Annotated in this window: 53 protein-coding genes (2 of these 53 cut by a window edge); 22 read left to right on the plus strand and 31 right to left on the minus strand. The window is 54.9% G+C overall.

The annotated features are described in order from the left end of the window. The 11 genes from fdh3B to pncB form a co-directional block, all read left to right on the plus strand. Positions 1–463 carry the 3' portion of a formate dehydrogenase FDH3 subunit beta gene (gene fdh3B, locus AC1DOP_RS01035; protein WP_441934091.1) on the plus strand. Its footprint begins 218 nt before the window's first position, so the window shows 463 of its 681 coding nt (coding positions 219–681); its start codon lies beyond the left edge, outside the window; it ends in the stop codon at positions 461–463. Then, positions 460–672, plus strand: coding sequence for a hypothetical protein (locus AC1DOP_RS01040; protein ID WP_441934093.1), 213 nt, complete (start codon positions 460–462; stop codon positions 670–672). The genes fdh3B and AC1DOP_RS01040 overlap by 4 nt, the downstream gene beginning before the upstream one ends. Before the next feature lie 10 nt (positions 673–682). Next, entirely contained in the window at positions 683–1,768 is a 1,086-nt protein-coding gene (locus tag AC1DOP_RS01045; protein ID WP_477249209.1) for a formate dehydrogenase subunit gamma, read from the plus strand. Further along, positions 1,765–2,214 (plus strand): hypothetical protein, encoded by a 450-nt coding sequence (locus AC1DOP_RS01050; RefSeq protein ID WP_477249211.1) that lies wholly within the window; start codon positions 1,765–1,767, stop codon positions 2,212–2,214. The genes AC1DOP_RS01045 and AC1DOP_RS01050 overlap by 4 nt, the downstream gene beginning before the upstream one ends. Before the next feature lie 42 nt (positions 2,215–2,256). Further along, complete coding sequence (locus tag AC1DOP_RS01055) at positions 2,257–2,784, plus strand: hypothetical protein (RefSeq protein WP_477249213.1); 528 nt, start codon at positions 2,257–2,259, stop codon at positions 2,782–2,784. Between the two features lie 18 nt (positions 2,785–2,802). Further along, positions 2,803–3,243, plus strand: a complete 441-nt coding sequence (locus AC1DOP_RS01060) for a DUF3305 domain-containing protein (protein WP_477249215.1) — start codon at positions 2,803–2,805, stop codon at positions 3,241–3,243. A gap of 2 nt (positions 3,244–3,245) precedes the next feature. After that, positions 3,246–3,761 carry a DUF3306 domain-containing protein gene (locus AC1DOP_RS01065; RefSeq protein WP_441934103.1) on the plus strand — a complete coding sequence of 172 codons (516 nt, stop codon included), beginning with the start codon at positions 3,246–3,248 and terminating at the stop codon, positions 3,759–3,761. Beyond that, a complete protein-coding gene (locus tag AC1DOP_RS01070; protein WP_441934105.1) occupies positions 3,758–5,446 on the plus strand; it encodes a 4Fe-4S binding protein in 1,689 nt (562 codons plus the stop codon). The genes AC1DOP_RS01065 and AC1DOP_RS01070 overlap by 4 nt, the downstream gene beginning before the upstream one ends. Positions 5,447–5,514: 68 nt before the next feature. Next, a complete protein-coding gene (locus AC1DOP_RS01075; RefSeq protein ID WP_477249217.1) occupies positions 5,515–7,203 on the plus strand; it encodes an AMP-binding protein in 1,689 nt (562 codons plus the stop codon). An 86-nt stretch (positions 7,204–7,289) separates the two neighbouring features. Beyond that, the gene (locus tag AC1DOP_RS01080; protein WP_441934109.1) at positions 7,290–7,781 is read left to right on the plus strand and encodes an SET domain-containing protein; all 492 of its coding nucleotides are present in this window, start codon (positions 7,290–7,292) and stop codon (positions 7,779–7,781) included. A gap of 15 nt (positions 7,782–7,796) precedes the next feature. Continuing rightward, entirely contained in the window at positions 7,797–8,861 is a 1,065-nt protein-coding gene (gene pncB, locus AC1DOP_RS01085) for a nicotinate phosphoribosyltransferase (RefSeq protein WP_477249220.1), read from the plus strand. A 1,479-nt stretch (positions 8,862–10,340) separates the two neighbouring features. Here the strand turns inward: pncB and AC1DOP_RS01090 are convergent. Next, positions 10,341–10,586 carry a hypothetical protein gene (locus AC1DOP_RS01090; protein ID WP_477249222.1) on the minus strand — a complete coding sequence of 82 codons (246 nt, stop codon included), beginning with the start codon at positions 10,584–10,586 and terminating at the stop codon, positions 10,341–10,343. Positions 10,587–10,595: 9 nt separating this feature from the next. Between AC1DOP_RS01090 and AC1DOP_RS01095 the strand changes: the two genes are divergently transcribed. The 8 genes from AC1DOP_RS01095 (at position 10,596) to AC1DOP_RS01130 (ending at position 19,573) form a co-directional block, all read left to right on the plus strand. Next, positions 10,596–11,183, plus strand: coding sequence for a hypothetical protein (locus AC1DOP_RS01095; RefSeq protein ID WP_477249224.1), 588 nt, complete (start codon positions 10,596–10,598; stop codon positions 11,181–11,183). Between the two features lie 84 nt (positions 11,184–11,267). Then, on the plus strand, positions 11,268–12,803 hold the full coding sequence (locus AC1DOP_RS01100) for a nucleotide-binding domain-containing protein (protein ID WP_477249226.1): 1,536 nt from the start codon (positions 11,268–11,270) through the stop codon (positions 12,801–12,803). A gap of 11 nt (positions 12,804–12,814) precedes the next feature. Next, complete coding sequence (locus tag AC1DOP_RS01105; RefSeq protein ID WP_477249228.1) at positions 12,815–13,912, plus strand: SAVED domain-containing protein; 1,098 nt, start codon at positions 12,815–12,817, stop codon at positions 13,910–13,912. An 8-nt stretch (positions 13,913–13,920) separates the two neighbouring features. Further along, positions 13,921–14,925: a cyclic GMP-AMP synthase DncV-like nucleotidyltransferase gene (locus AC1DOP_RS01110; RefSeq protein ID WP_477249231.1), complete on the plus strand. Its 1,005-nt coding sequence runs from the start codon at positions 13,921–13,923 to the stop codon at positions 14,923–14,925. 338 nt (positions 14,926–15,263) lie between these two features. Continuing rightward, on the plus strand, positions 15,264–16,271 hold the full coding sequence (locus tag AC1DOP_RS01115; RefSeq protein WP_477249233.1) for a nucleotidyltransferase domain-containing protein: 1,008 nt from the start codon (positions 15,264–15,266) through the stop codon (positions 16,269–16,271). Continuing rightward, positions 16,271–17,980: a ThiF family adenylyltransferase gene (locus tag AC1DOP_RS01120; RefSeq protein ID WP_477249235.1), complete on the plus strand. Its 1,710-nt coding sequence runs from the start codon at positions 16,271–16,273 to the stop codon at positions 17,978–17,980. The genes AC1DOP_RS01115 and AC1DOP_RS01120 overlap by 1 nt, the downstream gene beginning before the upstream one ends. Continuing rightward, the gene (locus AC1DOP_RS01125) at positions 17,977–18,495 is read left to right on the plus strand and encodes a Mov34/MPN/PAD-1 family protein (RefSeq protein ID WP_477249237.1); all 519 of its coding nucleotides are present in this window, start codon (positions 17,977–17,979) and stop codon (positions 18,493–18,495) included. Before AC1DOP_RS01120 ends, AC1DOP_RS01125 begins: the two co-directional genes overlap by 4 nt. A 73-nt stretch (positions 18,496–18,568) precedes the next feature. Beyond that, entirely contained in the window at positions 18,569–19,573 is a 1,005-nt protein-coding gene (locus tag AC1DOP_RS01130; protein WP_477249239.1) for an SAVED domain-containing protein, read from the plus strand. Between the two features lie 288 nt (positions 19,574–19,861). Here AC1DOP_RS01130 and AC1DOP_RS01135 read toward each other — a convergent pair whose 3' ends face one another. From AC1DOP_RS01135 to AC1DOP_RS01155, 5 genes are all read right to left on the minus strand, one after another. Continuing rightward, a complete protein-coding gene (locus AC1DOP_RS01135) occupies positions 19,862–20,839 on the minus strand; it encodes an NADP-dependent oxidoreductase (RefSeq protein WP_477249241.1) in 978 nt (325 codons plus the stop codon). Positions 20,840–23,153: 2,314 nt separating this feature from the next. Next, positions 23,154–23,447, minus strand: a complete 294-nt coding sequence (locus AC1DOP_RS01140) for an H-NS histone family protein (RefSeq protein ID WP_442123052.1) — start codon at positions 23,445–23,447, stop codon at positions 23,154–23,156. Between the two features lie 134 nt (positions 23,448–23,581). Continuing rightward, a complete protein-coding gene (locus AC1DOP_RS01145) occupies positions 23,582–24,052 on the minus strand; it encodes a hypothetical protein (protein ID WP_477249243.1) in 471 nt (156 codons plus the stop codon). A gap of 53 nt (positions 24,053–24,105) precedes the next feature. Next, entirely contained in the window at positions 24,106–25,239 is a 1,134-nt protein-coding gene (locus tag AC1DOP_RS01150) for a GGDEF domain-containing protein (RefSeq protein ID WP_477249245.1), read from the minus strand. A gap of 136 nt (positions 25,240–25,375) precedes the next feature. Continuing rightward, positions 25,376–25,594, minus strand: a complete 219-nt coding sequence (locus tag AC1DOP_RS01155; RefSeq protein ID WP_477249247.1) for a hypothetical protein — start codon at positions 25,592–25,594, stop codon at positions 25,376–25,378. A 243-nt stretch (positions 25,595–25,837) separates the two neighbouring features. On the opposite strand from AC1DOP_RS01155, the gene AC1DOP_RS01160 reads away from it, so the two are divergent. Both AC1DOP_RS01160 and AC1DOP_RS01165 read left to right on the plus strand, forming a co-directional pair. Then, positions 25,838–27,337 carry a sensor domain-containing diguanylate cyclase gene (locus tag AC1DOP_RS01160; RefSeq protein WP_477249249.1) on the plus strand — a complete coding sequence of 500 codons (1,500 nt, stop codon included), beginning with the start codon at positions 25,838–25,840 and terminating at the stop codon, positions 27,335–27,337. A gap of 265 nt (positions 27,338–27,602) precedes the next feature. Beyond that, complete coding sequence (locus tag AC1DOP_RS01165; RefSeq protein WP_477249251.1) at positions 27,603–28,112, plus strand: hypothetical protein; 510 nt, start codon at positions 27,603–27,605, stop codon at positions 28,110–28,112. A gap of 101 nt (positions 28,113–28,213) precedes the next feature. On the opposite strand, the gene AC1DOP_RS01170 is transcribed toward AC1DOP_RS01165, so the two are convergent. The 25 genes from AC1DOP_RS01170 to AC1DOP_RS01290 form a co-directional block, all read right to left on the minus strand. Beyond that, a complete protein-coding gene (locus AC1DOP_RS01170) occupies positions 28,214–28,630 on the minus strand; it encodes a hemerythrin domain-containing protein (protein WP_477249253.1) in 417 nt (138 codons plus the stop codon). A gap of 48 nt (positions 28,631–28,678) precedes the next feature. Beyond that, positions 28,679–29,713, minus strand: a complete 1,035-nt coding sequence (locus AC1DOP_RS01175; RefSeq protein ID WP_477249255.1) for an SLAC1 family transporter — start codon at positions 29,711–29,713, stop codon at positions 28,679–28,681. A 194-nt stretch (positions 29,714–29,907) separates the two neighbouring features. Continuing rightward, complete coding sequence (locus tag AC1DOP_RS01180; protein WP_442123044.1) at positions 29,908–30,183, minus strand: TehB family protein; 276 nt, start codon at positions 30,181–30,183, stop codon at positions 29,908–29,910. 46 nt (positions 30,184–30,229) lie between these two features. After that, on the minus strand, positions 30,230–30,796 hold the full coding sequence (locus AC1DOP_RS01185) for a hypothetical protein (protein WP_442123043.1): 567 nt from the start codon (positions 30,794–30,796) through the stop codon (positions 30,230–30,232). Then, positions 30,786–31,436 (minus strand): SCO family protein, encoded by a 651-nt coding sequence (locus AC1DOP_RS01190; protein ID WP_442123042.1) that lies wholly within the window; start codon positions 31,434–31,436, stop codon positions 30,786–30,788. Before AC1DOP_RS01190 ends, AC1DOP_RS01185 begins: the two co-directional genes overlap by 11 nt. After that, complete coding sequence (locus tag AC1DOP_RS01195; protein ID WP_477249258.1) at positions 31,408–32,004, minus strand: c-type cytochrome; 597 nt, start codon at positions 32,002–32,004, stop codon at positions 31,408–31,410. Before AC1DOP_RS01195 ends, AC1DOP_RS01190 begins: the two co-directional genes overlap by 29 nt. Before the next feature lie 10 nt (positions 32,005–32,014). Next, complete coding sequence (locus AC1DOP_RS01200) at positions 32,015–32,602, minus strand: cbb3-type cytochrome c oxidase subunit II (protein ID WP_477249260.1); 588 nt, start codon at positions 32,600–32,602, stop codon at positions 32,015–32,017. Positions 32,603–32,604: 2 nt separating this feature from the next. Next, positions 32,605–34,278: a cbb3-type cytochrome c oxidase subunit I gene (locus AC1DOP_RS01205; protein ID WP_442123039.1), complete on the minus strand. Its 1,674-nt coding sequence runs from the start codon at positions 34,276–34,278 to the stop codon at positions 32,605–32,607. Positions 34,279–34,409: 131 nt separating this feature from the next. Further along, on the minus strand, positions 34,410–35,360 hold the full coding sequence (locus tag AC1DOP_RS01210) for a catalase family peroxidase (RefSeq protein ID WP_477249262.1): 951 nt from the start codon (positions 35,358–35,360) through the stop codon (positions 34,410–34,412). Then, a complete protein-coding gene (hemE, locus tag AC1DOP_RS01215; protein WP_477249264.1) occupies positions 35,344–36,501 on the minus strand; it encodes a uroporphyrinogen decarboxylase in 1,158 nt (385 codons plus the stop codon). Before hemE ends, AC1DOP_RS01210 begins: the two co-directional genes overlap by 17 nt. A 247-nt stretch (positions 36,502–36,748) precedes the next feature. Continuing rightward, positions 36,749–37,114: a group III truncated hemoglobin gene (locus AC1DOP_RS01220; protein ID WP_477249266.1), complete on the minus strand. Its 366-nt coding sequence runs from the start codon at positions 37,112–37,114 to the stop codon at positions 36,749–36,751. 15 nt (positions 37,115–37,129) lie between these two features. Beyond that, on the minus strand, positions 37,130–37,546 hold the full coding sequence (locus tag AC1DOP_RS01225; protein ID WP_477249268.1) for a hypothetical protein: 417 nt from the start codon (positions 37,544–37,546) through the stop codon (positions 37,130–37,132). Positions 37,547–37,554: 8 nt separating this feature from the next. Next, positions 37,555–38,733, minus strand: a complete 1,179-nt coding sequence (locus tag AC1DOP_RS01230) for an NnrS family protein (RefSeq protein ID WP_477249269.1) — start codon at positions 38,731–38,733, stop codon at positions 37,555–37,557. Further along, on the minus strand, positions 38,730–38,909 hold the full coding sequence (locus tag AC1DOP_RS01235; protein WP_477249271.1) for a hypothetical protein: 180 nt from the start codon (positions 38,907–38,909) through the stop codon (positions 38,730–38,732). Before AC1DOP_RS01235 ends, AC1DOP_RS01230 begins: the two co-directional genes overlap by 4 nt. 12 nt (positions 38,910–38,921) lie before the next feature. Beyond that, complete coding sequence (locus AC1DOP_RS01240) at positions 38,922–41,051, minus strand: TonB-dependent receptor (RefSeq protein ID WP_477249273.1); 2,130 nt, start codon at positions 41,049–41,051, stop codon at positions 38,922–38,924. Positions 41,052–41,653: 602 nt separating this feature from the next. Beyond that, entirely contained in the window at positions 41,654–42,685 is a 1,032-nt protein-coding gene (ccsB, locus tag AC1DOP_RS01245; protein ID WP_477249275.1) for a c-type cytochrome biogenesis protein CcsB, read from the minus strand. 104 nt (positions 42,686–42,789) lie between these two features. Continuing rightward, positions 42,790–44,703 carry a cytochrome c biogenesis ResB family protein gene (locus AC1DOP_RS01250; RefSeq protein WP_477249277.1) on the minus strand — a complete coding sequence of 638 codons (1,914 nt, stop codon included), beginning with the start codon at positions 44,701–44,703 and terminating at the stop codon, positions 42,790–42,792. Beyond that, entirely contained in the window at positions 44,700–47,786 is a 3,087-nt protein-coding gene (locus AC1DOP_RS01255) for an efflux RND transporter permease subunit (RefSeq protein WP_477249279.1), read from the minus strand. The genes AC1DOP_RS01250 and AC1DOP_RS01255 overlap by 4 nt, the downstream gene beginning before the upstream one ends. Next, positions 47,783–49,063: an efflux RND transporter periplasmic adaptor subunit gene (locus AC1DOP_RS01260; RefSeq protein WP_477249281.1), complete on the minus strand. Its 1,281-nt coding sequence runs from the start codon at positions 49,061–49,063 to the stop codon at positions 47,783–47,785. The genes AC1DOP_RS01255 and AC1DOP_RS01260 overlap by 4 nt, the downstream gene beginning before the upstream one ends. A 49-nt stretch (positions 49,064–49,112) precedes the next feature. Continuing rightward, entirely contained in the window at positions 49,113–50,036 is a 924-nt protein-coding gene (locus AC1DOP_RS01265; RefSeq protein ID WP_477249283.1) for a multicopper oxidase domain-containing protein, read from the minus strand. A gap of 20 nt (positions 50,037–50,056) precedes the next feature. Further along, positions 50,057–50,431 (minus strand): c-type cytochrome, encoded by a 375-nt coding sequence (locus AC1DOP_RS01270; RefSeq protein ID WP_477249285.1) that lies wholly within the window; start codon positions 50,429–50,431, stop codon positions 50,057–50,059. Next, complete coding sequence (locus AC1DOP_RS01275; RefSeq protein WP_477249287.1) at positions 50,431–51,114, minus strand: c-type cytochrome; 684 nt, start codon at positions 51,112–51,114, stop codon at positions 50,431–50,433. Before AC1DOP_RS01275 ends, AC1DOP_RS01270 begins: the two co-directional genes overlap by 1 nt. A 12-nt stretch (positions 51,115–51,126) precedes the next feature. Beyond that, the gene (locus AC1DOP_RS01280; protein ID WP_477249289.1) at positions 51,127–52,170 is read right to left on the minus strand and encodes a multicopper oxidase domain-containing protein; all 1,044 of its coding nucleotides are present in this window, start codon (positions 52,168–52,170) and stop codon (positions 51,127–51,129) included. 260 nt (positions 52,171–52,430) lie between these two features. Continuing rightward, positions 52,431–54,947, minus strand: a complete 2,517-nt coding sequence (locus tag AC1DOP_RS01285; RefSeq protein WP_477249291.1) for a sensor domain-containing protein — start codon at positions 54,945–54,947, stop codon at positions 52,431–52,433. A gap of 140 nt (positions 54,948–55,087) precedes the next feature. Next, positions 55,088–56,698, minus strand: coding sequence for a methyl-accepting chemotaxis protein (locus AC1DOP_RS01290; RefSeq protein ID WP_477249293.1), 1,611 nt, complete (start codon positions 56,696–56,698; stop codon positions 55,088–55,090). A gap of 320 nt (positions 56,699–57,018) precedes the next feature. On the opposite strand from AC1DOP_RS01290, the gene AC1DOP_RS01295 reads away from it, so the two are divergent. Next, a protein-coding gene (locus AC1DOP_RS01295) for a TetR/AcrR family transcriptional regulator (protein WP_477249295.1) crosses the window boundary here: on the plus strand, positions 57,019–57,671 show its 5' portion. The gene runs 1 nt beyond the window's last position; only the first 653 of its 654 coding nucleotides appear in the window; the start codon lies at positions 57,019–57,021; the stop codon is cut by the window's right edge — 2 of its three bases fall inside, at positions 57,670–57,671.

The following is a 57,671-nucleotide window of genomic DNA, read 5'->3' on the forward strand; positions in this document are numbered from 1 at the left end:
CCACACGGAAGACGGCATCGTGTTGCACTCCAAGGACCAGTGCATCGGCTGCGGCTACTGCTATTACGCCTGCCCCTTCGGCGCCCCGCAGTTCCCTGAGAGCGGCCTGTTCAATCACCGCGGCAAGATGGACAAGTGCACCTTCTGCGCCGGCGGTCCGGAACCGGATACCTCGGAAGCCGAATTCAAGAAATACGGCCGCAACCGCATCGCCGAAGGCAAGCTGCCGGCCTGCGCCGAGATGTGCGGCACCAAGGCCCTGATCGGCGGCGATGCCGGCGTCATCGCGGACATCTACCGCCAGCGCGTCGAAACCCGCGGCTACGGTCCGGAACTGTGGGGCTGGAAGATCGCCTACGGCAAGCCGAAGCGCGGCGGCGACATCAAGGCCACCGGCCAGGGACCGCGCGAGAACCAGAACCTCAAGGATTCGCAGAACGACGAGGGGAGGCTGCCGACATGAAGCGTCTCATCCTCATGCTGATTCCCATGGCGCTGCTGGCCGGCTGCCTGGAAGTCGACCAGCACCCGCACTGGATCAAGGGCCAGTACGCCGGCAAGAAGGACAACCTGCCGTTCGCCACCCACTTCCACAACGACAGGCTGGCCTGGTGGGGGACGATCAGTAACCGCAACCAGCACCAGAACGAATACAACCGGGCCAACCCCTGAGGAGCCGACCATGCGATCGATCATCCTGTGTGTGCTCATGGCGCTCAGCCTGTCGACGGCCTGGGCCGGTGTCCCGAACAACCGCGCCGAGCCGGCCTATGCCGAGGAGCAGACCATCCTGCAGGCCCAGCAGGACTCGCGCGTGCCCGATCCCGGCCTGGCCTCGAAGAATTCCGGCCGCGTGCATATCGACCGCCACTACCTCGGCCAGTACGGCAACAAGGAAGGGGACGTCATCGTCCAGCGCGGCGGCAACCAGTGGCGGGTGTTCCGCAACGGCCCGCTCGCCACCCTGGCCGGCACCGTGCTGGTGCTGGCGCTGCTGGCCGTCTTCCTGGTCGCCAAGGTGGTCGGCAAGCTGCAGTCGGGATCGCCGGATACCGGGCGCCGCATCCAGCGCTTCACCAACTGGGAGCGCCACATCCACTGGGCGACGGCGATCAGCTTCATCATCCTGGCCGTCACCGGCCTGGTGATCCTGTTCGGCAAGAAGCTGCTGATCCCGCTGGTCGGCCATGACGTGTTCGCCTTCATCGCCTATATCTTCAAGTACCTGCACAACTTTATCGGCCCGCTGTTCATCCTGTGCTCGGTGCTAATGTTCTTCACTTTCCTGCGCCGGAATTTCTTCCGCAAGGTCGACTGGCTGTGGTTCAGGAAGGCCGGCGGCATGCTGAGCCACGAACACGTGCCGGCCGGCTTCTTCAATGCCGGCGAGAAGAGCTGGTTCTGGTTCGGCGTGACCCTGCTGGGCCTGGTGATGTCGATCAGCGGCCTGATCCTCGACTTCGTCGCCTTCGGCCAGACCCGCTACGTGCTGCAGATCGCGAACTACCTGCATCTGCTCGGCGCCACCTTCTACATCGCCGCCGCCATGGGCCACATCTATATCGGCACCTGGGGCACGCCGGGTGCCTACCACGCGATGCGCCATGGCGACGTCGACGAAGCCTGGGCGCGGGCCCACCACGGCATCTGGTACGACGAGGTCAAGGCCGGCGTGCCGCCGGGCACCTTCGACAATCACGTGCCGCCGCCCGACCATCCGCCGGCCGGCGGCGCACCGGGCACTCTGCCGCCGGGAGTCAGGCCATGAAAGCATTAGTTTTTCTTATGCATGCGGGCGCCCTGGCGCTGCTTGTGAGCGCGGCCGGCTGCAAGAAGCACGGCGACGAGTCGATGCGCCAGACCAGGTTCCCGGGCATGGTGACGGCCGGCGGCGAGTCCAGCGGCGTGGTGATGGCAAGGAATAACAAACCGAAGACCGACGCCACCTATGCGGGCGGTACCCCGGGCATCGCCGGCGGCGCCGGCGGTAATACGGCGGGCGCCGGCACCGGCGGCAGCACGCGCGAAACCGGCCAGGGCCCGAGCTCTGGCGTGTCGACGCCGTCCAGCGGCATCGCCGCGCAGACGGGCGCGACCGAGAAGCCGTCCGGCGACAGCGGCAACAACCCGGTGAAGCCGGCGGCGGAACCGGCGCCGCAGCCGGCCGCCGCCCACCGCGATCCGGGCGCCAACAGCGCTGCCCCCGGACGCTGAGCCGGACGTTGGGCGAAGCGCGGAAACGACGAGGACGATGCGATGAGAACCATTCATTTCAAGCGGGCGCACAAGGGGCGCCACCCGGCGATCAAGGCGGCCCTGCTGATCGCCGGCCTGCTGATCGCCAGCGTGGCCTGGGCGGCCCTGCCGCCGCCGACCCCGGCCCAGCAGCAGGCCGCGGCCGAGAAGAAGGCCAAGGCCGACGTCCAGGCCGCCAAGGACAAGGAAAGCCTGGCGGCGTCGATGGATGCCGTCACCACACGCTGGCGCTCGCGCGCCGCCGAGCAGGGCTGGAAGACCCATCCCGCGGTGGCGATCGCGGCGGCGGCGCCGGCGGCAGGCGCCGTCACCGCCGCCGGGCCGGCGAATCCGCCGCCTGCGGGCTCGCCTGGCGCCGGCAACACCACGGCCGCAGGACAGGCAGCCGGACAGCCGGCGATCAAGAGCGAGAAGCTAGGCACGGCGCCGCCGAGCGAGGACGTCAAGAAGGTCCCGACCCAGGCCCAGCCGAAGGACGCCCCGCCGACGGTACAGAAGGACACGCCGAAGAATGTCAGCAAGAAGTGAGGATGAGGTGAGCGAGCGATGAAGATGGGCAGCATGCCGATCGCGGTACTGATGCAGCGCCGCAGCGTCCGGCACGTGTGGGCGGACGAAGCCTGGGAAGCGGTGGGCGTGGTGCCCGACCGCGGCAACTTGCCGCACGTGCAGATGCTCAGCCAGACGCCGGAGCGCGACTACTACCTGGTCTCCGGCCTCGAACTGGAACTCTATCCGGACGAGAACAAGGGCTATTACGAAAACGTGATGGCGCCCGAGTCCAAGGTCTTCGTGCTGTGGCGCATGGAAGACGGGCGGGCGATGCCGGTGCGGGCCTCGGTCAGCTATGTCGAGGGCACGCGCATGTTCGACTCGGGCGAGAACGCCGACGGGGTCACCATGTCCGCCGATATCTACGCCTGGGTGGCCGCCTATCTGCGCGAGCACTACCAGCCCAAGCCGCGGCGCGGCCGGCAGCACGGGTGACCATGTCCGACGAAGGCTTCCTGCGCCGCTGGGCGCGTAGAAAGAACGAACTTCGGAGCGAAGCCCGGGAAGGCGGCGTGGCGCCGGCCGGGCCGGCACCGCTGCAGCCGGCCGAGCCCGCCGCCGTCGCCACGGCCCTTGCCGCGCAGCCCGCATCGCACTCGATCCCGCAGCCGCAGCCGCAGCCTCAGCCGAATGAGGCCCCGGAACGCCCGCTGCCGACGATGGACGACGTCGCCACCCTGGACAGCGGATCCGACTTCTCGGCCTTCGTCGCCCGCGGCGTCGACCAGGCCGTGCGCCGCAGCGCGCTGAAGAAACTGTTCGCCGACCCGCACTTCAACACCATGGACAGGCTGGACGTCTACATCGACGACTACACCCAGCCCAGCCCGGTGTCGGAACAGATGCTGGCCTCGCTCGATCACGCCAGGAGCGCCTTCCTGAAGATGATCGAGGACCCGGAAGAAGAACCGCAAATACAAACACAACAACCACCTGAGCAAGAGACACAATGAATATCCGCTTCATCGAAGGGCAGGGCGCCGATCCGGAAATCGAGGCACGCAATCGGCTCGCCCGCACGGCCGCCATCGCCGCGCTCGGCAACATCGAGCCGCCGGAGGCGCTGGACACGGTCGGCTACCGCTCCGCCGGCCACACCCTGGTGATCGGCAGCAGCGCCCAGGCCTTGCCCTGGGCCGACCGCCTGGCCGCCGGCCTGAACGTGACGGTGCTGCTGCTCGATGTTGAAGGCAAACCGCCGCTGCGCATCTACCCCGTGTTCCCGGCCCGCGCCATCGTCCTGAGCGGCTGGCTGGGCGCCTTCCAGGCCACCTGGCAGGCACCTGGCCGCGCGCCCGAGCATGGCAAGTTCGACCTGGTGCTGGACCTCGGCGCCAGTCCGCAGATCGCGACCCACCAGCACCCGCACGGCTACTACGCGCCGGGACTGGATGAAGCCGCGCGCGCGGCCGCCGTCGAGGAGCTGCTGGACATGGTCGGCGAATTCGAAAAGCCGACATATTTCAGCTACAAGGAGCGCCTGTGCGCCCACAGCCGCAACCAGCTGGTCGGCTGCAATGCCTGCGTCGAGATCTGCTCGGCCGGTGCGATCGAAGGCGCCGGCGACCTGATCAAGGTGAACCCCTATCTGTGCGCCGGCTGCGGCGCCTGCACCACGGTCTGCCCGACCGGTGCGATCTCCTACGCCTATCCGTCCGCCGGCCACACGGGCGGCCGCATCAAGACCGCGCTGCAGGCCTATGCGGAGGCCGGCGGCGTGGAGCCCGTCGTGCTGCTGCACGGCGCCGAAGGAGCGGCCCTGCTGGCCCAGCTCGGCGATGCCGTCCCCGGCCGCCTGCTGCCGCTCGGCCTGCACCACACGGCCTCGACCGGCATCGACGTCTGGCTGAGCGCCCTGGCCTATGGCGCGGCCGGCATCACGGTGCTGACGACGGCGGCCGAGGCGCCGCAATACGCGGCCGCGCTGGCCCAGCAGATGGAGATCGCCCAGGCCATCCTCGACGGTCTCGGCTACGCCGGCCCCCACCTGCAGCTGCTGCGGGCCGGCAGCGTGGACGAGCTGGCGGTCGGCCTGCAGCACGTGCCGCGTGGACACACCCCAAGCCAGCGCGCCGGCTTCAACATCGCCGCCGACAAGCGCAACACGCTGGACTACGCCCTCGACCACCTGGTGCGCCACGCCCCGGTCAAGGTCGACCAGATCCCGCTGCCGGCGGGCGCGCCGTTCGGCACGCTGGCGGTGGATGCCTCGGCCTGCAGCCTGTGCATGTCCTGCGTCGGCGCCTGCCCGAGTTCGGCGCTGATGGATGGCCAGAATGCGCCCCAGCTGCGCTTCGTCGAAAAGAACTGCGTGCAGTGCGGACTGTGCGCCACCACCTGTCCGGAGGACGCGATCCGCCTGGTGCCGCGGATGAACCTGATGGAGTCGCGCAAGCAGACCGTGGTGCTGAACGAGACCCAGCCCTTCCACTGCATCCGCTGCAGCAAGCCTTTCGGCACCCTGCGCATGGTCGAGACCATGCTGGCGCGCCTGGCCTCGCATCCGGCCTTCGCCGGCAACCTCGACCGCATGCGCATGTGCGGCGACTGCCGCGTCATCGACATGATGATGCCGAAGGACGACGTGCGCGTAGGCGAAGTCGATATCCGCGAAGTGAAGGAATTGCGCCGTCCCTGAAGCAGGTGTGGCAGGGATGCCGCCCGGCATGGCAGAATGTTCGAAGGAGAACATAATAGGAGACCGCCATGGCAGCATCCCCCTACGAGCGCTTCATCCGCACGCGCGACTTCCTGCAACAGCACCGCCTCGACTACGACACCGCCTACCGCGACTATCCGGCCCCGGAATTCGATGAATTCAACTGGGCCCTCGACTACTTCGACGTCCAGGCGAAGGATAACCAGACCCCGGCCCTGTGGGTGGTCGAGGAAGACGGCAGCGAGAAGAAGATCAGCTATGCCGACATGGCACTCCGCTCCGGCCAGGTGGCCAACTGGCTGAGGGAGCAGGGCGTGCGCCGCGGCGACCGCGTGCTGCTGATGCTGCCCAACCGGGTCGAGCTGTGGGAAATCATGCTGGCCGGGATCAAGCTGGGCGCCGTGCTGGTGCCGACCACGATGCTGGTCTCGCCCGCCGACCTCGAAGACCGCCTGCAGCGCGGCCATATCCGCCACGTGATTGCCCAGGCCTCCGAAGCCCATAAGTTCGCGGAGCTGGCCGGCGACTATACCCGCATCGCGGTAGGTGGTGGAAATGCGGGCAGGCCGGACGGCTGGCAAGACTTTGCGGATAGCAGCACGGCCGACGGGCAGTTCACCCCGGACGGCTCTACGCGCGCCACCGACCCGCTGCTCCTGTACTTCACCTCCGGCACCACCGCGAAGCCCAAGCTGGTGCTGCACAGCCACCAGAGCTATCCGGTGGGCCACCTGTCGACCATGTACTGGATCGGCCTCAAGCAGGGTGACGTCCACTGGAACATCAGCTCGCCCGGCTGGGCCAAGCATGCCTGGAGCTGCTTCTTCGCACCCTGGAATGCCGGCGCCACCATCTTCGTCTACAACTACGAGCGCTTCTCGGCGCGCGCCTGCCTGGACGTGATCTGCCGCTGCGGCGTGACCTCGCTGTGCGCGCCGCCGACCGTGTGGCGCATGATGATCAAGGAAGACCTGACGGCGTGGAAGCCGCCGCTGCGCGAACTGGTCGGCGCCGGCGAACCGCTGAATCCGGAAGTGATCGAACAGGTCGAGCGGGCCTGGGGCATCCGCATCCGCGACGGTTTCGGCCAGTCCGAAACCACCTGCCAGATCGGCAATCCGCCGGGCCAGCTCCTCAAGCCGGGCTCGATGGGCCGTCCGCTGCCGGGCTACCGTGTGGCGCTGCTGGACGCCGACGAACAGCCGGCCCAGGAGGGCGAGATCTCCCTTGTCCTGGACCCGGCGCCGTTGGGCCTGATGCTGTGCTACGAGGGCGACGAGGCCAAGACGGCCGACGTCATGCGCGCCGGCCACTATCACACCGGCGACACCGCCACCGTCGATGAAGACGGCTATTACTTCTACGTCGGCCGCAACGACGACGTGTTCAAGTCCTCGGACTACCGCATCAGCCCCTTCGAGCTGGAGAGCGTGCTGATCGAGCATCCGGACGTGCTGGAAGCGGCCATCGTGCCCAGCCCCGATCCGCTGCGGCTGTCGGTGCCGAAGGCCTTCATCACCCTGCGGCCAGGGGTGGAGCCGACCCGCGAGCTGGCAGGCAGGATCTTTGCCTTCGCGCGCGAGCGCCTGTCGCCGTACAAGCGGATCCGCCGCCTGGAATTCACGGACCTGCCGAAGACCATCTCCGGCAAGATCCGCCGCGTCGAGCTGCGCAGGGCCGAGCAGGCGGGGAGCCGGGCCGGCGCCGAATTCCGCGAGGAAGACTTCAGCGCCTGAGGTCTGGAAATGGGGGGCGGTGTGGCAGGCTTGCCGGAATTCAGGCAATAATGAGGCCTCCGCCCCTCAATCTTTCCGGCCCAGCAATGAGCATCCCGAAGAAATCCGCAGCTTATGAAGTCAGGAAGTCCCCGGTCCACGGCAACGGCGTGTTCGCCCTGCGGCCCATCGAAGCCGGGGAACGCATCATCGAATACCGCGGTGAGCGCATCAGCTGGGACGATGCCACCGCCCGCGCCGCGCAGCGCGGCGGCCCGGTCAACCACACCTTCTATTTCAGCCTCGCCGACGGCAATGTGATCGACGGCGGCCGGCGCGGCAACGATGCGCGCTGGATCAACCACGCCTGCGAACCGAACTGCGAAGCCTACGAGGAAGACGGCCGGGTGTATATCCACGCCCTGCGCGACATCGACGAGGGCGAGGAGCTGAACTACAATTACGCGCTCATTTATGACGAGCGCCACACACCCGCGCTCAAGCGCCTGTTTGCCTGCCGCTGCGGCACGCCGGGCTGCAGCGGCACCATGCTGGCGCCGAAGCGCCGCACGAAAAAACAGGCGCAAGCCCGTGCCTGAACCGAAAGACCTTCAATGAAACCAGTCGTCCGCAGCCTGATCGAAACCGACCTCTATAAATTCACGATGTGGCAGGCCTTCCTGCACATGCACCCGAACGCCATCGGCGAGTACGAATTCAAGTGCCGCAACACGCCGGCCTTTCCGCTGGCCGAGCTGAAGGAGGAAGTCGAGCGCGAACTCGATCACCTGTGCGGGATGATGTTCACGGAGGACGAGGTCGAGTACATGCGCTCGCTGCGCTTCATCAAGAGCGACTTCGCCGACTTCCTGACCCTGTTCCGCTTCCAGCGCAAGTTCATCGAAGTGACGACCGACGGCCCCCACCTGCGCATCCGCGCCACCGGTCCGGTCGTGCACGTGATGGGCTTCGAGATCTTCGTCCTCTACATCGTCAACGAGCTGTATTTCCGCCGCTTCGACCAGGCCGCCGCGCTGGAAGAGGCTCGGCGGCGCCTGGCCCAGAAGATCGAGGAACTGCGCGCCTTCGATGCGGAGCCAAAGCGCCTGAATCCCTTCGACTTCTTCGACTTCGGCGTACGCCGCCGCTTTTCCGGCGAGTGGCACGAAGAAGTGGTGCGGACCATGGCGCGCGAGCTGCCGCAGTTCTTCAAGGGCACCTCGAACGTCTACCTGGCAAAGAAATTCAACCTGGTGCCGATCGGGACCATGGCCCACGAATACATGCAGGCTTTCCAGTCCTTCGACGTACGCCTGCGCGACTTCCAGAAGAAGGCGCTGGAAGACTGGGTGCAGGAATACCGCGGCGACCTCGGCACCGCGCTGACCGACGTGGTCGGCATGGACGCCTTCCTGCGCGACTTCGACCTGTATTTCGCCAAGCTCTTTCACATTATGTTAACCCATCCGTATCGTTACACCGTATCTATAAAGGTTTTATGTGACGCTACGTTTGGAATCGTATCGTCACATGCGTATTTGGACAGTGAATCGCCTATGTCACGATACTCTGCAAAATTGACGTCACGTGCACGACGCTGCGGGCGGTCGCATCATGATGCTGACCGTCGCGAAAGACAGCTCCGCGCTGGGAGCTGTCCAACCCCTTCACTTCACTGAACACCTCAAGCCTCGTGTTATCGATTTGTTGGCCTGCGGTTGTTAGCGTCCCAGTCAACCTCATACATCCAGTTTTTTACCTCGTGAGCGCGCCAGCGCAACATTGAAGAGTTAAGAATGTGCATTTTAGGTGGCACTAACATTGGGGCATCCGCAAGCTTACGTTTTATTGTGTTTGGTCGCAGACCTAGCAGTTCAGCCAGGTCGTCAATATCGAGATACGTCGTCATTGCTTCTCACTCAAATTAGGCGCTAAGCGTCATCGCTTCGGTTGGGTGAGGTGTAGTGACCTTATTTATCGCCGCGCAACGGTAGGCTCCTTTCTCGCCAAAAAATATGCCTGTCGTGGTACAGATTTGAAAATCGAAGAACTGCGCAATGCTTCGGTCAAGCGCGACAGGATTGCCTTGCACATGCAGACCAAGTAATGCTCGGATATGCGACAGGGGCAAAACCTTTTATAAGCCGCTTGCACGCTAACAGGACCGTCGGTAGTAATTCCACAGTACTGCGTTGAGGACTTGGGCATGTGCAACCGTGTGGAGATTTCCGAGAGTACATTCCTGAGAGTTGTCTCAGAAATGTCCAAGTTGAGTTCATTTTTAATGCAAACCCGGAAGTTAGCTCAGGTGCATCAGCCCCCGCGCGACCGGCAAATACTTTTCAAGTAGGTCAGCTACTTTCTGGGCTTCCTCTGCGGATGCTGATGGAAACGAAGAGTCGCGGGATGTCGGATATCTCATATCGTGCAAAACGCTAACAAAGCATTGTTCCGCTACGTTCATCCCCAAATCTCGGCATACGACCTGTGTAGCACTCGTCCAGCAACCATCTACCGGGCGCACTTCGCGGTACTCGAACATGGTTCGAAATAGCTGGGAAAGACCTTCGTATGCTGCGGTAAAAGATGGAGTTATAAGGCCTGATGCGCGTAGGAGTTTAGAAGCTGTTAGATGGTCTTGGGCATTGCTTAGCAAAGCTTCGGTCGCACCTGCGAGCGCTGGCTCCTGTCGGAAAAACTGCTTACTGATTAGGATTTCGTAGTCAGAAGGCTTTGGCATTGGGATGTCCTTGATTGGTCAGCGACGGTTAGACAGCGACTCCTATGTCCCTGTGCTTCCTGCCTGTCCACAGACAGCAGGAATCCAATGTAAGCACCCGATTTATATGCGCGGCATCCAGTCTGCGAGCGCGAGGGCGGTGCGACCGTCCTGTCAGACTTTCTGCGGACGTGCGAGCTGGTTATTCCTAGTCCACTGATATGTAGTTACTCCTTCCGTTTCGTAGAGATGGAGCGGCTTTCTTTTCCAGCGTGGTGTAGATGCTCGAGCGTGATTTACTCTAAGCGTTTGCCGGACCACTCAAGCCGCCTGAACAGCGCCGTTACAGCACCGGCACATCTAAATTGCTTAGGAGTATTAAGTGATATAATTCTGTAATGCAACAAGTGTCTCGAAGGTTTGCGCTCGTTTCTCGTTACTACAGCGTCGAGCTAGCAGCGTTTTGATTGCTGAAACGTTGGCGCCTTAGGATATGCCGTTCTGCAAGTAAGTGAATGCAAGCGACAACTGCATTGAGAATTAAGCAAGGAACAAAAGGCTTGATAGCTAACACTCCAATGTCTGCTAGCTGTGGCGTAGCTATCTGCAGCAACTTAGCTTCAACACCGAGGATGCCGTAAGTGGAAATGTAACAAATCAACGTAATAAGAACTTCTTTTTTCATAAACCCCCCATGGAAAACAAAGTGAAGCATACGCATTTAAACGTCGAATTTAAAAGACAGTCGGCGAGGTATCTTCGAAGGATTCGCGAGCTGGCTTTTGGTGGGTTCGCTGCAGGAGTGTTGCTCTTGATTTATTCACATACCACGCTTCCTTCAGCCGGCACGGCTGAAGGCTTAACGGAGAAACTTGCGAACGAAATCGCTTTGCCTGACTGGGGCTTCCTGCTTTTTGCGATTGGTAGCTGCTGTATTACATTGGTTTTCACTGGTTGGCCTCCCGCTAAGGTCTTCCGGCATATGTTCGCAATACCATATTTGAAATTTTGTTTTGACTTAACAGGTACTGCAATTGGAGTGCTTATCCCTGCAGTTATTGCAACATCTACTAAAGCTCAGTTTTTTGGCGGAAGTATGCTGATTGTTTATGCGCTTGTTTATTTATTATTAGTCTCTGTAGTTCTGTGGGGTGGGCAATATGCTTTGAGCGAACGTGTTCAATCTAAATTGCAGTCCGGACAAGGCCCGATACCTTACGTTCTTCCACTAGGAGCGACAATAATTTTGGTCTCAATGTATCTGACTTCGAGAGCGATTTAGGTAGTTCTCCGGCCGAACTACCTTTTATAAAAAAAATGGATAAAGTTACGCATAGTTTTTGCTTCGTTGGAGATTAGGCAAGATATGGTTTTCCGTGTAACAGCAGCTGCAGCTGACTTTCTTGAGCGCTTGGCGCTTGAATTGGATGTTCCCACTAGTCGTTATGAGGAGGCGGAGAGTAGGTATCACTCAGTGGGAGACTGGCTTGGTCGGGAGGAGTCAAGTTTACGTGAGCATTCGCCGAATGTGTACGTCCAAGGGTCTTTTCGTCTTGGCACGCCTATCCGTCCGGTCAATGATGAGGAACACTACGATATCGACCTCGTATGCGAGCTCTCTTTAGGTAAGCATGAAATCTGCCAGAAAGACCTAAAGGAGATGCTTGGCAAAGAAATGAAACTCTATGCGAAGCGGTACGGAATGTCCGATGCAGCAGAAGGCCGCCGTTGCTGGACACTAGACTACGCCGAAGGAGCGCAGTTCCATCTTGACGCCTTGCCTGCAATCCCAGACGGCGACGGTCGAAGAATTGCACTGGAGTCTATGCAGTTGTCTGCCGAATGGGCAAACTCCGCAATTGCTATAACGGACACGGAGTGCGACACCTTTGAAACGCGAACCAGCCAATGGCCGCATAGTAATCCCCGCGGATTCACTGAATGGTTCCGGTCGCGCATGAGGGTTGTATTCAACGAGCAGCGGCAACGAATAGCTCTAGAGGCGCACGCCAATGTTGAAGACGTTCCGACCTACCAAGTGAAGACGCCGCTCCAGCAGGTTGTGCAAATTCTAAAGCGGCATCGTGACATCAGGTTTTCTGACCAACCTGACGTCAAGCCAATCTCAGTCATCATTACAACGCTTGCTGCCCAGGCATACGGTAACCAGGCCGACCTCTCTGAAGCCCTAGCTAGCATCTTGGAAAAGATGCATCTGCATATCAAATTGCGCAATGGTGTGTGGTGGATTGAGAATCCTACTGACCCGGCCGAAAATTTTGCGGACCGTTGGCAAACGCATCCAGAGCGTAGGGATGCTTTCTTCAAATGGCTCCATCTCGCGCGCGAAGACTTTAAGAACATTGCCGGTGAGGAGGACATGCAGCTTGTGATGGAGTCTGCGAGCGTAGCAGTGGGCGACACCCTTGCGAGGAAAGTGCGCTCTGGGACCAGCCACGCAAAACCGTCCAGCGGTGCTGTAGCATTGTTCAAACGCGCTGCTAGTGTATTCTCTGCGTCGCACCGCAAACGACCAGAGTGGCCTGTGCGTCCGCAAGGCAAAGTTCAAATCGCAAAAGTTCGCACTTTCCAAGACGGTTTTCGTCCCAAGGTTCTTCTGCATGATGCAGCTCCTCTGATAAAGGGTATCAGCCTCGAATTTGCAGCGAAGACGGATGTGCCCATGCCTTATGCTGTCTTCTGGCAAATTGTGAATACCGGCTTAGAGGCACAACGCCGCGGTGACCTTCGAGGCGACTTTAACTCTGGTGTAATTGTGAAAGGCGAAATCACTCATAGAGAAACAACTGCTTACACAGGAGCCCACTCAGTAGAATGTTTCATCGTTAAGGACGGTGCCCTAGCAGCGCGAAGTGGGGGTTTTATTATCAATATTGCGTAATTAAGGAATTTGTGAAACGTCATCTTTTCGAACTTTATAAGCTGTTCGTCGAACGATTCTTTCGTGTTCGAACTCTCGGTGCCTGGCTGCTTAAGGGGGGGCTTGGCCTCCTGATGGTTTTGCTCGGGGCAGATTTCGCAGGGCGGATTGCCTTAAAGTTCGGAGACTTCAAACTTAATATCGAAGGTGGCACGGGGAGCGGCCTGCCTAGCTACATCGTCTATACAGCGTTTGTAGTGGCGGGCTCACTGGTCGTCGCTGGTGGCCTGCTGATGTGGAGAGACGAGCGACGGGAGCGACAGAAGCTGCTAGTTGTCATCGAGGTACGTGGCCTTCACAATAGTCCGGATGCGCCGGCTCGAAACGCGATAAGACCTTCGTTTCGGGGACAACGACATTCGGTCTTGGTCGATTTCAGGCCGAGTTTAGTGGGAGAGTTGGTTAACCCCGAGTTGATGCTCGAAAAAATCAGAGGTATGAAGCTCAACCTTGAGTCTGCTGTTCAAGGACGGGACATGAGTGATGTGTCTGTGGCCGTCGGTGGCGTGGCCGCGGTGCCTGGTATGTTCTACATTGGGATGCGGTTGGACGACGAGTCTCGCTTTGAGCTTTTCGATTGGAATAGAGACTTGAAAAGTTGGAAAGCTATTGATGGGCTCGACGATGGGAATCGCGCGCTACCGTTGAACATTCCGCCAATTTCGTCCGGACTGAGCGAGGTAGTGCTCGCGGTCTCCGCGTCCTACCTTGTTGACGAAAGTGCTGTTGCCGCATCGTTCCCAGGACTTCCAGTTGTGCGCTTATCTGCGGAGAAGATTCAAGCGAACAGCTACTGGTCGGAAGAAGTTCAGCAAGCTTTTGCTGCCGCTTTTCGCAACGCCGTGCAGGAGCTGCTTGGGCGCCACATTAAGCGCATACACCTTGTTCTCGCGGCGCCAGCGAGTTTGACAGTTAGGTTAGGCGCGACCTACGACGAAAGGCTCCACCCCGAACTAGTTGCGTATCAGTATGAGCGCTCCTCAACTCCGCCGTATCCTTGGGGGATTGTGCTCCCGCATCATGGTTCACCAGAGCCAGCGGTCTTGCGAACAACTTTACCCATAGCCTGAAAATGAGCTTGGAAAGAGCTATCGGCGCGGCAGTAGTCGGCCTTCTCTTTTGGTCATTCTCAAGTACTAAGAAGCGTGCCTCGCCCGAGATTCAACGCCTGTTCGAGCGCTTTCATGATGCGATAAAGCTCGAAGAAAATGATGAGCGGCTCAAGCTTCGTACTAAGCGCGAGGTTCTGCTCAAGGCATTGAGAAAGAAGATGGCCTCTCATTGCTTGACATTTGAGCCATTCGACCAAGGTAGCTACGCTTTGCGGACTGGGGTCGTGCCAAAGGATGGAAACTACGATATCGATGTTGGGTTAATTTTTGACTGTTCGCAGGAACGTTTCCCCAATCCGGTCGAGCTGAAATTATTGGTTTACGACGCACTAGCCGAAAAAAATCGGACTGTCTCCATCCGTAACGCATGTGTAACGGTCACTTACATTCGCGGCGGAAGACCCCACTACCACATAGACCTTGCCCTCTACGTAAGGACGGCGAACGGCAAGCTTTTACTAGGTAAGGGGCGAAGATACTCCGGCGATGACAGGTGTAAATGGGAGCCTTCTTCGCCCAATGAGCTTACTCGCTTCATACTGTCAAAGTACTCTGGCGACGAGCAAGCACAATTACGAAGGTGCATTCGATATCTCAAGCGGTGGAGGGACGAGAATTTTACCTCGGGCGCGCCTGTCAGCATTGCCTTAACGGTGGCAGCTGCTATGTGGTTCGAACCAATGGTAGCCGAGGACGGGAGCAGCTTTGACCTGGCGGCCTTACATGCCCTTGTGCGAAAGATGCAGAAAAATTTCGGGAATAACTGGAAGCTCGACAGGCTAGCAGTACTACTTCCAGGGTCGCGGAGCATTGACCTCATGTCAAAGCTAACACCGGAGCAGATGAAAGTCTTCAGGCAGCGGTTGGATAGCCTCCAACGTACACTTTTCCAGTGCTTTGGTGACGTTGCGCTAACTACTGCGGTTGAGGCTCTTTCATCTCAGTTCGGGCCAGATTTTCCTATTGCATAAGCTAGACCATCTGCAGCAGAGCAATGAGCTCCCGAACTGGACAAGCTGCACCTTGCCATCAAATTTCCCAGTCGCAACGCAGCTGAGGCGTTCGAGTACATTTTCTTGCTCAAGAACTATATACTGTATGCAAGTACAGTGTGCTGAGTTCGGCGCACTCCAAAGGAATTTCACGTCAATCGTCTATTGCTACGCGGCCACTATGGTGTAACAGGAGTATGATGTGAGAATTAGCACTCAACAAGCGAGAGTGCTAATAAGCGCGAAAATTTTCCAGCCTATGCCAGGTGAGTAACTATGCTCACGGCGAGTTTCACTCTTAAAAAAGGATGTCTACAATGCCCGCAGTCCAGAAGCACTTTGAAGATTTTCACTCCAGAATCAGACTTGAAGAAGATGACGAGAAGGCAACGCTGCGCGAGAAGCGCGATACCCTTCTTGCAGCCTTGGACAAAAATCTGGCTGATGACGTGCCGAAATTTGACTCTTTCCACCAAGGTAGCTACTCAATGCACACTGGGGTAGTACCTGTCGATGGCAATTTCGACATTGATGTCGGGCTGATTTTTGACTGCACGAAAGATGAGTATCCTGACCCGGTTAGCCTCAAGAAGAAAATCCGGGATGCGCTGGACACGCACGGTCGTACCGTGAATATTCGCCGTCCATGTGTCACTGTAAACTACATGCGCGGCGACGAAATTGCGTACCACGTCGACCTGGCAGTGTACGCTAAGCGTAGCGACGGCCTGCTTGACATCGCGAAGGGTAAAGAGAACTCGGATGAAAGTAAGCGCGTTTGGGAGCCGTCTGACCCGAAAGAGCTCACCAAGCTGATTTGCGGCGCGTTCACCGACACATACGACCTAGCGCAGTACCGCCGATGCATTCGTTACCTGAAGCGCTGGCGTCAGGTTCAGTTTTCGTCAGGCGCACCGTTGAGCATTGCTTTGACGGTTGCTGCGCAGAAATGGTTCAGGCCGTATTTTGAGATGTCCGGTAAAGCCGGCGACCTGCAGGCAATGCTGGACTGGGTCAATGCGATTTTGAACCAGTTTCAATGGACGAGCTTGAATGGAACCACCTATCAGCGTCTTGTAGTGACGCTCCCGGTTACCCCATACTGCGACCTGATGGAGTGGATGACTGAAGGTCAGATGAGCACTGTGAAATTCAAGTTCGAGGCCCTCTGTGATGCGCTGCAGGAGGCACTTGACGAAGATTTGCCAGAAGACGCGTGCAAGATACTCAACAAGCAATTCGGCGACGACTTCGTCATTCCTGAAAAGGCGGCCACTGCTGTTAAGGTAGCTTCTCCTGTCATCAGTACTGGCAACTCCGCTTGATGCAACCAAGTCAAGCAACTAAAGACGTGCTGAACGCCTGCCTTGAGGCAGTACGTCAAGCTAGTGTCGACCGTAACCTCCAGATTGAAGTTTTGGAAGTTACGCCTGAGAACTATCTTCGCGTAGTTGTTGTGGGTGCTTCTCAGCAGTGGGACCTTACGGTTGAATGCCTGAATGAGTCGTTGACGCGTTTGCCTCGGGTGAGATTAAAGCCTAGTGGCAGGCTGCTCCCTCATGTGAGCTACTACGGTGCGGTGTGTGTCAGCGATAATCAAGGGCTTTCGCTTGACCCGGACAGAAAGGCAGACATCGTCGCTTACACGTTTCTTGCGGCTTTTGATTTGCTGGAAAAGTGGGGCTCAGATAAAGTAGGAAGCGCTGCCGAATTCTTCAACGAGCTGGAAGGGTACTGGGGTTGCCTCCCTGGTTCGATAAGTTCGTCTGGCGCCTTTGACGTCGACGGTAGAGACCGATTGATTACGTCTTATCTCAAGCTTAAAGAGAAAAGACGCCAATGGTTCTTTACTGAGCGAGACGTTGCGCCGCCGAAGGACTTCGACGTGAAAGGGGCTGCAGCACAAAGCGCGCTCTATATTCACGTTGATGAGTTGGTTGGCCTCCCTGTGCATCCTGAAGTGCTTAGCGCGGCGTTTGTTGCGTCGGTACGGGACCGCATGTCTGCTAGCCAGCTTGCGCTATGGGCTCGACTGGTACGGCCGTCGTCTAACAAGAACCACCCGAAACGTGCCGTACTTCTGGTTTCAATTGCACGAGCGGCAGGCGGAGTATCCTTGGTCGGTGTTGAGTTTGGAACACGAAATGGCGACGTCGACCTCAAGGCCCCAGTCACGGCTATGACCATGCGCCGCCTTACGGCTGCTTACATGCGCGAGCGCGGTGGTGCCTCCGCCGAGATGTTTGCAAAGCATGTTGTCATTATTGGGTGCGGGGCGATTGGCGCTGTGATTGCCGATACGCTTGCGGCGACTGGCCTAGGCAAGCTCACGCTTGTTGATTACGACTACTACTCAGAAGACAACGTCTTTCGGCACATCCTTGACCCGACGTGGATAGAATTCCCAAAGGTGTTTGGCCTTCAGTATCAGCTTGAGAGGCACTACCCGGGTCTTACAGTGGCGCGACAAGCAACTAACGGTGAGAGTTGGCTTCGCGCCTCCGACCTTTCTGATGTCGATGCCGTCGTTTGTGCACTTGGACTTCCCACTTTGGAAAAAGCGTTCGCTCGAGAGCTTCGAAAGAAAAATAAGCTTGTGCCGCTTCTCTTTACATGGCTGGAGCCTCTCGACTTAGGTGGTCACTCGGTTCTGACGTGGACTCAAGGGGAGGGGTGTCTCGACTGCCTTTATCGCGATGATGAAGGAGCTCCTAGCCTTCAGTCCCGCATAGCGTTTCTTGCTCCCGACCAGCCAGTCTCGAAGACGATTACTGGTTGCGGAAGCGTATTTGTCCCATACGGGGCACTGCAGTCACGGCGAACTGCATTGATGGCTTCGGAACATATCTTGTCTGCGCTGTCGGGCGAAGCAGGGCCTTCGTACCGTTATTGGGCTGGGGAAGGGAAGGCGGCTGCAGCCCAGAAATTGCAGACCACACCTTGGTGGAGGGAGGCACGAACTGCGATGCCAAGTGCCCTTTACTCGAAACGAGCATTCGGTAGGCCTTGTAAGACGTGTAGGGATGCTAAATGAAGTTGGTCTTTCGCGTATCAGACAGTCAGCGCCTTATTTTCGTGACGGAGGCTGTCGAGCAAATGCTTGCGTTCCGCCAGCGTTCATGGTGGCAGGCAGAAGCAGGAGGTGTGCTCTTAGGGCGCCACCTTCTAGATTCAGACGACCTTGTAGTCGACGAGGTTACGACGCCTCAGAACTCGGACCGTCGCCGGCGCTTCAGTTTTTTTCGTTCTAAAAAGCATGGGAAAATTGCACAAAGCCGATGGTCTGAAGAGGCAAGTACGCTAGCTTACTTAGGTTTATGGCATACACATCCAGAAGCAGACCCGACGCCGAGCGGAGTGGACCGAAGGGACTGGGAGCAAGCGCTGTCGAAGGATACGTTTCACGGCAACCAGCTGTTTTTTCCGATAGTAGGAATAGAGCGAATCCGTGTGTGGTCGATGAGCTGTAACGGAACATTTTTCGAATTGAAAGAGGAAGTAAAGCATGGCAAGGACACAAGCACGAGCAACCATCCCTACCGCGACTAGACACGCTCTGTGGATAGCCGCAGCAGGGCGATGCCAGTTCCGGGGATGTAACAAGCCTGTCTCACGCGATTTTTTGACGCAGAGGGCTGCTAAGGTAGGCGAGTTAGCCCATATCATCGCCGACAGCCCCGACGGTGCACGTGGTGTAGCAGGACTGTCAGAGAAGCTTGCAGACGACGCTAACAATCTAATGCTGGCCTGCTTCGATTGTCATGCTCGAGTGGACCGAAACGGAAAGAACAACGAGTACACAGCGGAACAACTTCGTGCTATGAAACGGGAGCACGAAGCTCGTATCGAACTGATATATAGCTCTACAGGGATGACAGACAGCTTGCCGATATTGATGTCGTTTCCCATCGGAACTCATGTCCCTGTGGTCGACGTTCGCCAGGTCAACTACGCGATGCTCGAAAATAGTCGATTTACGCGCGCACCTAGAACGCCACACATCCATATTGACCAAGCATCTTTTGACACCATAGATAGTGCCGATGAATTTTGGCCGCGCGCGCAAGCGGCTCTTGAGAAGATATTTGAACAGCGTATCCGTCCGGTTTTGACTGATAGGCACGGACCGACGCACTTGACGATTGCTGCATTTGCCCCTATTCCGATGCTCATGAAGCTGGGCGCGCTGCTAGGTGACAAGATAGAAGCTGCAGTGCTCGATTTGCCTGTTGAACGTTGGCTATGGGATGTTCGGCCCGAGTGTCCAGCTCCTAGCTACAAGTTTGACGTGCCGCAGAACCTTCCTCGCGAGGTCACGGTTATGGTGAATGTCTCGGGTCTAGCTAGCCAGCCAAACGTTCAGATGCCAGTGGTGGAGTTTCGAGCCGAGGCTCCGAACAGAGGAATCATCCGGACAGAAGCGCATGTTCTTGAGTTTCGCCGGCAATTCAATACGTTTTTGAATGCTCTCAATGCTTCTGGAGTGCGAATACTGCACATCTTGCCTGCAACCCCGCTGAGTGCAAGTGTCGAGATTGGCCGCATGCTACTGCCAAAAATTTTCGAAGAGGTACACGTATGGGAGTGGCAGGCCCCTACGTGGAAGAAAGCGGTCCGACTCAAGTAGGTCTCCCTGCAGTGCTGTTTTTGTGAATATATTGAGAGCATCGTTATGGAAAGCGAACGATTTTCGTTTTTCTAAGCACGTCCCAGTCGGGCAAGCTTGTCGGCGGCGTTGGCCGTGAGGAGCTGAGGCAGTGCTTCGGTCCAGTAGACGTTCGTTCTCGACGATGCATTCAAATGTTCGAGAGTGAATCTTTCCTAATGAGGCAACAACAGCCGACAGATTTTAAAGCCGGTTAGACTTGAATAGCTGGTCGATAGGAGTTTGTTTTCCCTATCAAAGTAGCTATCTTCAAGTTTTGTCAGTACTGTCCGCGGTGGCCACCTCCAGAACAATCTTCCCAGGGATACGGTCGGCTCGCCCCTCCATCATGTCATGGGCAAGGCGCGCGTCTGCTAGTTTTAGTACTGGACCTACCCAAGGAAACAGGCTTCCTTCGTCAAACTGGCGATTTAGGCGCGTCAGAGCTTCTGTGTTCACATCGACTAACATGAACCGGGCAGAAACCCCACGCGCTTGGGCTACCGCTTGGTCCGGTTCGGAAACAGCTGAGATAAATTTACCGTCCGGTTTGAGAAAATTAAACAGCTGCACCTGCGTTGGCCCGCCCACCAGGTCGATGACCGCGTCGACGACTATCACGGACTGCAACGTCCGGCCGATGACTGTGTCGGCTCCAAGCGCCGTTACAGCCGCGGCATCAGCATCTGAGCTGGTTGCGACGACTTTGAGCCCGGCCGCATGGGCCAGCTGTACGGCATAGCGACCTACATTGCCGGCGGCGCCATGAATCAACACAGTATCTCCACCCTGGAGGTCTGCCGCGTCAAAAAGCATTTGAGCAGCGGTCACTGCAACTACCGGGACCGACGCAGCTTCCACGTATGAGAGCGAGACAGGTTTATGAGCAATCATTCCGGCCGAGCAAGCTGCATACTCAGCGTAGCCGCCCGTGAACCGCTTGTTTGTGACGCCATATACGGCTTCGCCTACCTCCCACTGCGCTGCCTTGCTTCCGACCGCTACTACTACGCCAGCAATGTCAGAGCCGAGTGTCAAAGGTAGCGGTTGCGGCAGCACGCTGTTCCCGCTGCGAATCCAGCCGTCCCAAGGGCCAACCCCTGCCGCCATCACCTTAACAAGAACCTCATCATCCTGAATTTCAGGCAATGCGACGTGCTCCAGGCTCATGGCCTCGGTATCGCCGAAGGCATGCACACGGACTGCGGTCATGGTGGAGGGAGTGTTCGCAGCGGTCGAATTGTTCATTTGCAGTCCAATCTCAAGTGAGCCTGGCGGGGCGCCAGTCAATGAAACCTATCTTACGACTTCGAATTGCGACCCTGAGTTACCAATCTGAGGATTAATCGGGGGGCCAAGTATAGTTGCTTATGAAGAGTGCCACTCGAAAGAGGGCGTTCCAGGTTCGTGCAGTTGTTAAGGATGGCAAAACGATGCTGAGGAAGCTAATCAAGTGGACCAAACCACCACGTTTCTCGGGGAACCGGCCGCCTTGGCTCGGCGATACCGAAGCGTAATGCTACAACTGGTTGGGTATGCACCTACAGAGCCAAGGACACACGTTCAGGTTGGTGGCACTGCAGCTCCTCGAGCCAGGGGTAGATACGAACATAGGTGTAGCACTTGAACGTTTGTATCGGCCCGCCCTATGACACCCTCGAAATTTCTTCGAAAACATATAAATCCGTTGCTTACACTGGTTTTCGGCCAACCATGGAGCACAAAAATGCGAACTTTAGTAGACCTTCCAGTCGTGACCTGCCAACTTGAGTTTATGGATGGACTCGCAGACGTGGCATCATTCCGAGCTGGAGCGGCGAATGCTAGGTGGACAAACACCGAAATCACAGTTGCGGTTGCCAAGGCGTTTGGCGAGAGCAATGCCTTTGACAACGTTGGAAGGAGACTTCAGCAATACTGCACCGCCGGGCTGGCGCCAGAGCTTAGGAGCAGTCATCCGCTATAGGGCAGGCGGGCGCCAGGTGTATGAGCTTGGCGACGCTTAGTCACTCCATGGCCGTTCTGAACGGCGTCAAACTGCAAGGAAATCCGCGTGTTTTCTTGTCTACTTGCGGGCATCACCTTGAGGTTGCGAAGCTGACCGTAGCCTGAAGCGCTTGGCACATAAATTGTGCAACAGCCTGTTGCACAATTGTGCAGCCAAGTTTCAAGGCGTTTTGCGGCTACTGCACTGAGGCAATGCGCCGCGGTCTCGATTCAATAGTGCCATGGTCGCGAACGCCGGGTCTCTCGTTAGTTGTAAATTTGGCTACTTCGATATATTGTTGCAGGGTGTTTTCCCTGATAACAATACAACGCTGTTCGTCTCCCCAACATGAGCGCAAGCTTTCTTATGCGAAGAGTCCAAAACTTCCTTTTGTTTGGCATCGGCCTGTTCTTGCTCCTGCCTGCCTTGGCCTACGGACACGGACCACGAGGCGGTGGGGCTGTTTCCGTCCGCGGGTACGTGAAAAGCGATGGGACGTATGTCCAGCCACATATGCGCTCCGCTCCTGACGGAAACTTCTCCAACAACTGGAGCACTGTCGGAAACGTTAATCCATACACAGGCGCTCCAGGTACGAAGACGCAGCCGTCAAGTGGGTCTGGTTACGTCCCAGCTGATGGCAATACGAGCTCTTCGACTGCAGGGTATACCGGCTCCGTAGAAGGCAACAACGCGGCACGAAGCGACGTTGTCGATGGCTCATCGACCGAAAGAGAGTCGAGCCACGAGCGCAACATAAAGGTGCCACTTCACGCGAAGCTTAACTATCTGCGGAACGGCTGGGTGTGCGAACGAGGCTATCGACAGGCTGGACAGGAGTGCGTCGCTGTACAAATCCCAGACAATGCAAAGCTGAACTACCTCGGCAATGGCTGGGACTGCCAGCGCGGATACCGCCAGGCAGGGCAGGGATGCGTGGCTGTTCAGATTCCAGAGAATGCGAAGCTGAACTACCTGGGCAATGGCTGGGACTGCCAGCGGGGATACCGCCAGGCCGGGCAAAGATGCATTGCAGTGGCCATACCAGAGAACGCAAAGCTCAACTACCTTGGTACTGGATGGGACTGCCAACGCGGATACCGGCAAGCTGGGCAGGAATGCATAGCCGTGCAAATTCCGGAGAACGCCAAACTGAACTACCTCGGAAATGGATGGGAATGCCAGCGAGGATATCGACAAGCCGGGCAAGCATGCGCAGCGGTGCAGATTCCTGAGAATGGCAAGCTAAACTACCTCGGTAATGGATGGGAGTGCCAGCGAGAATACCGTCAAGCTGGGCAGGAGTGTTTATCTGTCCAAGTCCCCGAGAATGCTAAGTTGAACTACCTGGGCAACGGGTGGGACTGCCAACGAGGATACCGGCAAACAGGGCAAGAGTGTATTGCTGCGCATTGAACAACCAAGGCGAATGGGCTTCTTAGTCTTGTACCAAGGGCTTATTGACTAGTGAGCGGTCGACGTCGACTGGTCGGCTTCACGTTTCGGAATATCGACTCACTCGAATTTATTAGGATACCGAGTGGAAACGAGGGGCCGGCTGACCCCTCATAGTGTTTACTTGATTAAGAACTCTTCTTTGTTACGCCCGTTCAGCCACTTCGGCGCCCGTCCACGCCCGGTCCAAGTGCCGCCCGAATCCGGGTCGCGATACTTCGCCTCGACCGACTTCGTCTTCTTTGAGCCACCGGTCTTCTTTTTTTCGTTCAACAGGTCGTTGATATCAATATTGTTATCTTGGATTAGCTTACGAATCTGCTTGCGAGCTTCAGTGATTTCATCCTGGCGTGCTTTCTCCGCGAGGGCTTTCAGTTCCTCGATTTGTGCTTGAAGTTCTTGATAGGTCGGCATGGTAGTTTGTGTGGGTAGAAAACCCAAATCTAACATAGTTCCTGGCAGGCACGGTTCGTTTCATGTTGTGCGTGATTAAAGTGGCGGACAAAAGTGCCCACTTGTAGTGCGCTTTTAAGCGCAACCTTTTCAGCTCAACGCGAACCTGATGACGCGATTTGCTGGGCCAACACATCATTTCGTCGCTCTTCTAATGACGCGAGCTCGCTTTCCGCACGAAGGTAGAGTTCACCCTTCGGGCCGCCTGCAGAGATTGGGGAGGCCAGAATGAGCTCCTGTTTCCTTGCCTTGATTTCCTTGTCGATTGAGCGAAGTAGGGAAGCTAGCTCCTGCTTACGGGACTGCTTGTCTTGCTCCGCTTTGAGAGTGACGGCAACGGCCGTAGCGCTGTCTTTTGCTTTCTCCAAAGACAGCTGGGCTGCCGCTAGTTGTCCTTGGGTATCTGCCAGTTTGAGTTTTGATTCTCGAAGTGCAGTTTCGAGTATGTCGACCTTCTGCGCATGTAAGTTGCCGGCGATTGCCGAAACGATGCTGCCGGAAAACAGTACGCCAGCGCCGAAGGCCAGCAAGTTGTTCTTGTATTTTTCAGGAATCGTGAAGTCCATTGTTCCCTTAAGGGCGTCAAAAATTGAAAAGCTATCGCGGACTAAGGGCCGTGTTAACCAGCTGCAAGGGATGGTTCCAGGTCGTCTGCCATGTGGTCTGATGAGCTGGTAGGGGTGGCCAAGCTTCCGTTCTCGGAGAAGGTACAACCCACTGAGGTAACGAACTGATTCTTGCCTTGGCGCTTCGCTTTATACATCAGCTGGTCAGCGGTTTTGTACATGAAGCTCGCCTTGGGTTTTGAACCTGGTTCGAAGTAGCTTACGCCGATACTCGCTCCAAGCGGACTTTCAAAAAGCTTACCGACCTCTGCTGTTCGTTCGAGAAACTTCGTCAGTGCCGCCTCAAGTTGCGCACGGTCTTCGAGGTTTTCGACTACGACTGCAAATTCGTCCCCGCCAAAGCGAGCGGCGGTACCAAAAGGGCTTAGCTCTGTGCCTAACCAGTACCCTACGTGCTTCAGTACGGCGTCGCCGCCATCGTGTCCTTGCTCATCATTCACCTTCTTAAAACCGTCTAGGTCTAAGAGAATGACTGCACTCTCCAACGTCGCCGTTTCCAGATTTTCACAGGCTTTATTCAATAGTTCGTCGAAACCTGTTCGGTTCCACAACGTTGTTAGTGAGTCTGTACGCAGTGCTAAAGCGACGGCATCGGTCAGACGGAAGACGTACACGGGAAGGTAGATGCTTGCAATTACCAGTCCCGCGCGAAGGGCCGAGTACTGTTCCCAATACTGCGAGAACAGAAGCACCGTGCAGGTGAGACCCGAGCTCAGTGTTGAGGCAAATATGGCGTAGCCGCGGCTGTATCGTAAGCCAGTGCCAAACGTGAAAAACAACGGGGCAAGCACAAACGGTGCGCCGACTTCATCGGTAAAGTAGAGCAGAGCGGCTATCAGCACCTGGTCAACGATGACACTCAGCACTTGTCTTGGGCGGCAATATTGGGGGCTTAGGAACGTAGCAGTCAGAATTCCGACAGCAAAGACGGAATGTACTATCAACAAAGCGGATGCTGTGACGTACTCCGAGGTACCTTCAAACTTCGAGTGAAATGAGACGAGGTAGACGAACAAAACTGCAGTCCAGACCAGGCGCGCGAATCCCTGTCCTTTCTCAGTAGAAAGGCCAGGTATCACAAAAAACGGCTCTACTTTTAGTCTTGGTGCTGCTTTAACCGTACGCATGAGTATTCACAATAGTTTCCTGTGGGATATTATCTCATGGCGCTACTCGACGCGTTGACAATCGGATTACTTTAGAGTGGCAACCCTAGAAAATGCCCCGAGCGGTTGCTCGGGGCCAGGGTGAATTACTACGCGGTTATTGCAGAATATTGTTCTCTTCGAACTCCCGTCGATTCTTCTCCCGCCTTCGATGCCGAAGCATAGTTTCGTACTCCCGTTTTTGTAGCTCAGCCTCGTCTGGTCCCGAAGGCAAGCCAGCCGGAGACGAATGGCCTAAGAAGGCCGAGATGACGATGAAAGCGGTTGCTAAGCACGTGAACACGATGACTGCATAGAGGATGAAAGTGTCGCTCATGGAGTTCCTAATCAGTGGCCTGAGCTGTATAGCGATGTTTCACATTCTCGCTGACAGCCACTAAGGGTACTGAGCAGATATAGGAGACAAAGGCCCTAAGAGGGAGTCGCGGTCGGCATGGCGGTCGCCCTAGTGTCAGCTGATGTTAAGCAGCTAAGGCTATGCCCCTAAGACGGCAAGGGTTAAAATCGATATCTTCTAGGCACCGACCACTACCGCAGCCATGCACCACGCTAGTCGTAAATGAGAAGTTCACTAAAATTCAAGGCTGCGGCACTTGTCTTCATTATTACGGCCTCGGTTACGTGCGCGGTAGCGCTAGAAGCTATCCTGGACTTCCAGGATGCCGAAGCGCAGAACTACGCGACCGCGAACGACATCACGCGGGTTGTCGAGCGTCAGACACGTGACACGATTACATATGTAGACCACACGCTCGACGCGGTTTCTACGGTAGTAGAAGCGTCTCCGAGCTTAGAGACAATCCGCCAACCCGCGGCTTGGCGAATACTGCGCTCCTATTGCGCGACGCTCATTGGTTGCCACGTGATAGGTGTGATTGACAATGATGGGCAGCTCATCGCTCAGACAGGTAACTTGAACTTTACTCCCTACGACGTCTCGGACCGGAGATACTTCCAGCATGCGCGCGACAGTAAGCACCGATACATTGATATGGCCGTCGTCTCGCGCCTTCCTGGTAATCCAATTCTGGTAACGGTCGCAAAGCCTGTTTACGATTCCGCGGGAAAGCTACTTGCGGTGGTCGCAGTCGGTTTGGAGACTACACAGCTCACTTCGTTCTACTCACTCTTCGGTTTTTCAGTTGCCCCGACTGTGGCTATCTACAAAGGCGACGGTAGCCTAGTCGCACGCAACCCAGGCATGGCTGAGTACGTTGGCAAGAGCGACGCGCAGAGCAAAATTTTCACAACCTTGCTGCGCCGTGCGCCGGCAGGAATCTATGACTCCTTGTCGCCAATTGATGGGAAGAGACGCTTGGCAGCCTACCGGTCACTTCCGGACTTGGACCTTGTTATCTTCGCAGGTATCGAAAAGAGCTCAGCATTCGCTTCCTGGAAAGTGCGTACGGTTCGGCGGCTTGTCATCGTGGCCAGCATGCTGGTCTTGATTTGGGGCGCGTTGGTTGTCGCTTACCGCGCGGTCGCGGAAAAGTCGATTTTGCGTCGCGCGAACACGCGATTAGACGACCTTGCCTCTAAGGACCCGCTCACCGGCATCGGTAACCGCAGAATTTTCGACAGCATGTTCAAGCACGACTGGAGTGCGCATGCCCGCAGTGGCGCTCCGCTGTCGCTGGTTATGCTCGACGTTGACTGCTTCAAGCTTTACAACGACCACTATGGACATGTCGCTGGCGATACTTGCCTTCAAAAAATCGCTAGGGCAATCGAGGCGAGCTTACAGCGGAAAGGGGACTTGGTAGCTCGTTACGGTGGCGAAGAGTTTGTTGTGTTGCTCGATTGTGGCTACGAAGGCGCGTGCTTGATAGCCGAGCAGATGAGGACACGTGTTGAGCAGCTCCAAATTCCACACGATTTTTCGGAAGCCAGCTCGGTGGTTACCGCAAGCTTTGGTGTTGCTAGTACGGAAAGTATTCATGTTCATAACTCAGATGACCTAATCGGCTTGGCGGACCGCGCGCTTTATGCGGCGAAATCCAGTGGGCGAAACAGAGTTGAGAACGCGGAGACACTTTTTGGATGTAATCCGGTCAGCTAGGCCTAAGCTGACTCCTGCTTAACTTAAAGCTACGATATTTGCTTATATTCAGTCTCGACATAGTTTAGGCGAACCGTCGAGATATTGGAATATGACGAGTTAAGACCTTGAATAAGAGCTGTCTCTTAACGATTTATCGGCTAAGAACTACTAATAAATTTATTGGTCGCGGGTTCGCGCTGCTCTGTGTCTTGACAATTTTCCGACAACTTTTGCGTTGTAACGCGATAGAATTCCTTAATATTGGAGGTTTGGACTATTGCTTATGAAGCCAATAAATAAACATACATCTGCCACACTTGTTGCGCATTTGAGAGCTACCGCCGGTGGCGGTGCCGCTGAAGATTTTACTGCAACTGCAATGCGAAATATTCGCAATCTGCAGAAACAACTCCAAGCAATTGGAGAGCGCTATCAGGACGAGTTGGCACATCCAAAGACTTCTGGTCCCAAAGAACAAGAAATTCTACGCGAGATATTGCACCAGATGGACAGCGTTCAACGTGAAATCGACGCTATTCAGAAGTCGATTATCGAACATGAAGCTGTTGAGCAGCTCAAGAAAAACAAGAGTACTGCATTAAAAATTCCAAATCCGGAGTTGGACTCAGCTTCGAGCGAAAATGTCGAGGCGACTAATGGTAATGGTGGTGTATCCAGCAAAGTCAAGGCCGCCGGCGAAGCGGCTTCTAGTGATTCCCCAGATACTGCGACAAAACCTGCGAAGGTTGACCGTACAAGTTTAGTTGGCTCGGTAATTGATACGACAGCCTAAGCATTGCTAAGGCACATGCTTCGTACCCTATGGCAGTGCTCTCACGCGCTGGGTGTTTAGTGCACCCAGGCGTACTGGCTAACGAGTGGTGAGCCCGGCCCTCACATCTCGTCAACCAGCATGTATAACTCGACGTTTTCCTTATGAATGCGTTTGCTTAGCGCGTTGAATATCGCTTTGCTTTCAATAGTAAACTCTGCCGGCTTAGACTTGATTGCCTGAGTCGTCGCCCACTTTCTGATGTAACCTTCAAAGCTTTGGCCAATAGCGCCCATTTCTTGAATGAATTTATTCGCGGTAGCGTTAACGGCAGAATTCGTACTTGAGAGTAGCTGAGGGTAGAGGGCTTTATCTTCCATCGCCAGGTGGACGCTCACAAGGCCCGCGAGTCTTGACATCAACTTCCTAATGGTCTCAGCTTCGCTATCATTGATTGCGTCGCCAAGTATTCCGTTGATTTCAAGGGCGGTGGAAAGGATTTCGTCATGCTGCTTGCGAAATTTATTTGTGCGGGTCATTGTGTTTTGGTTCAAGGTGACGATTTAAGGATGTGCGGATGTTGCGCTTTAGTTCATGCCATTGGGCTTAGGTATTATGGTCTGCGCGAACAAATACAACACAAACGAACTGACTAAAAACATAAGCGGCAAGCTGATTGTATGTGCCGCTGCGTTACCGAGTAACGCAAGCTTGAGCGTGCAATTTAGTGCAGAAGTAAGCCCGAATGTATAAGCCCAGTGGGCTTTTGATAAAGGCTGCTCACGGAGCCAAGGCAGCAGCCTCAGCGCATGAAGCATCTGGTAAAGGGCGTAACCTACTAGGATGCTCGGAAAGATTGGTCCGATGCTCGGACTGATATTTAGCAAGGACGACGCACAAACGACGGCCGGGGCCGCTTGGATTCCTGCAGTATGACGTCGCGTTGTTGGGAGTCCCGCTCCGTAGAAGATGTTCCGTTTGACGATTGGCTCAAGCGAAAGCCACGAAAGCAAACCGGCACCGAAAAAGAGCCAGGCCCAGTCGTGCAGCCCAAGGACCGCAAGAGCCGAGGCACTTGTGAAATTTCCTGCGACGTCAGGCAAATATAGTGCGGGCGTTACATCGTCGCTATCCCTGTCGGCCACCCATAATGTGAACGTATGACGTATCGAAAAATATAGATGGAAAGCGATGCCTAATACCGTCATGCCCACAGCTGTTGCTCGAGAATAAACAGCTAAGCCAGGTACAAGCACCAGTGTGGAAATTCCAATCAATGCCCCGGTGCTGCCAAATACAGGGTCGTCAAATTCCTCTAATGTGCTTTTGTAATTGCGAAGTAGCTTTGCTAGATACTTGCGAATCAGCCATAGCCACAGCCCGAAACTTAGGGCTAGCTGTAACTCAGCGATTGCAGACGGAATGGACCAGAGCTTAACCGCCGTTCTCAATGACATACCTAAGCCGACCATTCCAAGGATTAAGCTAAACGATGCACCACCTACGTAATTACTGTTGTTGGGAAATCCAGAGGTAGTGTGAGATTGCTGGCGTTTCTCCAAGCCTTGAGTGCGACTTACAGCGCGTAGCCATCGGTAAATCAGTTTATCTGAGGTAGCCATTGCTTAGTGATGTAACAAGTTGCAGGATATGCATTTACGGGCATCCTGCTCGCACATCGGTGAGGTTATCCACTTGCAGTACCTGGACATCACGGGGGCAATCCGTACGAGGTTTTTGCCGATACCAGCTTGTTGAAAGCCCTGCCTACCATTATTAACGGTGGGTGGAGCCAGACGCTTCTTCATACACAATGTCAGCGATAGAAATCTACTCGAAATTTTACCGGGCCAGACAGCTTGACGAAGTGTTTCATCTGAGGCTCGATGACTCCTTGAGTTCCAGGCGTAAGATTGTGTTTCTCCACTGATGGTTCGGTAATGCAGTAGTCCAGCTGGCCCTCAATGACGTTGATTGTCGCCCAAACCCCTGCTGCCGTTGTATGGTCGCGTTGCAGCGCCGCTGGGACAGTATTCTCGTTGAATTCTGGCGTGCTCTTATAAAGTGAAACAGAAGTAGGTAAGGTTTGCATGATTTCTCCAGTAATTCATATTTTCATGGTTAAGAAAAATATGTGCCTAGATTTCAGTAGGCGTTGTATCGATAATTGTTCGGTAGTGAAAAACAAACCAGAACAACGGGATAGTGCAAGCGATAATCACGAGGCCGACACCGGCTAACGCTTGGTCGTCAACGGTATAGGCGTTGCACAATTGCTTAAACTGGTCTTGGTACAATAGGCCGAAAATTGCCGCCATCGCGCAAAAATTGCCAAGGAAAAATAGCTGAACAATCTGATTTGCACGTTTAAGTGCTGAGGGCGTAAGTGCTCCCGCAAAGATTATCGTGATGAATTTCGCCGTTTCATACGAGGACGACCTGATGCTCAGCTCCAGTGCGCGCGGTATCATCCAATAGCTGCTGACTGATAGTATAAAAACAAATGACGTCAGTCCATGTGCGTCAATCTTCGCGAAAAATTTGATGAGATTGGTGTGTCCAAACATAAGCCAACCCGCGATAAACAGTGCCGGAAGTTGGACAAGCATGTGTCTGGCCATCGACGCTTCTAGCCAATTATGAGTAATTGCCGCTAGTATCAGCGCGCCGCTGCCAACGATTAGCTGTCTCTTTTCACTTTTCATTCCGGCTGTCCCTCGCAAGACCCGCGGCAAATTCCAGTGCCGCCTCTTGTTCAGCTAAGTCGAAAATTCGACGCAGGCGCCCCTGTGAATCCACGACATGAAACGCTGCATTGTGCTGATAGTCGCTCGGTGGCACCGGTAGAACGACAATGCCAAACGACTCGAGGAGGTTGTCTCGGTCTCGTCCGGCCGGAACGCTTGCGAAGCGCCAAATTTCTGGTTTGCTGTGCTGACGCACCGAGTAATTCTTCAACACTGCGGGCGTGTCGCGCGGGTCGAAGCTGATGCTAACCAACCGAACTTTCTTCTCTAATCCCCGGGCAAGTATCTCGCCCTGCAGTTGCTGATTCTGAGTGCCTAGCACGGAGCAAATCGAGATGCACTGGCTGTAAAAGAAGGAAATCACCGCGACGCGCCCATCGCTTTGCAGTTCACTTCTCAGGTTTACAGGCAAGGGCATGAACAACTTCGAGCCTGGTAGCTCAACTGGGCTGTCGAGCAGCTGCAGACGCCGACCGTCTTCCGTCGCCGTTACGCGAAAGCCGAGCGTCACATGGTCGAGCGCTGCTATCGCAATAGCAGCGACAATTGTGCAGGCGACGAAAGTGCCCTTAATGCTTGAGCTTTGATAGGTCATCATCGCCGTTCCAAGGCGTTGTGCGCTCTTTGCTCTGGTCGCGTTCTGATTTAACGATGTCAGCCGTCACTGGGCCAGCGGAATTCCCGAAATTGCTTCTCACGTAAGACAGCGTCGCCGCAATTTCATTGTCATCGAGCTTGTCCTTAAACGTGGGCATAGCGCCGTTGTACTCGCTCTGTTTAACCGTGAGCTTGCCAGTGACCCCGTGCAAAAGAATGTTGGCCAGGACCTTCTCGTCGCCGAGTACCCACTCGGAGCCGGCGAGTGGAGGAAACGCCCCGGGAATGCCCGTTCCGGTCGCTTGATGGCACGCGACACAGTTCGCTGCGTACAGTTCTGCACCGTTCGCGGAAGCTGTGGCACCTTTCGGTTTCCCTTGGAGGGTTGCCAGGGTGCGCCTGTCGCCGAGCGTTGGGTCGTCATCATGTTGAGTGGTCACAATGTAATAGACTGCCCAAGCAAACAGGCTAACGACCACCGCCAACACTGCGATGGGAATAGGGTTGTTCTTCTCGTGTGGGTCCGGATTTTCGCGCTCACGAGAGAGATGCTTTTGCTGTTTGGTCATTGCGCCACCATCACTTGTTCTTGGTGTTGATGACTGGATAGGTATGGTCCAAGCCCTGCAAATATGCGACCAGGTCCAAAACCTCCGATTTCGCAACAACGACTTTTCCGGCGGGGTTAAAACCTTCCGGCATAGTTACGACCCGGTCTCCTGGCTCTGCTGCGTCTTTGACATCAAACAGGTACGGGTATGAGGGCATGATTGACTCGCGCGTGTAGGCACGCGGTTGGAAAAGGTGCCCGAGATGCCAGTCAGCGCTTGGCTGGCGAGCTCCAATATTGAAAAGGTCGGGCCCTGTTCGCATCGTGCCTAACAGGTGCGGAACGTCATACGCGTAGTCGCCGGCGACCGAGGCCCGGCCCCAGCCGCGTTTGTCATCGGGTGCTTGGGCCTTGTCGCGAGGCTGTTGCGAGTGGCAGTAGATGCATCCGTTATTGATGTAGACCTGGCGACCGCGTAGCTGCGCCGCGGTATATGGCTTCAGGGCAGCCGGCGCCTCTACACGTTTGATTTGGAAAAACGGAACAATCACCAGGACCCCGGTCGCCAAGGCCAGCGTCACCATTGCGCCGCCAAACAGTTTGAGTTCGTCTTGCATGGTTAGGCTCCCACAAGCGTTTTGCTATCACCACTGTCCTCGCGAACATGGAGGAGAGCTGCAGATGTCCGCTTGGGGCCGTACCGGAATGCCATTGCAGCGAAGTGACCTGCGAAGATGAGATGGCCTAGAGTCATAATCGAGCCACCCAAGGAGCGACTCTTGAGGTACGGAAGGGTGACAATGACTGATTCGATGAAGGGTTTCTTGGCGTCGAGCATAGCGAGTCCCTGCAGCCATCCGCCAATCGTGAGTCCCACGAAGTAAATCGAGAACCCGACGACGACGAGCCAGAAGTGAGCCGCAATTAGGCTGGGGTAAGGCCACTCCCACGACATGACACGTGGCATTACGAAGTAGATGGCGCCGAACATTACCATCGTGAAAAATCCGTACAGCCCGAGGTGCGCATGAGCCACCGTGAAGTGCGTAAAGTGGGTAACGGTGTTCACGCTACGCAGAGCTTCGAGAGAACCTTGTACAGAGCTCAAGGTGTACATCATTCCGCCAAGGACGATAAAGCGTAACGTTGGTGAATAGACGAGCTTCTTGAAGTGTCCCCGCATGGTCATGTGCTGGTTTATCGAGAACGATATGACGGGCACCAACATCATCACGCTTTGGACAATGGACAGCGTAATCAACCAGCCTGGAACTGGGCCGCCAATCAGGTGGTGGCCACCAACTTGGCCGTAGAAGAACGCTAAGGTCCAAAACCCCAGGAGTGACAGGTTGTAGGACTGAACTGGACGTCCAATAATTTTCGGCAGGAAGTAATAGACGGCCGCTAAAGCCATCGGCGTGTAAAAAAGGCCAAGGACATTGTGGCCAAACCACCAGTTCATAGTCGCCTGCTCGACGCCGATGTGAAAGGCTGGCAGGTTGGCGACTAAGAACAGAATCGGGAACCAGAAGAGGGCGGCGCCCATGTACCAGATAGAGACGTACAGGTGGTCAACCTTACGACTCTGAAGGGTATATACCAACGGAAGGCCGACCAAGGCGCCACCCGCAACTATGAGGATGTCCACTTGCCATGGAATCTCAAGCCATTCCATACCGTCGCTGATGCCGACGGCAATACAACCCAGGCCTGCGATGAGGCCGGCGGTCCACAACATGCACCCTACGATAGCGTAGCGACCTCCTACCAACTTAGTCTTCAGCAGCCGGGGGAGCAGCCAGATTGCAATCCCTAACGCTGCCATTGGAGACCAGCCGTACGCGACTGCATTCAGGTGAATCGTGCGAAGGCGGCCAAAGGTCAGCCACGCTTGTTGCGTGAGCAGGTCAGGCTCGTGAAGTTTTAAAGAGCTGGTAAGGCCTGCGAGCGACGCTACGACCAACCAAACCACGGCGCATGAGAGAAAGATGAACACAACGAAGGCTGATGATTTGTCAGCAAGAGCTCTCTCGCGTAAGTCATTGGATAGAGCCTCCTTCTGAGAAGTCCTCAGCGAAGTCTGACCAACATGTTCGTTATGACGAGTCAGACCATCAGTCTGTGCGCTTGTCGCTGCCGGTTCTTCGCCGATTCCAATTTCGTTGTCGGCAAAAATCACTTTTGCCGCTGCTGGCGAGGCATCGAACAGCTTCTTTCGCAATGACCAAATGAAGATGAATAGCCCTGTCACGGAGAGCACAAAGGCTGATAGGAGGAGAGATACCGTGTCCATATAATCTTTCTTATTGACTCATTCAGTTACTCAACGCAAGGTCTTACAGCTAGGACGAGTGGCCTATGCCTCCGCCGTTGCAGGCGGAGGCTTTTGTGTCGTGTAACAGGCAAGGTAGCCGCCGCTGAAGGTCAGCAGCAGGGAGCTGGTTGGCGCCTTTCAAACGAAATGCCGTAGGGCTTGTCGCGGGAAGCGAGGATAGGGTCGGCGGTGGGCGTAATCGACGCCGGAAGATTGAACGGCGAGAAGACCAAGTTATCGCAGGTATCAAAAGGCGCTACTTTGTCGACGAGGAGCGTGCCCAGAGCAATCTTTTCCTCACCGCGCCACAGCTGGCTAGGGTTAGTGAGGGAATCGCCCGGTGCTGGCAACTGCGCATAAATTACGAACCTTACCTCCTCAACTTTAAGCCTGGACGACAGCTCTGCTTCTAGGAAGTTATCTGGGAAATTCGCCTCTTCCTCTTCCGTAAGGTATTTCGTACCCTGTACTGGCTCGACAACTAGTCGCGCAGTTACCTGCTCGCCATCGGCGTTATGGAAGACAAATGCATTGTTCGAGAAGTACGGAGTGTGCGCATACGAGCTCGGTGCGCCGTGCGAAGCGAGCAGCGCCGGCTGAAGTTTCCCATCGGGGAACTTCTCGTTATGTGCCGCGACGTTAGCGGGATTCGGCTTCTTCGTAGCTGGGTCCGCAACGCGTGCCTCAAGGAAGCTCACGAAGGATTCAGGGGTAGCAGCAAAGAAAACTGGCTCGGAGACCAACACCAGGTCCCAGTGTTCTCCGCCAGCCGTCAGCTTCAACCCCATCCCACGCACGGTCCGGCTCTTGTCGGAAACGCCTGGGTTACCACCGCCGACAGAAAAGCGCACGACCGCTGCCGCGGTATCGGTTTTGAAGAACTCGCTGTTTGCGAATCGCGCAGCTCCCACATCCGGGGTAAAAGTGCCGGCGGCGCAAAAGCCCTTCGCATGCGATGCTCGCTTGCCGACGTGTTTGCCAAAGGTATTGTTGAGTGCATCGACCATCGCTTCTGGACTTGGGGTCGATTCAGTTCCTACCGCGTTAAGTAAGGTGTTCATTTTTCGCTCCGTCTTCATCAGTCTTGGATTTCGTCTGTTTGCGCTGCATAGCGCTGTACTCATGCACCGCCGTCACCATAGCCAAGACGTTCTCAGGTGGCGTGAATTGCGATATTCCGTGCCCTAGATTGAACACGTGCCCAACTCCCTTATCAGGCAGGCCGAAGTCGTCGAGGACACGGCGAGCTTCACGAATCACCTTGTCGGGAGTGGCAAGCAAAACAGCAGGGTCGAGATTTCCCTGAAGGGCTACCTTGTTCCCGACTTTCGCCCGGGCTTCCGTAAGGCTAGAGGTCCAGTCAAGGCCAACAGCGTCGCACCCGAGGTCTGCAATTTGTTCCACCCACTGGCCACCGCCTTTTGTGAACACAATGCTCGGGATGCGTTGGCCGTTTCGAGTTTTTGTTAGGCCGTTGATGACTCGCCGCATGTAGTCCAAAGAGAAGACTTCGAAGGCTTTGCCGCTAAGGATGCCACCCCAAGAATCGAACAGCATGACCGCTTGAGCACCAGCGTCGATTTGCGCGTTCAGGTAGTCGATAATGGCAAGCGTGTTAACTTGCAAAATGTGATGGATGAGGTCTGGACGGCTGTATAGCATCTGCTTTACGACGTGATAGTCTTTCGACCCCGCTCCCTGGACCATATAGCAGGCCAGCGTCCACGGACTTCCTGAGAAGCCGATGAGAGGTATGCGGCCATGGAGAGCGAGGCGCGACTGTCGGACAGCTTCATATACATAGTCGAGAGAGCCGTCTTTAGGCGGGCGTAGAGAGAAAATCTCTTCCTCGTCGCGAAGTGGGCGTTCGAACTTGGGTCCTTCACCCTCTACGAAGTGAAGTCCAAGCCCCATTGCATCTGGCACCGTAAGGATGTCTGAAAAAACAATAGCTGCATCGACCGGATAGCGCTCAGTAGGCTGAACCGTGACTTCCGCCGCTAGAGCAGGGTTCTTTGCCAGCCCTAGGAACGAGCCAGCGCTTTTGCGTACTGCACGATACTCAGGGAGATAACGGCCTGCTTGACGCATAAGCCAGACGGGCGTGTGCGACGTTGGCTGACGTAACAGCGCGCGTAAGAACGTGTCGTTCTTAACTTGAGCTACCGTCGGATAATCCGACAAAGAATAGTTTGATTGCATATATTGAAAGATGTTGGCGCATCATCGAGGATGTACCGCACCGAACGCACCGCCGAGATAACTGTCTGAGAGCGGTCGATGTCTTTACACATGATGGTACAGAGAAATGTTCGCCGTGCCATTGGTACCCGCTTTTTTCCGAAAATTGGCACCAAGGTATACGGGGCGTACATCGAGACGGTATCGTTAGCAAAGCTGCGGCAGCTACATACAAGCTTTTGTTGTGACGATGATGTCGACCAGGTGTTTACATCTCACTAAGCATTCCATACTGGAGGCTAGTAGCTATGCGATTAGCTACTTGCATCACTTCAGAACAGACTTCGTCGGAAAACTGAGAGGACGCATTTCGCTCAAAGAGTTGCAGCCAACGTACAAAATGTTCTTTTGTAACTCCCGAAATCTCCATGTGCTTTCTGTAGACGCTACCTTTGTACTCATTTGTGCCAAGAATAATGTTGCACCAAAACTGTACTAAACGCTCGACATGTGCGTCCCAATTTCCGCCGAGCTTGGAATCAAAGATTGGCGAAAGTAAGTCATCGTTCCGAACATCGTCATAAAAGTTTGAAACGACTAATTCGATAGCGTCGCGAGTGGGTAAATTGACCATAACTTATTTTCTGGCTCAGGCAAGTGTGAGAAGGAATGAGTAAGCGATAAGTGCGATAAACTTTCCAAGCTCAAGTGCTGCATAGATGGCGTGGTCGTAACCTTTGTTCAGTGGAACACCCGTCAAAACCATGTCTACCTGCTTTGAAAGTCTTGGCATTAGCAGAGTAACTTGTATCGTTAATATTGCGGAGCTAGTGATGATGAGGTAGAGGTGTTTGCCTCCGCCGTGTAGCCCGGCAGAGAAAGAGCCAAGAGCAATGACAACTTCTGTCCAATGCATCGCGCGAAAAATTCGACGTCCAACAGACAATGCGACTGGCCTGGTCAAGCCTGCAGCGTTGAATTTTGCAGGCTGCGCGACAAATGATATGCCTAGTACGAGGCCCGCCCAAAGTGAGCAAAAGAAGAATGAGAGAGCTTGGAAGTTCATTATTTTTCCTAACCTGGGCGCCCGTCGATACGAGGCCGAAACAGTAATGGAGCGTATTTGGTGAGGTAGCCTAAAAATGCTACGCTCCACAACGCAGCAGATGCAATTAGACAGAAACTTCGCATATCAGCAGCAACATAATTCGCAGATAATCTAAAGACTGCCGCAAGCTGGATACTAGTGAACACAAAAACATCTGGTAAGGTGGTCACCATCATCTGCCCGGTATGTCCCCTCGTAGTCCTTGTAATCATGCCGATGACAAGACTGCCCATAGCACCGATAGACATCGCGTGCAGTGCGCTACTAGCGCTAGCTAAGCCGAGCGATGCGAGACCAAGAAGGCATGTACCTATCCCTATCCATGCGTAAGACAGATGCAAAATCCAGAGTAGTGGATGCCGCGCAGTTTTTAGCGTGTTCCAGTCGCGCATTCTGAACAGATGACAAGCCGCGCCAAGGAAGCAAAGGGTGGATGTGATAACGCCCTGCGCCGAAGCCACCCATGAAACAAAGCATGCAGCCATCAGGCAGAGCGCCAACACGTCAGTTTTCGGATGCGAGACGGTTTTCGTCAGTGTGGCGTTCGCGGTAAATCCAGGAATGACCCGAGCGCCCATCACCGTACACATTATGATTAACACTAACAGCGAGGCGTGTAGCGGTTTCGTTGTGTCGAAGTCAGTCAGCCCTAACGCGGCAAGGTGATAGCAAAGGTTGCACAGCGACAGAAGCGCAAGGACACCTACCAAGCGCAAATTGCGTAATTTGCCACTGCGATAGATGACTCTAAACAGCACAAAAGCCGCAGCAGGAATGAAGGGTAGGTCAAGCAATGTTGCAGTCACAGCTTGTCCCGTCAACATTGCGAACCGACCGGCCATCCACAAAAGTGCAAAGGCTGCCAGAACTCGACCACGCGGTGTCCAGAGACCTGTCCAGTTCCTGGCGGCGGTGAAGAGGAATCCGATAATTACTGCCACAGCGAATCCGAAGACCATTTCGTGCATGTGCCAAACGACATTTACCCCATTATGTTGCAGCACGCGGTAGTAGCTCATTAGCCATAAGGGAATCGATACGATGGCGAAGAGCGATGCAAGAAAATAGAACGGCCTAAATCCGAGGCGGAGAAATGCAGTCGGCTCAGGCGTTATAGATTGCGGTTCGCTGATTTGCAACATCATTTTTGCGCCAGCTGGGTAGTCGTAGCAGGAGGTTCAGTAAAATGGCCAACTGCACATGCGGCGACAAGTGCAAATGCCGCGATTTGCAATGCTGACCTGATGCGTTTGAACTGATTTTTTTCGACGGTAAAATCCGTGGCCGTGCTCGCCAAGATAAAGAGTTCCATATCCATCATATCGTCCTCGCTTTAACGTAAGTCGTATTGAAGTTCTGCCAAAAGGGTTCTCTGGGTGTATGGATGATAGGCCCAGTATTTTTTGTTACCGATGTTGTCAATGCCGAGTGCAGCTGACCATTGTTTATCAAACTGGTGTCGGACCCTAAGGTCTGCTACGAGAAAGCTGCTGAAGCCAGTGTAGGTGTTGGCGTTGATGTCGCTGTTGTCAAGAGTGCCGAACTGTCGGCCGCTGAATCGAGCGCCTAGAGTTACTGACCATGTATCGATAGGGCGGTATGTTCCGAGAACATTGGCTCGCCACTTCGGAACTCTAGGCTGGCGTTTTCCAACGCTGCCCGGGAAATTCGTATTCGCGTCGATGGTGGAGCTGGCATATGTTGCACTGGTATTGAGGTCGAAATTTGGCAGTATGTTGGCAAACTGGCCTGCGAACTCTGCGCCCATGGTTCCGATACGCTGCACGTTTTGTATATTCGTGACATTGGGCGTCACGTTGACATTTCGTTGCGAGTAAAGTGCGTCTTTGCTTTCCTCACGAAATACAGTTGTGCGAATTAAGCCGTTGTTCAGCTGATGTTCTAGACTGAGTTCAGTCGTCCAAGATTTTTCTGCCTTAAGATTTGGGTCGTTGTTAATTACTGTATCTTCAACAATTGCTCCTTGATACAGTTCGGCCACTGTCGGGTACCGCACAGCTCGACCGACAGACGCCTTAACTTCCCAGGTCTCTGCTAGCTCATGCGCCAGAGCGAATTTGGGAGAAAAGCTTGTCTCTGAGTGGTCAGAGAAATGCTTGACAGTCTTGCCATTTGCTAGTGTTCCACCGAAGGCGTTCCAGCGTTCTAGCCTGCCGCCGATAGTGGTTTTCCACAGCGGGGCGAAACGCCAAGTGTCTTGAAGGAAGACGCTCTCGAGACGGCTATCGCCGTCAAACTCAGAAACTCGACTAGCCGCGGCGCCTTCATGCCATTCAGAAGTACTCGATACGTTAGTTCGTAAGCTATATGCATCGCGTTGAACGCCAAATTCAACGATATGTTGAGTAGGTCGCCATGTACCTTTAGCCGCTAAGGTAGTCCATCCAGTGCCATGAAGGTCTGTGATTGTTCCTGCTTTTGGACCAGTCCCATCCGTAGACACTGTCGGGGAACGCGTTACATCGCGCCGATAGTCATAGACACTCGCTGCAATCTCCCAGTTGAATGGGCCGCGGCTGTGACTTTTCAGCGTCAAGCCGTGCATGACATGCTCGAGGTCGCTCTCCGCCGGCGCGAAGTCTGCGGCCGACAGATTGTATTGCCGACCTTCAATATTTATCGGGCCGAACGTGACTGGCCTGCCGCGGGTATCTTTCAGATATGTCGAGGAAGAGCGGTCCACGTCATTTTTCCAGTAACCGAGGGTGTAGCTCGCCAAGAGGTCAGGAGTGACGTCGTATGCAAGCTTGACCTTGATGTGGTCCTGTTTCGTATGGACCTGGTTTGTAGCTCCCAGGACGAGCCAGTCGCGATTAGCCGGATTGCGGTCATGGACAGCACCTGTGACTGCAGTTCCTGCGTTACTCGCTACGCCATCGCTCACCGCCTTCGTTGCAAAGCCAATCGGTTGACCGTCGTTCTCCAGGTGGCTAGCTGAAACCCACCAAGCCAAGCGGCCAACCTTGTTGCCTACTGAAAGGCTGCCTTGTTTGCCGTTGTACTTATCATTTGACGAGTATTGTTTGAATTGTTGGCTGAACCCGGTGAGGCGTGCATGTACCTCGAGCTTGGTCGGCATCCTGGTGCGATAGTCAACAACGGCCCCAACAGAATTGCCGGGGTAGGCCGCTGAAAACGGACCGTAGAGTACGTCGACTCGGTCAATCTCATCGGGGGTTACCAGGCCCCAACGCGGTGTATAACTCGCTCCGTTACCGAGCAAGTTAGAGAGCAGGATGCCATCGGCGTACACCAACGAACGAGCGCTGTTGCCCGTCCCAGAAGCTCTACTAGCTAAGACAGCATGGTCATAGTCGCCGACGAAACGCTTACGGATGGTCAGGCTGGGAAAGTATTTCAAGACGTCTTCAGAATCGACGGCGTTGATGGACTCAGCAATCTGAGCTTCTCGTATGCTCTCGATTGTCGTGGCGATTTGCATCGGAAGCGAGCTAGGGCGACCTCCGCTCACCATCACCATAGCTACAGGCTGCATCGCGGGCGCCTCATCGTCAGCTGCATATGCGTTATGGACATGTAGAGCGACCGTGCAAAGGAGAAGTGGCAGCGCTAACCGGTGGGGAAGAAGTCTGTTCATTGTTAGTTCCTGTTCACAAATCGTTAGGGCGCACGAAGCCGGTACCGCTGGTGTACGGTACTTAAGTAGAGTTTCAGGGGCGTCCGAAGAGTTATTGGTGCAGAAGTAAGGTATTTACGTTACTTCTGCTGACGATTCAAAGTATATGCCGCTAAGCAAGTTTAAACAAGCATTTTAAATACATCTTTATCGTCGGTAGAAGTAACGCCACACTATTGTTGGGAATGCAAGAACGCCGAAGTAGGCGAAGCTTGTCGCTACAAGCTCCCAAGGTGCGGTTACCGTCGGGGAGACGTCGACAGCGATGTGGTGGAAAGCCAGCATCCAGGCTGCATAGCCGAACAGCCACGCAAGGACGTTACGCGCTGGTGTATTTGTTAGTGCCACCGCTGAATTTGCCAGTACAGTGCCGCTAATAAGCATGAGGTAAGCCCACTGTTGTGCGGTCATAGTGCACCATACGAATGTAGGCCAGACAAGAACATATTGACGCCTACAAACGCGAAAAGCGTTATGCAAAAGCCAACGAGAGACCACCATGCCAACAGTGGACCGCGGATATTCTTGACCAACCGGGCATGAAGCCATGCTGCATAGTTGAGCCAGACAACTAGTGCCCAGGTCTCCTTTGGGTCCCAGGACCAGTACCCGCCCCATGCTTCTGCAGCCCAGAGTGCACCAAGAATCGTTGCAATCGTGAAGAATACGAAGCCCAAAGCTACTGACTTGTAAGACAGTTCATCAAGCCATTGACGGGAAGGAAGCCTGCTCGCAAAGAACGGGTTACCGGCAAGCAGCCAGGCCCCGCCGAACATGGCGGCTAACGAGAATGCGCCGTATCCGATGAAGTTCGCAGGGACGTGGACCTTCATCCAGTAAGACTTCAAAGCCGGTATCAATGGCTGAATTTCGTGTGCTCCCTGGCCGTACTTAAATAGGAACACTACAGCAGCGCTTACCACCAGCATTGCAAAGCCCCCAAGTTTTCGGTCCTTGGTTTGCCATTCAATGTGGAGGTAGAGCAGCGTAGTGAGGAAGCTGAAAAGCACAAACACTTCGTACAAGTTCGACACTGGGATATGGCCCACTTCTGCGCCGAGCAGATAGGACTCGTACCAACGCACTAGCAGACCGGTAAGGCCTGCCGTCGTTCCAACCCATGCAACTCGGCTGCCGTAGAGTAGGCCCGAGGAAGACTGGCGTAGCCAGCCAAATAGATAGAGGACCGTAGCGCTCCAGTACAGCAGGCCCATCCACATGATGGAAGACTGACTAGAAAGAAAATACTTCAGGACGAACGCGTGGTCGCCACGTTCGAGAGAACCGCTATAGATGGAGATGGCTATCAGACTTAAGACGGCCGACGCAACGGTTAGTGGCTGCAATGACGGCCACATTAGCGCCATGGCGGACATGCCTAGGAGGCTAATGACTAGAATCGCAATGTCATAAACGTCGATGTCGCTCCAGAAACGCATCGAGACATAGAGACAGCCTAGGAGTAGGGCTACTACGTAAGTTGCGCTAAGAACTTTTCTCGGGTCATGTGACCGCGTTGAAATGGTCGGGTACATATTCATGGTTATTCTCTCGAAAGAAGAGCAATTGACTTAATTTCATCCTGAATGCTTTGAAATTCCCCGCTCAGCCCAGGACCTGGGCGGTTTGCTGTGAATGCAATGAGTAGAGTTTCGTCAAACAGCCTGAGCCATAAGCGCCGCTCTGGTACGAAATACATCGCAATCACACCGAGTGCTAACAGGGCCGCGCCGAGGTAGACGATATTGGCACCAGGTGCGTGCGTCACTTGAATACCCGAAGCGTTGAGAACGTGAAAATTCGTCAGCTGGAAAACTGCAGGAAGCTTTGCTTCAAGCGTTTCGCTGTAAGAGCTAAGCACGTTGTGAACAAAGCTCGGAGGCAAGCTCGGGTCAACACTTTCTGCCGCGGTCTGTAGGAGCTGTGCGTAAAGTTGTGCTGTCCGTAGACGCTCCTCTTGTGGAATCGTTGCCGGCACGAGTTTGGCAACGCCGCCATACCCACTCGTCGCGAAGGTATCTAGGAGGCGCTTAACAGCGGCTTCCAGTGCACTTGCGACGTTCGGGTCAACTGTTCTACGAGCGACAGCTTGCGCTGCCTGTACCCTTGACTCATTGCTGAGAAGTTTGTCTACCAAGTCGCGGTAACTAGTCAGGCTCGAGTGCGCGTCGGCAGGGAGCCGCCAGTATTTCATCGCCCCTTCTTGGGATAAGCGTCGGCCAACGAGAAACCAGTTCGCGCCATCGATAGCTGCAGGCTTTTGATACAGAAGCCATTCGTCGGCTTGACCAAGCTGGTCGCGGACACGAAACGCTAACGACGGGCCAACGTCATGGACCCGTTCACCAGGTTTAGCGTGCGAATGCCACCCAGAAGCCGGGCCACCGTCCTCCTTCGTGAAGACGTTAATCAGTCGTAGGTCCGTGAACTCAATGGTAATGGGCTTACCTGCCAAGAGAATGGGGGTGCTGCTTCCTACGTTGCCTACGATTTTCTGAGGTGCTTGTCCAGGAGACGTCCATTCCATTTCAACCCCGCTTCCCCCGTCGGCGAAGCCAGATTGATACAGGGTGACGCCGTGAAAGGTGTATGGCTTGTTGACCTGTAAGATGGCAGGACGTCGACCTTTTTCGTCAACAATCTCAATATCGCTGGCGAAGTCTTTGGGCTGCCCGCTAGCGTAGTGTTCGACTCTGAATCTCTTCAACTCAATAGAGAATGGAAGTTCTTGCAGAAGGTAGCCGTCGCCCATAGGCACCAAGGCAGTGTTACTTGCTTTCCCTTCGGCGACGTTCATGGTCGCTCTAAACGAACCTGCATCGGCGCGCAAACGGCTGACTGCTGGCACCTCGCTCGGCGCGAGCTCATGCGTCTCAATCTTTGCCGCTCCTGCCCAGAGACGCAGACGTAAAAACACGTTACCATCGATAAGGCCACCAACACAGATTAGAACCATGGCGCTATGTACCAGCAAATAGCCGGCGCGGCGTGCTGCACCACGTCGTGCCGCTAACGTAACAGCACCGTCTGGTGTCGAGCTGAGTAGATACGCATACCCCTTAGTCTTCAGGTACCGACGCAGCCTTGTCTTCAAGTGTTCGCTACCACTGACATCCTGTAACTGAACGCTGTACTCAAGCTTTTTGAGGCTGGCGACGCTTTTGTTTTCCCGGTAGCTCCGCATGTCCCGTAACATCCCAGGCGCATTTTGCAGTACACAAAGGCCGGTCGATAGGGTCATGAAGCCAAGGAGCGCAAAGAACCACCAAGCGTGGTAGATGTCGTCGAGGCCACAGAGCGAATAGAAAGCTGACCAAACTTCCCCGTATTTGCTCACATACAGAGAGCTCGGCTGATTTTGTTCAAGTATCGAACCGATGCTTGAAGCGACCGCTACAACCGCCAAAATGCCGATGGCAAACCGCATGGAGCGAAGAAGGTTAAGGATTCGCTTCACAGCTTCCTCCGGCTCAGGTAAAAGTAGACCACGGGGATGATAAGAAGCGAAAACATAGGAGCTGTGACCATCCCGCCAATTAATGGCGCAGCGATTCGCTTCATCACATCGGCGCCGGCGTCGTCCGAGAACATTACTGGCAGCAGTCCGCCAAGGATGACTGCTACCGTCATCGACTTCGGCCGTAACCTGAGCAAGGCGCCCGCGACGATAGCGTCACGAGGATGCTCAGGATTCTCTTCAAGCGCTTGGTCGAGATAGAGCAGCATGACAATGCCGAATTCAGTGGCAACGCCTGCGAGCGCAATCAGACCGATGACAACGGCAACGGAGAGCTGATAGTCGAGCAACCAAGTGAGCCAAATTCCGCCACTGACCGAGAATGGCAGGCACAACAGGACCAGCGCGACCTTAGGAAGATGCTTGAAGTGCAGGTAGAGAAGGGCGGCAACGGCAATCAGAGTCATGACGATAGCTGCTATCAGTGACGCTTGCCCCTCCAAAAATGCGAGGTACTGGCCTTGCCAGGTCAGCGTGGTGCCAGGCTCCAGCTGCAGTTTGGCATTGAGAAGCTCCTTTGCTTCTTTGAGGTACTTCCCAACGTCGCCAGTCGAAAGGTCGACATACACGTAAGCTACAGGTCGAGCATTTTCGCTCTTTATCTCTACCGGGCCATCTTTGATAGCTACCGTAGCGACCTCTTGTAATGCCACTTGGACGCCGGCGGCGTTCGTCAATCGAAGCTGCTCGAGCGCAGCTGTACCGTCCCTGTCAGCGCTTGGGAAGCGCAGTGTTATCGGATAGCGTTCGCGACCATTGACGACCGTGCCGACGACCTGGCCACCGACTACGTTCTGCAGGCTGCCTTGTATCATTGCGACCGACAGGCCGTAGCGCGCTGCCGCTTCGCGGTTGATGTCAACGTCTATGTAGCGCCCACCTCCGACTCGGTCGGAGAAGACGGAACGAGTTTCTGGCAGTGTTCTCAGAAGCGCCGCTACCTCGTCTGCCTGCTTTTCGAGTGCGGAAAAGTCCGAACCGCTGATTTTTATTCCTAGCGCGCTGCGAATCCCCGTCGACAGCATGTCAATGCGAGTCTTAATTGGAAAGCCCCACGAATTGGTGAATCCAGGGAGATTTACTGCGGTGTCGAGTTTTGCAATGAGCTCTTCATTCGTACGAGCCGAACCCTTCGGCCAGTCTTTGCGTGGCTTCAGTCGGATAGTGGTCTCGAACATCGACAGCGGAGCTGGGTCGGTTGCAGTTTCAGCGTGGCCTGCTTTACCGAAGACACGTGCGACCTCGGGCATCGAGGCAATTATCTGGTCGGTTCTTCGCAGAAGGTCAGACGCCTCGGCTGCGGAGATACTAGGCATCGTCGTTGGCATATAGAGTAGGTCTCCCTCATCCAAAGGCGGCATGAATTCACTGCCGAGTCTTTGCAAAGGAAGGGCCGTGCTTGCGAGGACGAGTAAAGCCAGAACCATGGACAAGCGGGGCCAGGCGAGTGCGCCTTTCAGCACTGGCCTGTAGAGCCGCTTCAAGAAGGTGTTGACCGGGTTAGCCGATTCGCTCGCGAGCTTGCCATTTATCAGGTAGCCCATCAGAACCGGGGTCAGGGTAATAGCGAGCATCGCCGCTGCGGCCATTGCATAGGTCTTGGTGTATGCAAGGGGCGCGAACAGACGATGTTCTTGTCCGCTCAGGGTCAAGACGGGGAGAAACGAGACTGTGATGATGATGAGGGAAAAGAACAGGGCAGGGCCAACCTCTACCGCCGCCTTTTCGACTACCGGCCAAATGTCTGCTTTCTCTACCTTGTGAGGTGACATCTCCAGTTGGCGGTGCATGTTTTCAATCATCACAATCGCGGCGTCCACCATAGCACCAACTGCAATGGCGATTCCGCCAAGCGACATCACGTTAGCGGACACACCTTGAACCCGCATAATCCAGAGCGCAACCAGTATCCCTAAGGGCAGCGTCACAATCGCGACGAGTGCAGAGCGAACACGGAAAAGGAAAATCCCGCATATGACAGCCACTGCGATGGACTCTTCCAGAAGCTTGTCTCTCAGCGTGCTCACGGCCCGCTCAATCAGTCCGCCGCGGTCGTAAGTGGTTACGATTTCCACGCCAGGAGGCAGGGACCTCTTCATCTGCTCGAGACGCGACTTTACGGCTGTAACGGTAGCCAGGGCGTTCTCTCCATGTCTCATAACTACGATGCCGCCGACGACGTCACCTTTACCATCCAAGTCAGCTACGCCGCGACGAGCCTGCGCGCCGATACTGATGTTGGCTAACTGCTGTAGGCGCACAATCGCACCGTCGCCGGCCACCGGAACATTGCGGAAATCATCAATCGTTTTGAGGTTGCCGTTCGAACGAACCAAGTACTCAGCTCGAGCCATCTCTATTGGCGAGCCACCAGACGATTGGTTCGCATCTCGCAGTGCTTCAGCCACTTTGCTTACTTCAATCTTGTGGGCTGCAAGCGCTGCAGGGTCAGCGTCCACTTGGAACTGTCGTGACATACCTCCCAGGCTTGCTACTTCCGCGACGCCAGGTACGCTTTGCAGCTCAAGCTTGAGGAAGAAGTCCTGTATTGCCCGCAGCTTCTCGGGCGGCGTTTTTCCAGCTTTATCGATAAGTGCGTACTCGAAGACCCAACCAACGCCGGAGGCATCGGGACCTAAGGTCGGCGCGACACCGGCCGGCAGGCGGCTGCTCATTTGTGCAAGATTTTCTAAGATTCTGGAGCGTGCCCAGTAGAGGTCAGTCCCATCTTTGAAAATGACATAGACAAATGACTCTCCGAACATGGAGAAGCCACGTACGGCTTTTGTACCAGGGACAGCGAGGAGGGCGCCAGCAAGCGGGTACGTCACCTGGTCTTCGACCAACTGAGGAGCTTGGCCCGGGTAATCTGTCTTAACGATGACCTGGACGTCTGAAAGGTCGGGCAAAGCGTCTAGTGACAGACGCTGCAATGACCATAGTCCACCAACAAAAAGCGCGATGGCGCTCACCAACACCATGAGCCGGTTGCGTATGGACCAGACGATGATTCGGGAAATCACAGCCGGCTTTCCAGGCGCGCTTGCAGGGCCTGCATGGAGGCTGCGCCGTCTAGTAAGAACTGACCGTTTGCGACTACCTTGCTGCCCTCTATGAGTCCAGAGAGGATTGACACGTTATCTGCGCTTTCGATGCCCTTGGTCACCTTCACCCTACGGAAATGATTGTCTGCTTCTGCAACGACGACGAAGTCACCTTGTCCAGTGCGGATTAGCGCATCACGCGGTATCTGTAGAGCCTTGCGCTTGGCAGCCTCGATGGTGACTTCGGCATACGCGCCAGGACGGAAGTTTCCACGGTCGTTCCTGAGAGCAAACCGGAGCTTCGCCGTTCTCGAAACAGGGTCGAACTGGAGCGTGTCCATCGATACACGCGCGTACTCGAGGTGGCCGTTATCGACGCTCGAACGTACAGCTACGCGGTCACCATTTCGAATCAGGTTCGCTTGGTCGGGCAGTAGCGAGACCTCCGCCCAAACGGTATCGGTTCCGACGTAGGAACAAATTTGCTGCATGGGGTTGACGTAATTACCCTCATGGACGCTGAGGGCCGTAATAGTTCCGCTGTGTGCCGCCCTTACTGGCACAACGTCTATCACACGCCGCGACTGCTCGAGGAGGTTTATTAAGTCCTCGCTCATGTCCGCGGCGAGCAATCTTGCACGTGCGCGAAACTTCTCTTTGGCGAGACTTCCGACCATGGCCGCGTTCGAGCTAACGACCGTCATGCTGTCGCCAAGCAGACCATCCTTACGGGTTAGCAGGTCGATATATTCCCTCTGGCGCTGCTGCAGTTCAGGTGAGTAGATTTCATAGAGAACCTGACCCTGGCGGACTGGCTGCCCGATGCCTTGAATCGCAACTTTGCGTAGCCACCCTTCTACCTTGGGATTGACGGAGACGACTTTGCTTTCATCAGCTGTTACGGTCGCAAAAGAGCGGATAGACTGTGCAATGGTGGCGGTCGTTGCAGTGGCCAGCTTCACGCCAATCTGTTGTTGAGCGAGGGAGTCAACGTGTACAGCGTCGCTGTGTAGTTTGGACTTACCCTTAGCTACTTTCACCAGCGTCATGTTACAGATTGGGCAGTTGCCGGGATGGTCTTGCAAAATCTGTGGATGCATAGGGCAGGTGTACATCACCTGGTCATTCGTAGTCGGGAGCTTTTTCTTCTCAGAAGCTCGTGCACTTGTAGTCGCACCGTAGGTCCCTAACGCTATTGCGCTAACTCCCAGGCTAAGTGTGAGACCTCGAAGAAACTGTCGTCTTTGAATACCCATATTGTTCTCGTCTTTTGAAGCTGGCGGGCACCGCCCGCCAGCGCAGTGCTTATCGCACCAGGATGTTGTCGCCGCGGCCCATCTTCGGGTCAGCGTCCTTCGTGTATTGCAGGATGGCGATGCCGCCAGTCAGGGCTTGTCGCATCGAGTGAGTCACCAAGGCGTTTGCGCCTTCGACCGGCGAGATGATGTCGAACGAGGACGCGTCGCCAGGACCCACGACGTAGCTTTGCAGGCCATGCAGAGCGTTCTTCGGATTGCCACTTGGGTAGACGCGGTCCCAGATACCTGCGATAGCGTGGAACGAAGCGAATTCGTTTGCGCCAGCGTTGATGAAGTGAATACGGACACGTTCGCCCGGCTTTGCCTGGAGCATACGGGTCGCTGCCGGGTCGTGGACCGGGTCGTATTTGAAGACGCCGCCGTTGAACATGACGTTCGTCCACTTGTTGGCCATCATGTCGGCTTGGCTGTCAGGGTTCGCGTACAGTTCCGACTGAATCAGGACGTATTCACGGTCTGCCTTCGGCATCGCGTTTTTGTCCTTCGGGTCGACGATGATGGCGCCGTACATGCCGCGAGCGATGTGCTGAATCATCGGGTCCGCGCCGCAGTGGTAGTAGAAGACGCCTGGGTAATCTGCCTTAAAGGTGTAGCTGCCTTTCTCGCCCGGCTTCACTTGCTCGAAGTCTTTCACCACGTCGACGCGCGCTGCGTGGAAGTCCATCGAGTGGGAGTTTTTGCTGGTTTTGTCGTTGTAAAGAGTGAACTCGACGACGTCACCTTCTTCCACGTGCACAACCGGGCCCGGGACCATGCCTTCGTACGTCCAAGAGCGATACATCGTGCCCTTGTTGTCGATTGGCAGCTCGACTTCCTTAGCGGTCATCGTGATTTTGACGGTCTTAGCTTGTACAGCGGTCGCACCGAGGAGAGCCAGGGCGACGGCTACACTCATACTAATTTTTTTCATATTTTCCCTATGTTTTGAATTTACTTCGATGTGGTTTTGCTCACCACGCGCAGGTATGCCACTAGTTCTTTAATGTCGTCGTCCGTTAATACTCCTTCCCATTTGGGCATCAAAACCGATTTACTGACTGCTAAGCCACCGCCCTTGATGGCCTTGAATAACGTTTCATCTGGCGTATCTCCCATCGACTTGGTGTCGGTGTGGTCGCGTGGTTTGACAGCCATTGCTGCACTGTTGATACCGTTGCCATCGCGGTTAATTCCATGGCACTGCACGCAGTAGGTGTTGTAGAGCTTGACTGCGTGCGCTTCGTCGGCATGGACCGCATCTGCCGCGCACAGGCCATACCCAATTGCGATTGCAAGGGGCACCCAGTTCTTGTTGAAGAGGCTCATTATTTTTTCTCCGACGTCTTGAGCGTTGCGATGTGACCTGTAATCTTCTGCAAATCACTGTCCGTGAGACCTAAGGTCGGCATCCACGTATGGGCATCGAACTTCTGCGGGTCTTTCGTGAACGCGTAGACGAAGTCGGGTTGCAGACGGTCGCCAGCGGAGTAGAGTTCTGGGCCCGACGTTGCACTGCCCCCTTGCTTAGCGGTGTGGCATGATGTGCATCCACGAAGCTTCGAAAACAGCATCGGCGCCATCGAGTTTGGTGGCTCATTTTTGAAGGCGCCAGGCGTGACCAGCCCGTCGACTTTCAATGCCATGAGCAGGTCTGCGGCTATTGCTGCGTCTGCTGCAGATAGCTTGGGATGGGCAGGAACCTTCGACGCGTCGATAGTGTCGACCGTACGGTCAGCGCCGGCTTTAACGGTCTTGGCATACATCACACCGCCCGGACGTAACACCGTAGGGTTCTGCAGCCAGGCCTGCAGCCATGCTTTATTAAACTTGTTGCCGGCGTAGTACAGGTCTGGTCCACCGCGGCCTAACATACGCTCAAGCGAAGTATCGGCCGGCTTCGAAATCGCGTGACACGAGACACACTGCTGTGAAAGCAGGTCGGCAGCTTGAGCATTCAAAGTGGAGGCGATGAGGACCGTCAGCGCTGAGAGGAGGCGAGTAGCTTTCATAAGTTCACCCCTTTACTGAACAGCCTGGCCTTTGAAGCCATCATTTGTGTAGATGCCCGGACCTTTTTTCAGCGACTCTTCGTAATAGAAGTTCGGTTCAAATTTCTTGGCTTTCCAGTCATAGAAGTCGTCCGGCTTGATTTCGTTGTACTCAAGGACGCTCATAATCCCGCCCATGGGACGGTCACCGTTCATGGTGTGGGAGTCGACGTGGTCGTGAATCATCCAACGACCAGGATTGTCCGCAGTGAAAATCACGTCGTAACGCTCGCCTGGGCCGACGAGGATGGTGTCTGCGCTGATGGGATTAGCCAACGGGAAGCCGTCCTTGAAGGCCACTTTCATAATGTGGCCGTGGAGGTGGATGCTGTGGACGAGGTCACCGGCGCCGATGAACCGCAGACGGACTACGTCACCTTTGTTCACGCGAAGAGGCTGATTGTCTGGGAAGGACTTCCCGTTGATAGTGAAGAAGTCATAAACGTCACCCGGAACTCCACCAAACCCGGGCTTAATCGACCACTTCGAGTCCCAGTCCGACAGCATCATGATGAATTCTTTGGTGACGGTCTTTTCAAGCGCGGTAGGCTTCTTGGGACGCACGATGAACGGTCCCCACATCCCACGCAGTGCGACATGCTCGTTCACGTTGACGTGGCAGTGATACCACATGGTGCCGGAGGGTTCGGCGGTGAATTTGTACGTGAAACTTTCGCCAGGTTTGATTGCTTCTTGTGTCGTGCCAGGGACACCATCCATCTTCCACGTCCCCTTTTGCAGCATTCCGTGCCAGTGCACCGAGTGGGGGAGGGCGGTCACGTTGTTCACGTTAACCTCAATCTGGTCTCCCTCATCTACATAGAACAGAGGACCCGGGACCTGTCCTGCGAAGGCGAAGGTGTGATATTGCTGCTTTTCCACTAAGGTGATACGGGTGTCTTCGATGTTCATCTCAAACTTGCGCACCGCGGCGAAAGCATCCACCGAATGCGCGACGTTAAGGACAAACACTGCTGCTAGCGCTACGCAGCGCCAAACGTTGGAAAACGTTCGCATAGTTACTCCTACAGATAAATGTATTTGAAATACTTCTTTTGCGATAAAAAAAATCGCATTGCCGGTTTAAACATGTATATCGTATACATCTTTAAAGTTTCCTGCAAGGATTTTTTGCTGCCTTAGATGGGTTGTGAACTCCCTTTGCATGCGTTAAGTCTTGCTGGGTCAGCGAGGCTGGCACCTTAGCGTTGACGACTGAACTGGTGAACCCGGCGTGCGCCACGCTGTGACAGGCTTGCCACCCACAGCCCGCGTCGTCAGGGTTTGTGAGTGAGGACGAAAAGTTCGTACTGTGCCGGTTCCAAGGCCTTACTGATTAGATAGCCTTGGAAGGCCTGGCATCCAACTTTTTCCAGAAAGTCGCGTTGTTCCGTAGACTCGACACCCTCAGCGACCACATCGAGATTAAGGTTTTTCCCTAGCGAGACAATAGTCGATGCAATCGCGGCGTCTTTTGGATTTGTTAAAATATCGATAACGAATGCCCGGTCAATCTTCAGTTGGTCGAACGGCAACAGTTTTAAATATGACAACGACGAATAACCGATTCCGAAATCGTCCAGAGAGAAGTGGATTCCCACGGCTTTTAATGCGTTCATCGTCGAAATAGTATCTTCGATGTTGTCGACTAATACACTTTCCGTGATTTCTAAAAGTATTTTTTCTGGTCTAGCGCCTGACTCCTCCAGTTTGTCCATCACCTTCTGGACAAAGTCTTTTTGTCGGAATTGCCGGGCACTTACGTTGACTGAAATACATGTCTCAACAAGGGCCGGCACATGAGACCAAATAACCAGCTGGTTACAAGCGATATCTAACAATAGGTGGCCGAGGTCGACTATCAACCCAGCTTCTTCGGCAAGAGGGATGAAGTCCGCTGGCATCAGGAGGCCAGCTGTTGGGTGCCTCCATCGTGCAAGTGCCTCTGCGCCAAAGATTGTGCCGTCCATAGAAAGCTGCGGCTGATAATGGAGTTCAAATTCTCGGTTCTTGATTCCGCGCTTGATTTCGTCTATTCGAGTAGCCCGGTCCTTTAGAGACCTCCGCATCTCCAGGTCGAAGAAACGTATCCCGTTCCGGCCCATTGCCTTAGCGTGATACATAGCCAAGTCGGCTCGCTTGATGAGCTCTTCGACGGTTTCATCGCGCTCACCAAATAGGGTGAAGCCGATACTTGGCGTACAGCTGTGTTCATGCCCGAGCAGGTCATATGGCTCGTTAAGCTCTGCAAGTATTTTGGAACTAACACCTTCCGCCAAACGAGCTGCATCCAATGCGTTGTCTGCCAAGTTCTCTAAGACGACGACAAACTCGTCTCCAGCAAGTCTGGCAACGGTATCCGCATCTCGTAAACCACCGGTCAAACGCTTTGCAACCTGGATGAGGAGCATGTCTCCTACGTCATGGCCAGCCTGGTCATTCAACTGTTTGAAGTTGTCCAGGTCGATGAAAAGCAGTGCACCGAGTAGGCCTGTGCGACGACTGATAATTGAGGAGTGACTCAATCGTTCTTGGAGTAAACGCCGATTTGGCAGTCCAGTGAGGGCGTCGTAATAGGCTAGCCTGGTGATGTGCTTTTCTGCCTCTTTCTCCGCCGTGATATCTACTTCCGTTCCGACGTAACTCGAAATTGCGCCATCTGCACGATTGACAACCGTAAGCGAAACCCTGGCTTGGTAAACGGACCCGTCTTTACGACGATTGAGCATCTCGCCGCTCCAGAATCCTTTCTGTCGCGCCTGCTTCCATACTTCGGAGAAGTAAGTGTCGTCGTATAAGCCAGACCGGAATATTGGAGGCAGTCTCCCGATAGTCTCATGTGGCTCATACCCAGTCTGCTGGGAGAAGGCGGAGTTCACCTTGATGACTCGACGCACGGCGTCTGTTATGAACATGCATTGTTTGGCTTCAAACGCCGCTGCGGCCATCCTTAGCTCATTCTCGTCTCGCTTGCGGCCACTTACATCGTGAGCGGTATTGCTGACGTATATTGTCCCGCCAAACGCTGCAGTGGACGAGAAGACCTCAACGGGAAAAAGAAGGCCATTCTTTCGCCGAAAGACCGCTTCATAGACCGTTGAGTTTCCTTCTTTTCCATGTAGCTTTGCCCACTTTCCGTCGTGGTCCCACTTCTCATTCCAGTGCGACACATGCATGCCTTGAAGTTCGGCAGACGTATATCCAAGCAGGCGTGCGAAATTGTCGCTCACTTCGACTACGTAGCCGTCGCTGTCAAGTATGTGCAGCCCGTCCGTTGCCGTACGCATGAGCAGTCGGTTACGCTCAGTTAGCGAGCGCGACTTCTCCTCAAGCAGTTTTCTTTCGGTGATATCTACAACAAAGCCAGACCAGGTCCTGCTATCGTCCTTATCCGGCCGATTTCGCAACGCGCTTCCCGACAGCCAGATTACCTTGCCGCCAGGTTGTACAACTCGGTACTCATGTAGCCACGGCGCGCCGGCGTTAGCGGACATCGTGAACGATGCCTGGAAGCGGTCACGGTCATCGGAGTGAATGACGGATAGCACTTCTCTCAATGTAATCTCGTGTGCTTGGGAGAACCCGTGCACAGCACAGAACTCTTGGCTCACATAGGAGAGTTGCCAACTCCCGTCGGGCAGCGTGATAAGGCCAAAGAACATTTTCGCTGGTGCCGAGGCTCGCTCTGCCGCGGCTCCTGATTTAGTGTTAGGGCTTGCGTCAGCATTGGTAGGCAGCGTAAAAACCTTGGCCGACCCAGCCAAATTGAGGTCCTGCTTGAGGTGGTTATGCATGGAAGTTGCCTGTTGGCTGGCCCGCGAAGTCGCTTCTTCGTGTTGCTCGTTCAGTAGCGAGGCATAGCAAAAGCCGCTATTAGTAAAGTTATAGGTGCGCCTTGACGGCGCCCTGGTCCTTGAGCGAATCGGTTTTTTACCTAGGCGAGCGCTGCATACAGAGGTACGCGTTTAGCGGCTTTACTCGAGTTGTGGGGGCTACTGCTTTCTAGCTTGAATACGCTAACAGTCTTGCTGAGGTCACTTGCAAGCATTTCTAGCGCTTGAGATGCTGCTGCTGCCTCTTCGACTAAAGCTGCGTTCTGTTGCGTGACGTCGTCCATCTGAACAACGGCGGCGTTGATTTGGCTGAGGCCTGAAGCTTGTTCAGCGCTAGCGGTAGTGATTTCTCCAAGTGTTTGGGTAACCCGTCCGATGCTCGAAATAATCTCTTCCATCGTCGTGCCTGTCTCAGCAACGTAGGCTGCACCTTCAGTCGTACGGTCGACCGCAGTTTCGATTAAGGACTTGATTTCCTTGGCAGCGGCATGAGAGCGTTGTGCAAGAGTCCGTACTTCCCCGGCAACAACAGCAAACCCACGGCCTTCTTCGCCAGCCCTAGCTGCTTCGACAGCAGCGTTGAGAGCCAAGATATTGGTTTGAAAAGCGATACCGTCGACAACTGAAATGATTTCCGAAATGTTCTTTGCAGCTTCGTTAATCGAAGCCATAGTCTCGACTACGCGCTCAACGGCAATGCCACCTTTCTTGGCGACCATGGACGCTGACACAGCTAGCTCATTAGCCATCACGGCGTTTTGAGCGTTCGTCGCTACGGTCGCAGTGAGCTGCTCAAGTGACGCAGCAGTTTCCTCTAAGGCGCTGGCCTGCTGTTCAGTCCTACTTGCCAGCTCCTGGTTCCCAGCTGCTGACTCCAGCGACCCTTGTTTAATTTTTTCCGACGAGACTCGCACTTGGCCAACAAGGTTAGAAAGCTGCGCCCTCATACTTTCTATGGCGAACATCATGCTTGATGTGTCGTTTGGCTTGACTACTGCCTTCACGGCCAAGTCTCCGTTTGCAATGGCATTCGCCACACCTGCGGCGACAGAGGGCTCGCCACCAAGTTGCATGAGAAGGCCGCGTCGAATCAAAAAGCCGATTGCCACAGCCAGCATAATTGCAGCGGCCCCGAGAGCGAGGAGAGCGTTCCGCGAGTGCAGATAGCTGGAAACTGCCTCTTTGCCAACGTCGTTAATCTCTTGTTCTTGTGCTGAAATTTGCGCTTTCAGTGCCTCTTTGTACTTGAGAAGTACTGGACGCAACTGCGTTGACAGATACGCTTTTGCCTCGTCTTCCGTACCCTTGGCGATGATTTCACGCAGTTGAGTTTGGCCACGCTGATACGCTTCGCCGCGTTCGATTACCGTTTTCAAAATTTGACGGTCCTGCTCGGCAAGCGTTGTGCGGGTTAATTCGGCGCTGAGACGTTCGATGTTCGTGCGAGCTGTTTCGATAAGTGCGGTCTGTTGCGACCGGTCCTTAGAGTCACTACTCAGCATCATGTTTCTAAGCGAGATGGCAATGCTGTCAACCTCCGACCGGAGAGCGTTCGAGGCGGCAATCCGCGGTACGTTTTCGTTGACTATGCGCTGGGTGCCAGCACCTAAATCGGAGAGGCAGATGATGGCTGTTGCAATCGCTGTGAAGAGGAGAAGGCAGATACAGCTAAAGCCAATGGTAAGTCTGGTGCCTACGTTAAATTTGTTCATGTTTCGCCTTTTGTGTCCCTAGGTCGATGAGACTAGATGTTGAGTTGAGACCGGCATGTTGGTCTGCTTATCAAGTTCAATCGCTGGAGAGGACTAATTCGCCACCCTACGTGGGTGCAATAACAGGGCAGACAACTACACATGTCTGCGTATCCTTGACGGGTATCTTCATAGCAGCGATAATTAATTATACGCGTTCAATTATGCGTGTCTACGTTTTTGTATTGACCGTTGTAATCAAGTCCTTGCCTCAGTTTTGTTGTGTGACTGCTAGCACGGTTACACTATTCGACTAGTAGATGTAACGCACAGGAATCACGATGACTTTTAGAACAGACAGCGCAAGTAAGGGCCGTGCCAGGGCCGATGAAGACAAGGCTAGGGTGCGTCAGGCCTTTGTGTCAGCAGGAAGAAAACTGTTGTCGGAAGGGGACCCCTCGAAGGTCTCGCTTCGACGTATCGCAGCGGAGGCAGGATATAGCCCAGGAACTATTTACAGCTACTTCTCCGACTGGCGCGCTCTGTACAGAGCGGTTCGTGAGCGCGACATGGAAGATGCCGTCGCAGTTTTCGAAATGCTTGTGTCGCAGCAGTCTGACCCGTTCCTGCGCTTGCGTGACCTGTTTATCGGTACAGTGGACTATTGGCTAAAAAACCCTGAACATTTCGATGTTCTTTTTGCAATGCCGGTTAAAGAGTCCACCGCAGACGACGCAGAGCTCTTCGGCCAAACACCTGTTGTAGTACGTGCGCTGAGTGTCTATTACGATGCTGTTCAAGTGTTTTTCGATAGTCTTCCTCGGTCTCCAATGTCCCCACGCTTAGCTGCTGACGCACTATTGGCCGCGGTGTATGGGCTGATTGCTTTTCCTCGTATGACACAGACGATGAAGTGGTCAGGCACAGCAGCGATGGCAGAGGTAGTCGTCGACTCCATCTTGAGAGAGTGGCAGAGGCTTGGAAAGACCGACTA

It is taken from the genome of Massilia sp. 01N410 (assembly GCF_056399665.1).

Bases quoted from the DNA above. Each gene is read 5' to 3' on its own strand.
- AC1DOP_RS01235 (WP_477249271.1), bottom strand. From the start codon at position 38,909: ATGATGGATATGGAACTCTTTATCTTGGCGAGCACGGCCACGGATTTT.
- AC1DOP_RS01080 (WP_441934109.1), top strand. From the start codon at position 7,290: ATGAGCATCCCGAAGAAATCCGCAGCTTATGAAGTCAGGAAGTCCCCG.
- ccsB (WP_477249275.1), bottom strand. From the start codon at position 42,685: ATGCGTTTCTGGAGCGACATCGACGTTTATGACATTGCGATTCTAGTC.
- AC1DOP_RS01260 (WP_477249281.1), bottom strand. From the start codon at position 49,063: ATGGGTATTCAAAGACGACAGTTTCTTCGAGGTCTCACACTTAGCCTG.
- AC1DOP_RS01160 (WP_477249249.1), top strand. From the start codon at position 25,838: ATGAGAAGTTCACTAAAATTCAAGGCTGCGGCACTTGTCTTCATTATT.
- AC1DOP_RS01165 (WP_477249251.1), top strand. From the start codon at position 27,603: ATGAAGCCAATAAATAAACATACATCTGCCACACTTGTTGCGCATTTG.
- AC1DOP_RS01150 (WP_477249245.1), bottom strand. From the start codon at position 25,239: ATGCGTACGGTTAAAGCAGCACCAAGACTAAAAGTAGAGCCGTTTTTT.
- AC1DOP_RS01135 (WP_477249241.1), bottom strand. From the start codon at position 20,839: ATGAACAATTCGACCGCTGCGAACACTCCCTCCACCATGACCGCAGTC.
- AC1DOP_RS01230 (WP_477249269.1), bottom strand. From the start codon at position 38,733: ATGATGTTGCAAATCAGCGAACCGCAATCTATAACGCCTGAGCCGACT.
- AC1DOP_RS01265 (WP_477249283.1), bottom strand. From the start codon at position 50,036: ATGAAAAAAATTAGTATGAGTGTAGCCGTCGCCCTGGCTCTCCTCGGT.
- AC1DOP_RS01180 (WP_442123044.1), bottom strand. From the start codon at position 30,183: ATGCAAACCTTACCTACTTCTGTTTCACTTTATAAGAGCACGCCAGAA.
- AC1DOP_RS01075 (WP_477249217.1), top strand. From the start codon at position 5,515: ATGGCAGCATCCCCCTACGAGCGCTTCATCCGCACGCGCGACTTCCTG.
- AC1DOP_RS01275 (WP_477249287.1), bottom strand. From the start codon at position 51,114: ATGAAAGCTACTCGCCTCCTCTCAGCGCTGACGGTCCTCATCGCCTCC.
- AC1DOP_RS01290 (WP_477249293.1), bottom strand. From the start codon at position 56,698: ATGAACAAATTTAACGTAGGCACCAGACTTACCATTGGCTTTAGCTGT.
- AC1DOP_RS01190 (WP_442123042.1), bottom strand. From the start codon at position 31,436: ATGATGACCTATCAAAGCTCAAGCATTAAGGGCACTTTCGTCGCCTGC.
- AC1DOP_RS01065 (WP_441934103.1), top strand. From the start codon at position 3,246: ATGTCCGACGAAGGCTTCCTGCGCCGCTGGGCGCGTAGAAAGAACGAA.
- AC1DOP_RS01100 (WP_477249226.1), top strand. From the start codon at position 11,268: ATGGTTTTCCGTGTAACAGCAGCTGCAGCTGACTTTCTTGAGCGCTTG.
- hemE (WP_477249264.1), bottom strand. From the start codon at position 36,501: ATGCAATCAAACTATTCTTTGTCGGATTATCCGACGGTAGCTCAAGTT.
- AC1DOP_RS01185 (WP_442123043.1), bottom strand. From the start codon at position 30,796: ATGAAAAGTGAAAAGAGACAGCTAATCGTTGGCAGCGGCGCGCTGATA.
- AC1DOP_RS01200 (WP_477249260.1), bottom strand. From the start codon at position 32,602: ATGCAAGACGAACTCAAACTGTTTGGCGGCGCAATGGTGACGCTGGCC.
- AC1DOP_RS01060 (WP_477249215.1), top strand. From the start codon at position 2,803: ATGAAGATGGGCAGCATGCCGATCGCGGTACTGATGCAGCGCCGCAGC.
- AC1DOP_RS01125 (WP_477249237.1), top strand. From the start codon at position 17,977: ATGAAGTTGGTCTTTCGCGTATCAGACAGTCAGCGCCTTATTTTCGTG.
- AC1DOP_RS01280 (WP_477249289.1), bottom strand. From the start codon at position 52,170: ATGCGAACGTTTTCCAACGTTTGGCGCTGCGTAGCGCTAGCAGCAGTG.
- pncB (WP_477249220.1), top strand. From the start codon at position 7,797: ATGAAACCAGTCGTCCGCAGCCTGATCGAAACCGACCTCTATAAATTC.
- AC1DOP_RS01055 (WP_477249213.1), top strand. From the start codon at position 2,257: ATGAGAACCATTCATTTCAAGCGGGCGCACAAGGGGCGCCACCCGGCG.
- AC1DOP_RS01205 (WP_442123039.1), bottom strand. From the start codon at position 34,278: ATGGACACGGTATCTCTCCTCCTATCAGCCTTTGTGCTCTCCGTGACA.
- AC1DOP_RS01115 (WP_477249233.1), top strand. From the start codon at position 15,264: ATGCCCGCAGTCCAGAAGCACTTTGAAGATTTTCACTCCAGAATCAGA.
- AC1DOP_RS01155 (WP_477249247.1), bottom strand. From the start codon at position 25,594: ATGAGCGACACTTTCATCCTCTATGCAGTCATCGTGTTCACGTGCTTA.
- AC1DOP_RS01095 (WP_477249224.1), top strand. From the start codon at position 10,596: ATGGAAAACAAAGTGAAGCATACGCATTTAAACGTCGAATTTAAAAGA.
- AC1DOP_RS01040 (WP_441934093.1), top strand. From the start codon at position 460: ATGAAGCGTCTCATCCTCATGCTGATTCCCATGGCGCTGCTGGCCGGC.
- AC1DOP_RS01170 (WP_477249253.1), bottom strand. From the start codon at position 28,630: ATGACCCGCACAAATAAATTTCGCAAGCAGCATGACGAAATCCTTTCC.
- AC1DOP_RS01270 (WP_477249285.1), bottom strand. From the start codon at position 50,431: ATGAGCCTCTTCAACAAGAACTGGGTGCCCCTTGCAATCGCAATTGGG.
- AC1DOP_RS01285 (WP_477249291.1), bottom strand. From the start codon at position 54,947: ATGCATAACCACCTCAAGCAGGACCTCAATTTGGCTGGGTCGGCCAAG.
- AC1DOP_RS01225 (WP_477249268.1), bottom strand. From the start codon at position 37,546: ATGAACTTCCAAGCTCTCTCATTCTTCTTTTGCTCACTTTGGGCGGGC.
- AC1DOP_RS01050 (WP_477249211.1), top strand. From the start codon at position 1,765: ATGAAAGCATTAGTTTTTCTTATGCATGCGGGCGCCCTGGCGCTGCTT.
- AC1DOP_RS01140 (WP_442123052.1), bottom strand. From the start codon at position 23,447: ATGCCGACCTATCAAGAACTTCAAGCACAAATCGAGGAACTGAAAGCC.
- AC1DOP_RS01070 (WP_441934105.1), top strand. From the start codon at position 3,758: ATGAATATCCGCTTCATCGAAGGGCAGGGCGCCGATCCGGAAATCGAG.
- AC1DOP_RS01145 (WP_477249243.1), bottom strand. From the start codon at position 24,052: ATGGACTTCACGATTCCTGAAAAATACAAGAACAACTTGCTGGCCTTC.
- AC1DOP_RS01175 (WP_477249255.1), bottom strand. From the start codon at position 29,713: ATGGCTACCTCAGATAAACTGATTTACCGATGGCTACGCGCTGTAAGT.
- AC1DOP_RS01090 (WP_477249222.1), bottom strand. From the start codon at position 10,586: ATGAAAAAAGAAGTTCTTATTACGTTGATTTGTTACATTTCCACTTAC.
- AC1DOP_RS01120 (WP_477249235.1), top strand. From the start codon at position 16,271: ATGCAACCAAGTCAAGCAACTAAAGACGTGCTGAACGCCTGCCTTGAG.
- AC1DOP_RS01210 (WP_477249262.1), bottom strand. From the start codon at position 35,360: ATGAACACCTTACTTAACGCGGTAGGAACTGAATCGACCCCAAGTCCA.
- AC1DOP_RS01045 (WP_477249209.1), top strand. From the start codon at position 683: ATGCGATCGATCATCCTGTGTGTGCTCATGGCGCTCAGCCTGTCGACG.
- AC1DOP_RS01220 (WP_477249266.1), bottom strand. From the start codon at position 37,114: ATGGTCAATTTACCCACTCGCGACGCTATCGAATTAGTCGTTTCAAAC.
- AC1DOP_RS01240 (WP_477249273.1), bottom strand. From the start codon at position 41,051: ATGCAAATCGCCACGACAATCGAGAGCATACGAGAAGCTCAGATTGCT.
- AC1DOP_RS01195 (WP_477249258.1), bottom strand. From the start codon at position 32,004: ATGACCAAACAGCAAAAGCATCTCTCTCGTGAGCGCGAAAATCCGGAC.